Consider the following 57671-nt stretch of genomic DNA (forward strand, 5'->3'; position numbering starts at 1 on the left):
TTGTGTCTTTCAGGAATTTGCGACCTTGCTGTAAAAATTCCATACCCGACAGCACCGGCATACGAATATCACAAAGGGCAAAGTCAAAATGCTCCTGCTGAACTTTTTCCAGTGCTTCTCGTCCATCCTGAGCCTGAAAGATCTGGTAGCCACTTCTCGAGAGCAGGGACTGCAGCATATGCCGCATGTTCTCTTCATCATCAATTATCAAAAGTTTATATCCCATGCCGCTCCCGTTCGTATTAGACATCCCGTGTTACCATTGTAATATCATCTTCAGGAACATATGCCGGCTCATATGCAGGAAAGGTTATCACAAATTCTGCACCAGCTCCTTTTTGACTGGCAACCCTTATAGTTCCGCCAAATGAACGGATTATTCTGTTTGCAACCGCCATCCCCAGTCCGGTTCCCTGGCCAGGCTCTTTCGTGGTAAAGAACGGTTCGAATATTAGTTCAAGGTTTTCTTCATCGATACCGATGCCACTATCCCTGATGGTAAGAAGTATATCTTTCCGGGTATCTTTCTCCCTAAAAACCGGGTGAATTGTCACTTCAATTATTCTATGCTCTTCATTTTTCTCCGCAATCGCATCAATACTGTTGAGGAGAAAGTTCAACAACAGCTGCTGGATTTTATCCCTGTCTGCCCATATGGTGCATTTTTCTCCTGGAAATTCTGTTTTTACTGAAATGCAGTTCCTGGTGATAGGAAGTTGGAGCAGATCTAGAGATTTCTTTATGGACTCAGCTAAATCGACAGGCTCCTGATTACTGGCACTACTACGTGCCATCTCCAGTAACTGCTTTAAAAGAGTATCAATGCGGAGCAGCTCATCAAGCCCTCTCTTTATGAATTGCCTTCTTTCACCATCGCTCACATCATCTCTTTCAATCAGTTCAAGATACCCCTGAACAATTGCCACGGGGTTGCCAATCTCGTGGGCGAGACCGGCAGACAGTCGCCCCAGTGAAGCAAGTTTTTCAGCATGAACAATTTCGTCCCGGGCGTCCCTGAGCCTGGCATTTGCTTCTTTGAGAGACCCAACTGACTCACGCAACTGATCACGGTCTTTTTCGATTTTCCTCACCATATTCTGCATTGCTCTGGACAACTGACCAAACTCATTCGGAGAGTACTCCGAAAATAAACCAATCCCCTCCGACAGGTGATAGTTGTCTGCCTGCAGCATGAGCTTATCCACGGGGTCGAGAAGTACCTTTCTCATGCGGAAAAACACCAAAGTCGCTAGAATTATCGCATTGAGCAATATGTAGACACAGATCATCGCCTGCTTTGATATCATGGCGTCTACTATCGACCTAGTACTGAGTAATATGCCGATACCCCCTTGTACTCTATCCTGGCTCTGAAATGGCACCGCTACAGCGATAAACATCGGCTGAATCACAAATACCGAACTCGTTTTCTCAATTCTTTCTACTACTGTTTTTTCATTCTTCACAGCCAACTGAACTGCTGACTGCAACGACTCATCGTACATAGTAGACTGTAAATTGCCCGTTTGTGACATTTCCTCCCTAAGCACCTCAACGACAATCTGCTTTACCGATACATCCAAAAAATTCCTAACTACTCTACTCAGCTTAATATCGTAATCGTTCGGCAGAACATTCCCGGCATGTACTTCGAGCCTAGATGCCTGTTCTAGAATTTTGACGGTTGTCTCTATTTTCTGCTGAACCTGACTTTTATACCACAATGCTGAGACAACGATATTTGTCAGGAGCATGGCAATCAGAAGCGCAGTGAAGACTGATACCGCAATATGGCTTTTAAGATTTCTGGGATACATGGTTGTATTTTACACTTTTAAAGGCTTATGAAGTCTTGTCCTGCAAATTCGAAAAGAATCACTTTTTTATTATTCATTTCGGCCTACCATACCCTGACCGTACCATAAAGCAACATACAGGCCGATAACCTCACCAAAGTTTTACCTGAGCTCTCTAAAATTTTCTCTCTCAACAGCCCTCAATATGAAGCTGGACAGAGTAGTGCCTGTAATATGTGGGAGCCGGATCATTTTGGCAATATACACCACGCCCCCCTTGATCACCTTCATCATTCTCCCGTTATTCCCCCCGCCATTTTTAGACATTAAATTTCTTATTCCCCCTAATCTCCGGCTTGAAAAGGTGAGGCGACAGGCGTGAAGTGTTAGACGTGAACGATTGACACGTGACCAATCCCCGCATTAATTCCGCGATCAGCTTTTAGAGAAGTGCTTTTTTAGCTTTGAGTTCTTACCCCTTATCACCTTTCTCCTTACGCCTCTCTCCTTGAAGCTGAGCTTTAGTGATAGCCAGTCTAAATAAAAAATGTCATTACCATGCACGGCCCTCTTCCTCCTTAAATAATAGCCCAGAGGCTATTTAAGAATAAACAGTACACCAGGACATACCCTATCATTTCAGCACCCTCACGCCAGCACTGCTGACAACGTCACAGCCCATTGATATTATGTTGTTTTTTCTTTACCATCACACACAATTGGAGTACATTCCTTGTGTATTCAACATGTTCTGTAATATTGTAAGATTATCATATTATATTTTCAGACATGTAGAATCACGCGAGGCAGCAGTTATATTATTAACGAAGACCAAAGTGCGATATGATCACTATTATCTCTACCCTGACAATCACCAAAAAACTGCATAAATTCGTCCTGCTAACCCTGCTTCTCCCTGTCAATGTTTACGCTGCCCAATGCAGTGATTACTTCGCAATTCCTCCTTTTCTTATCTCTTCAGTCAAGCCCAATGTCGTATTCATGTTGGATAGTTCTGGCAGCATGAAAGAACCCCAATATCCTGGTGGCTATAGCAAAGACTGCACAGGCAATTGCATTGGCGACGACTTTGACCCTGCTAAAGAATACTTCGGCCTTTTCAGAAATGACCAAACTTACAGCTACGATTCAACAATACCCGTAGACACGACTGAACTTACCGGGGCTACAGCCAACTACGATGTCATTGTCGATACCTCGAGCACAGGTGCCTTTTATCAAGAAAACTGCGCCATCACACAGGGTGTTGAATGCTGGTCCGGCAACTTCCTAAACTGGTTGACCACAAGAAAAATTGACGTCGCACGTAAAGTCCTGACTGGTGGCAAAGTTGAAAACAGGGCAGGTTTTGATTATATGGGAACCATTCCCTCCTCGTTCGACAGTACCACCTTCAAAATCGTCGGACACAATGAACCGTCCGACCATAGTATTTTCAAATATTCAGCCAGCTCTGAGAATTACTCCCCTTACCCGAACTCCACCATTTTTCAAACCATGAGTCCGGCACATGCCGGTGAGCTGAAAGCAAGCTACGACCCCTATGCCAAACTCGTTGCTGGCAGCAGGCTGATCCTCAACTCCGCCGGGGAGGTAATCGGTGAATATGGGCTCATCGAGGATCTCCATGACGTGCCTGTCACCGTCAATTTCCAGACCAATTACCCAAGCCCGCCAGTCATTATAGCCAAAACCCCAAGCGACAACGGCAGCGATCCATCAATCGTGCAAGTTATCCTTAACAATCCCGCCCAGCCTGATTCCAGCGAGAACACCTCATCCTTTAAGATACGTATCCAGGAATGGGGGCAAGGGCAACATATCATCGGGGAGAAAGTAGCCTACCTTGCAATACGTAAGGGAACACATCTTCTGTTAGGAGACAATGGCCCCCTCCGACTCGTAGCCGGTTCTCAACAGATCAACCACATTGACAGCTGGCAGAAGATCGAGACAAGCGGCTTCACCAACCAACCTGTTGTGTTCACCTCCATAGTCACGGCAGAAACAAGCAATCCTGTTACCACACGGGTACAGAACGTTTTGCCCGAAGGATTCGAAACGCTCCTTCAAACCAATGCACTCAACCAGAAGCACAACCAGGCTGAGATTGTTCATTTTCTTGCTATTGAGGATGGCACCTTCCACGCAGGTGATTCCACATTCATGATCAGCTCTATTGGCAATATAAGTGGAACAAATCAAAATCTCTGGCTCGGCAGCCAGAGCCCGGAGCTGTTTATCGCGGATATGCAGACGTCCAACGACAACACCACCGCAAGCCTGCGCTATCAGCTAAATCCTGACGATTCAATCGATCTACACGTCGAGAATGCAGACGGCTCAATCACTCATAGTTCTGAAACTTCAGGATTTATCGCAATCGATCAAGCACATCAGGAGTATAATATTGCAGTCATCGTTGACGAAGAGCCTCAGGGGGTAATCCAGAAACTCGCCGACAACAGTAGTGATGAAGCTAAAATCAGGGCAGGATTGAGCTTCTTTCGCTACCACAAAGACGAAAACATTTATGAAGGGGAATGGGCACACGGCGGCACACTGAATCTGGCAATCCCTAAAAATCCTTTTGTTAAACACACCAATGACACGGGCGGTTTCAGATACATCAACACCCCTGTAACTGCACCGGCTGAGGATCTTGTCGATGCCATCGAGCATTATCCGCTGGTATGGGGCACAACTCCTCTTGCAGAAAACCTCTTTTCCTTGGGGCAGTACTTTGCGCAAGAGCAGAGTCCCTACTACATTGATAAACCCGCCATTGCCAATGACATCATCTACGAGGCAATTGATAGTTGGGACCCATACGCCTATGAACAGGGTGACGGTAGCTACAATATAGTCCGATGCGCAAAATCCTACGTAATAATACTCACCGACGGCCATCCCTCAAAAGATGACTATATCCCACCAATGTTCCTAGACTCTTTCGGCAATACTCAGCCCATAATAGACAGCGACGGGGACAATAACATTGGAGACGGCAGCGATGCAGCTGATGAATCCAACATTTACCAGGATAACCTTGACGATATCGCCTATTTTCTGCGCTGGGACGATTCCTCAGGCCAGAAGGAAAACCGCGACCTACGGTTTGATGCCGACCTTGATGGAGATCAGTATATCACCACGTATTCTGTAACTTTCGGCAGCAACACGCCTCCCCAGATTCTGCAGGACGCTGCCGCTAACGGCGGCGGCCAGTCATACTCCGCAAGTAGCGGCGATGAGCTCGCCAATGTTCTGACCAAAGCCGTCAGCGATATCCTGGCACGCACTTCAGCCGGTACCGCAGTCTCGGTGCTGAGCGAGCGTGCCGCATCCGGGGCTTTGATATCACAGGCGCTATTCTTTCCGGAAAAACAGTTTGCAGACAACTCCAGTCTGCACAATGTCCAATGGCTCAGTAATCTTAGCGGCTACTGGCATTACCGTTCTGATAGTGTTTCCAGCATACGTGAAAATACAACTGATACTATTCATCTCGACCCCATAACCAATGACACGTATTTCGCGCTGGATATCATCGATGACATGGCAATCGAGTTCGTTCTTTCTAATGACGGAACACTTGTAATAGAGCGTTACAACCCAATTTCCACCATGGGCAACGACTATGGAGACAAAGACCCGAACTCAGCTCCCGGCAACACCCCGGGTCCATACGATGTGCTTACTGCGGTAGATCAGGTTCAACGCATTTTCGACACCGGTGAAATCCTCAGCCTTGAAACCATCGAACCTGACTTGAGCGATATTCTGGGTGGAGGACGACTGATATTCGGTGTTGACCGAAATGGTACACAGACCGAATTTCTTCAGAGCAACAGAGCTGACTTTGCGGAAATGTTCAAACTCGGTACTGAAAGCACCCCGTCATGCCTTGGCGATCCGTTAGCACCTGAGACAGTTGACAACCTTATATCATACATACGAGGTGCCAGTGACAATTTCACCGTAAATGGTGCTGCCACGCAATGCCGTTCCAGACGTTTTCGAGGTGACTCATCACTTACGGCAACCAGTGACGAAATATGGAAGCTCGGGGACATCATTAATTCCACTCCGAGAATCGTCGATTACCCGGATTACTCGGTGCTCTACACAGGTGCCAATGATGGCATGCTCCATGCCTTTAAAATTGGAAAACTGCGTAAAGATATGGTCCAGGCTAATCAGGCCATTGCCCTCTGTAATAACAACGATGATGGCTTCGGATGTCTGAATGACGAAATTGGTGAAGAATTATGGAGCTTCATTCCCCAGAATGTCATGCCCTATCTTCAGTTTCTTGCAGATCCTGATTACGAACATATTTATACCGTTGATCAATCTCCATATGTGATCACCACTGCCGATAAGAAAATACTCATCGGCGGGATGCGATTCGGCGGTGCTGTCGGCTGCACTGATGGCACAGGCTGGTGCGGAGACACCACCGGTACCATAGGTAACGACAACGATAGTAATCCGTATCAGGCTATTCCGCCCGAAGCTACCATAATTGAAATGCAGGATCCTAATGGTCAGTTCATCACAGTTCCAGCTGGCGGGACAAATATCTATTCTCCTGCTTTACCTGGCAATCTTGGCCTTTCTTCATATTTCGCCATCGATATCACGGATGCCAATGATCCGAAGTTCCTCTGGGAGTTCACAGACCCGAAACTTGGATACAGCTACTCAGGCCCAGCGTATATAAAAAGAGGTTCCAAACACTACGTACTTTTTCTCTCCGGTCCCCTCAATTCCAATGGCCGCGCCACTGACGGTCAGGAACTTTCTGTTTTTATTCTTCAATTAAAAGATGACTTCAGCTTTGATCAACTCCATACCATAACCGCTACGGATAACCCAAACTTTCAACACCTGAACAAAGCTTTCGGCGGACGCCTGTTCACTAACGGAGTGGATTATAACGGTGACGACAATACCGACGCGGTCTTTTTCGGTGTAAACTGGATCACGTCCGGAGATTGGAAAGGAAACGTCTTCCTGGTCGCACCTGATGATGGCGACCCCTCCCAGTGGGATATCCAGCAGGTACTCAACCAGGCAATCGCCCCCATTACCGCCGCCATCGGCTACGGCTACTGTAACAAGAAAAACTATATATACTTCGGAACCGGCCGCTGGTTCTACAGGGACGACATGGCTGGTGGTCAAAACGATACCAACAGCCTTCTGGGTGTACAGATCGACAACTGCCTGCAGGATTATATAGACGGTGTCAATAATCCCAACTGCTCATTCAACAATTCACATAGCACCCAAAGCGGCTCAGATGTCTGCGGTGATAGACTCTCCGGTGCGCTGACCTGGAATTACAATGAACTTGATACTGCAGATGGCATCTACAACAGGGAGCGTACCATTACCGACCCTACTATTATTGATGATTTCGTCATATTCACCACAATGAAACCCTACGCCAACTCCTGCTATTTCGGCGGTGTCACACGCCTTTATGGCTTCAACTGTGAAACGGGGCACGACATGTGGCACGATTGCACCTCCACACCAGTGAGCCCGCCAGCTGCATCAGCCCTGCTGCAGCCAAGTGGCGGCAACATTATAAATATTGAACTCACTGAAGAAAATTTCATCGATGGTGACGATGACCCGGATACCCTCAAGGTTAGAACAGACACCCACGAAGGAACACCTCCGGAAGATGCTACCGAAACAAACAAGGATTCCGGGTATAAAGGAGAACTATTGCTATGGATAGAACGTTAAAAAAAAAGGTAGCGATACGTGGCAATAAGGGTTTCACCCTGATCGAATTACTGACCGTCATTGCTATGATCGGCATAATTGCCGCCATCGCCATACACAAGTTCAACCGTATATCCGAAGCCGCCTCAATCTCTGAGGATATGCATAAAATCTCAGTCTATTTCAAGGAAAAACGGTTAAAAGCTTTTACCGAAAAGACTGAACTACAGATCAGTATCAACAGCGCCGGTGATGAACTGAAATCAGAGCTCATTGACTCAGCCGGAAATGTCACAGCCCTGGATGGAAAACTATTCCTCGGCAACCCGATCCGACCAGCCAACGAAGTGTACAAAATAAATACCAGAGGGCTGGTTTACGATGCCGAAAATATTTATCTCGCCACCAGCACCACAATCACTCTTGAAACATGTCTGGCCATAAACGATACCCGCATAGTTATCGGCAAGGCCGGAAAAGATGGAGGTGGAAATGATATCTGCAACCCGCTCTGAAAACGGCTTCACCTTACTTGAATCCGTAATAGCCTTATTTTTACTTACCATAATGATGCTCTGGACCATGCAATGCATGATCACCGCATATTCCGTTTCGAGCAGAAACCAACTGCGGGACGAAGCGGTTCGGATCGTCAACGAGCGATTGGCCGATGCCCGTAACATCCCATTCAGCAATACTGCGCTGCAGGAAACAGAAGTAACCGTCAACAGGCAAATACGTAACTACAGCCACGCCTACGCTGTGAAGGAAGTATACCAGACCATTGTCAATGGTACCGCAAGCTCCTTGACAGTAAAAGCCACCTGGACCCATAAAGGCACACAGTACAGTCATAGCGCAACTACCATTATAGGCGATATATGAAAATCAACCACAGGGCTTTCACCATTGTCGAGCTGCTCATTTCCATGCTGGTTATGAGCTTAGTGATGGCAATCACCTATCCACCCTTTATCAAACTGCTTACGTCAACGAAAGTCGAAGCTTCCACGGCCGAAAGCCATATGGACAAAATTACCTCGCTGGAGTTGATGCGACTCGACCTTGAACACGCCTTTTTCGGGATAGGCACAAATGAAACCAATACTCCCCTTATCTGGGACAATACCAATAAAGTACTCACCATTCATTCAACCCTGAACAATTCAAACTCCGAGACTCTAGGCTGGCTTATTTTCGATTGCGATGCAAACACGACTCAACTGAGCAGTGTGGTTGTCGAAGATCAGCGCTCAAGTTCCAACACCTGCATGATGATTCTTGACGATGAGAGAAAATATGAAAAACTGACCCGGCTGTCAGCATCCTGTTCCGGAGCAGGTGATCCCGGATGTTGCCCGGGGAAGGGGATATACATGGGAATGCAGGTCAAAAACAGTACCGATTTAACATGCAGTTCTCTCAGGTCTACTGCTATCAGTTATAAAATGAGTACTTCTTCAACACCAGACTATTGCGCAAATCACACCAGCAGCATGCTTCGTGCAGTCAACAGCGGCAGCGGCGACCCGCTCTTAAACTGTGTGGCCGATTTCACTGTACGATTCGATCTGGATACTAACGGTAATGGCCAGATTGATCAGGCTTTCACGGATACTGCTCCGACCAGCACATCGGATATTCTCGATCGTGTGAAAAATATCCATGTATACATGCTGGCCCAGATCGGTAAAAAAGATAAAAACCTCCATTCCCAAAATGATTATTCCGACGGGCTGGTAACCCTTTCGGCCGGAAGCATTACAGATTACGAGCAGTATAGATGGAAGCTTATCCGTATCAGCGGCAAACCAATGAACTGGTAGGAGACACTATGCATTGTATAAAAGATGATCGCGGATTTGCGCTGATCTCAATATTACTGATCGGATTTATCTCCATGGTGCTTATTTCAACACTGTTCTACACTTTAGTTGGTCATACTAAAATGTCCGGCAAAGACAAACGTTACCTGGCAGAGCTGGAGGTCGCAAAAGGCGCCAGTCATTATATCATGGCCGAAATGAGAAACGATAACCTCACCTGCAACAACTCCGATTGCAGCTCTGGTAATAATCAAATCGATATCGATAATAACGTCTGTACTGCCTTGGCAAAGCAAAATTGTGACGGCATAACCGCTACCCTTCTCTCCCGCACTGAGTTCCGTGAAGACCCAAACGCGGATCTGGAATTTGTATATTCTGCAAGGGTTACCTCGACCTCAGCCCCCAACCCGGAAAAGGCGGAAGTGGAATTTATCTATCGTGTCTGGTAGGCGGTTTGGATTACCAATCGTAGCGCGCTTTCGTCCCACCCAAGCCATTCCACTGTTCTTCTCTAGTTAACGAACGTATTAGATCGTAAATGACCTCGTCTATGATATATTTTGTCACAGCACTTTTTATACCCACCAGCTCAATCCCAAGACATCTGCCCTTACACTTCTACGCATCCTTTCGAAACCTTTAAGCTTATAGCATATATCTCTTTTCCGACATGGCAAATGCTGTAACAGCTGTAACCGGGAATTCTCATCAACACAGACTACGCCTTCCCTACAACGATTCTATGGTTACAAATGACGCAACCCGTGAGAAGAAAAAGTTCCCCTCTCTCCTAATCCGAAACATATGGGGAGTACTATTGTGCTGAGAATATTAAACGCTGGTATTGGATTCATTGCATTTATAATGACCAGACCACAGTTTTTATACCAGCTTGAAAGTTAGTGAATTGCTCAATTCTATGCGGCCATTCTCTCTTTTTCTCTGCATTGCTCTATATGTAAGCGGTAATTAAACCCCACTCACATTTCCAGCTATTCATAGATCGTCAGCTTTTAAATTCATCGGCAAAAGTTTCAACAGCTCTGAACGAGATTCTGCAAACGGTAATTTTTCAAATAGATATCGAAGGTAGTTATACGGTTCCAAATTATTGGCCTTGGCTGTTTCAACCAGGCTATAGATCACGGCGCTCGCCTTAGCACCTTCCTGTGTTCCTGCAAACAGCCAGTTTTTTCTGCCAACGACAAATGGGCGTATTGCGTTCTCAGCGGCATTATTGTCCGGCGTCATTTCAGGAATATCGAGGTAGACCAATAAGCGTTTCCACTGGTTGAGGGTATAATTCACCGCAGATCCAAGCAAACTCTTCGGTGTCACTTGGCTAGACTTTTTGCTCAGCCAAAGGAAGAAATCTTCCAGAATCGGCCGAGCCTTTTTTCGACGCAAGGCAAGCAGGTCTTCATCTGCAAGACCTTGTTTAGCTGCCTCTTTTTCAATTGCATAAATTTGTCGAATATAGTTCAGCGCTACATCGGTGCTGCCCGCCTTTTTGGTTTTGCCACGACCTTTTTGTGCATCAACAAATTTACGGCGAACATGAGCCCAACAGCCAGCGTGGGCAATATTCGGTTGCGTATCAAGAAAGTCGTACCCAGCGTAACCATCTGATTGCACGGCTCCACGATATCCCGCAAGCAGCTCCCTTGCAATTTTGGCTGAACGACTTGGAGCATAATGATAGATCAGGCCGGGATGATGTGGATCACCACCGCGACATATCCACATATACGATTTAGTTGTTGGTGACCGCCCCGGTTCAGCCAGAACCTGAACCGAGGTTTCATCGATATTGATTAACGGACCGGAATGAATCTCTCGCCACAGCAGTTCAAGAAGTGGTGTGCAGGCACCGGCAGCTTTCATTGCCCAATTAGCCATGGTTGCCCTGGGTATTTCAGCTCCCAGCCGGGAAAATTGTCTTTCCTGCCGGTAAAATGGCAGTGCATCACAGAATTTTGCAGTAAGTATATGGGCGAGTAAGCCCGCGGTAGCAATTCCCTTGCTGATAATCTGCTTTGGCGGTGGTGCAATTTTCACCACTGGCCCTTCAGACTCCAATCCTTCACAGGCTTTACAAGCATATTTAGGGCGAATATGACGCACAACCCGTATAATAGCTGGGACGATATCCAACTTTTCGGAAATATCCTCACCTATACGATCCAGCTCCGCCCCACAATTGCAGACTTTATCATCTTCGGGAATGTCATGTACGATTTCGACCCTGGGCAGGTTAGCCGGTAACGGCTTGCGGCCTCGTTTCGCTCGAGTATGTTCAGGGACTTCAACAACCTCGGCAACTGGCTCAACCTCAGGTTCAGGCATGTCAAAGAGAGGCAGTTGCATCACGCCTGCTTCGGCTCCTCCTTTTTCACTTTTTTTGCCAAACAGTTTGGCATAGAGTAGACGAACCTGCTCTCGTAAAAGCTCGGTTTCCCGCTCGTAACGACGTTGGGTTTCAACGAGAAGTCGTTTGAGTTCTGCCGGGTCATCAGGAAGGTTTGCTGTATCGAAATTCATGTGTGCAATATACCACATAAACATTGCCATAACAGCTAGTTCAAGCAATATTTCCATAAATATTATGATACTGAATTGTAGCTAAGTTGCATGTGAGCCTGTTGCACATCAAGCCCATGTAAAAGCCACTGCAAAGCAGTTTCATGGACTTCAATTACCTCTTCTTCTGATTCCGGCCAACGAAAGACATCTGCCTCAAGTCGTTTTTGCCAGATGCAAAAACCATTTTGATACCAGTAAAGGATCTTGACCATATCCCTTTTCCTATTACAGAAAGCGAACAGACTGCCCGAGAAAAGATCGAGGTCAAACTGATCTTCAACAAGAAGAGACAAACCGTTTATTGACTTGCGCATATCGGTAACCCCGAGAGCAATGTAGACTCGGACATTTGCTGGAGTGGGAATCATGTTAGCTGCTCCAGGGTCTTCACAGCTTTTTTCAATTGTTCGGCGCAGAAGTCACTCTGAATTTCGAGCTTAAATCGATTGACATGTACTGCGATGCTAGCAGGAGAAGCCGTAACAGGATTATCTGGAAGTGTTGCTGGTACAGTAAGTGGGTAAAACGCAACCTGCCTATCATTCAGGTTTTTTAGTTTGCGCTTCCAGTAGCCAAATGTCGCCAGAGCAATGCCGTGCGATTGACAATAGGTTTTCTGACTCAGATTACTTGATTGCCAAGCAGTGATATGTTTTTGCCAGTATTCCTGCTTCTGCTGTAGTTTCGAGATTGTGCCGTTCACGATGTATACCTCCTTGGTTATGGTGAGGCATACTGGAACATGAATTTATAGGACTGAAAAGATGGGGTTTATTGGTCGCTTACCTCTATATATCTCGCTGGTGGCACACCAGCGAGGGCCCCATGGGGCCGTTCTGTATTGTACTCGTTAAACCAGGCTTTAATAACGCGTGTAGCCTCCTGCACTGAATAAAAATACCATCTGTCCAGACAACCATCTCGAAAGACACCATTAAAGCTTTCATTGTGTCTATTTTGCCAAGGACATCCTGGGTCGATGTACTTAGTCCTGACTCCTGTCTCTTTCAGCCATTGCTGGATTTCTTTAGCGATGAATTCTGGACCATTGTCGCTTTTCACACAGGTCGGGATACCCCACTGCGCAAAGAGCGCTTGCAACACCCTTTTCACTTGCCTGGATGTGATTGATCGGCCTACATGAAATGCCAGGCCATACCTTGTGTATTCATCTATTACAGTGAGGCATTTGAAATGCCTTCCACAGGCCGTCTGATCAGACACCAGGTCATAACTCCAAACATGATTTGGATATTCTGCCTTGCTCAGCTGAGTCGTGCTTTTACCAAGTAAACGCTTTTTCTTCTTCTTTATGATTACCTGTAGGCCTTCCTGTTTGCGAATCAAACGAACTTTCTCTCGGCCCACCTGCCAGCCGTTGTCCTTGAGAATGTCGTATATTTTGCGATAACCGAAACGAGGGTATTTAGTGGAGAGCTTGTGGATCTCTGCTCTCAGGTCCCGCTCACGATTCTTATTTGGCGTAAATCTTTTGCTGCTTCTATTCAAGCCAAGAACTCGGCATGCCCTTCTTTCGCTGATTCTATGTGTTTCTTGAAGGTAATCTGATACATTCCGTTTACTGGCAAGGCTTACCACTTTTTTGATACGACATCCTTCAGCATTCGATTGTCGAGCGTTAGTTCAGCCACCAGCTTTTTAGCTCTGAGTTCTCTTTTTCAAGGCCTTTGAGTCTTTTGGCATCGGACACCTCCATTCCGCCAAATTTCTTGCGCGAGCGGTAATATGTCTGCTCGGTGATATTGTGCAGTCTGCATACCTCCCGAATATTTCCAACTGCGTCTCCCTCTTTGAGTATCCGAATAATCTGTTCTTCGGAAAATCTTTTTCTCTTCATCTGCTTCCTCCAGTTGATTTGATCGAAAGTCTAACATATCAACTGGTACAAAAGCTAAGGGGCTGGCCAATAACAATACCGCACCAACAGCATACACCTTCTTTGCGTCAGGCGCCAGCATGACTCTCTTAATGGAACTTTCATAAAATGCACCTTCAATGCAAGTTTTATTGATGTTCAGCAAACTGAATATTTTAATAGCCTCCCGTCTATTTATAATAAATGCTAAGCTAAATTACTTATAACTTCTGCATAGGAAGGCAGTCTAAAATAAGCGATTTTTTCACTACGTATACTAACAAATAAACCTAACACACTAACAACCCCCTCCTTGACAATTTAAGGTATTTGGGCAAAATTTATGACATTTTTTGTCACTCCAATCCATTATTCTCACTTGAAATGCTTTTATTTATGAGGTAGATACACGATAAACAGGGTATTTATAGACATATTAAATATTTCTTACTTCACAGGCATACAACCTGCATTCATGTGAGAGTTAATTGAAGCGCGTTATATACGCAAACCCCAATCACATAACAACCCCAAAACAAGGAGAGAGGTAAACGTTATGATGAGACTTATCGGAAAACAGCTCAAGAGAGCAAAAGGCGAGAAAGGTTTTACCCTTATCGAGCTCATGATCGTTGTTGCTATTATTGGTATCCTTGCAGCAATTGCTATTCCTCAGTTCACCAAATATCGCGTTAGAGCAATGAATAAAGCCGCACTCGCTGATACTCGTAACCTCGCTACCGAGTTACATGCTTATGCAGCCGATACTCAGCAATTTCCAAACTAATTAATTTTCTACCAACTTTTAAACATTATTTAGGACTATATCATGAAAAGACAATTAGTAGCTTTAGCTGGTGCAATATTACTGGTTTCGGTTCCTGTTCTCGCTTCCGCCGGTGTATATGATAATGGTACAGCAGGTACAGCTATTTCTTTTACACCTACAACACTCACCACTAATCCTTTTACTTTCCAGCCATCACCTAACGTCCTTACTTTAGGAGATTCTGATGCAGCAAACTTTGTTATCGCCGCTTACAATGCCAGTACACTCAAGGCTGATGGTGGTGAAGCATACGGGATGGCTTCTGACGTGTCTGGGACTTATACCCAGGACATCTCCGCTTCTACCGCAACTGCGCCAAGCTTAGGTACTGGAACAGATTCCGCAGCTTTTGGAACAGGTTGGGTTACACCTACCGGCAGCGATGTAGCGGGTGATACTTCCACCCCCAGTGCCACAAACTGATCATTAAGCCACATCACGCCAATTGCATTTAAGCAGTTTTTCCATTTGACGTTATCAAAACCCCTCTATATTTTCTGGAGGGGTTTTGAATATTTATTTATATGAAAATACTTACCTGCTCATCGCTATACAAAACGTATCGGAAAAAACTGTTTTCTAAAGCATCTCCTCCAGCTCTTCATGGGCTTGACCTTTCTATAGATTCTGGCGAGACAGTCGGTATCATAGGTCCTAATGGTGCTGGAAAATCGACACTCATTAAATCGATAATGGGTTTTGTCTCTGTTGATTCAGGTAGCATCAAAATCAATGATCGTACCCCGGCAGACCCGTCCAGTAGAATTAATATTGGTTATCTTCCGGAGATTTGCTGCTTGTATGAAAATTTATCAATCACGGAACATTTCAAATTTGCATCCCAGGTTTCCGGCATACCAACTACGACAACCCATTTGAAAACCCAAGAGGTTCTCCATCTCGTCAAACTCGAGCACGTAGCCAGCCAGCCGATTAGAAAATTCTCTAAAGGGATGAAGCAACGAGCTGCTTTAGCGCTCGCACTCCTTACAGATCCCAAAATCCTCATACTCGATGAACCAATGTCTGGCCTTGACCCTCTAGGAAGACAAATTGTCATAGACATCGTCCGAAAATTTAAAGACATGGGAACTACCATCCTCTTTTGTTCACATGTTCTCAATGACGTGGAACGAATTTGTGACCGGATAGGCATTATGGACCAAGGACGGATTGTTCACCAAACTTCACCAATAGAACTTGAGACTCAACATTGCGACAGGCCTCCTCATTTAACGCCACTAGAGGCGTGCTTCCTGACTGCTGTAAGCCCCAATTAACCGGATATTCGAGGATATATGCCAAGAGCGATTGACCCATACATAAAAAAATTTAATTGCTGAACATTTTATTCAATGACACACAACATTTTTCCCATTGCTGTCCTTACCTTTAAAGAGGGCATTCGCCAGCGCATACTCTACGGAATATTTCTTTTCTCGCTCGTGTCTATGATTTTCACACTTCTTGTCAGTGGATTTTTCATGCGAGACATCCAAAAAATACTGCTAGATCTGAGTCTTTCGACTATTTCCCTCACAGCACTGGTAGTTCCTTTTTTTATTACAATTACTATTTTTTCCAAAGATATTGAGAACAAAACCATATCAATTTTTCTGTCACGCTCAATATCTCGTTCGCAATATATCATAGGGAAATTCAGTGGCATCTTAATGATAACAGCCTGTATTTACTTAATATTAACGATATTTTCTTTCACCACAATTGGGATTGCCCAACTCATTTATCCTCTATCATTCTTTGAAAATCTGAATATACCTTCCATAGCAGTTGCATGCGGTCTATCATTTCTTTCCACTATGACTTTAATAAGCTGTACAATTCTCTGGTGTTGCCTAACGACAAGTTCTTTTCTTGCGACACTTCTATCAATTGCTACATATATTATCGGTCAATCAACCGAAGATCTCGTACGTTTCATCTCACTTGAACTTGCAGATGGAGTTATCTCCCCAGCCACCGAAGTCACAGTAAAAGCCGCCCTGTATCTTTTCCCTAACCTTTCATCCCTTGACTATAAATATTACGCAGCATACGGAATGAGCATCCCTCCCACCCAGGCAACCTTTTCAATTATGTACGCAGTCTCCTATACCTTTGTGATACTGCTTTTCTCCGTTGCAATTTTCTCAAAAAAGGAACTTGCATGAAAGGCCCATTATTCATACTCGTTCTGTTTATTTCATGCTTCATCAGCTTCTTTTCCACTAGTAAGCTATACACATTACGACAAACAGGGTCGACTCAGATCATCAGCCCCCTTATTTTTCTCCCTGAAGCATTTATAAAAACTTCTGTGCTGGAATTCTCAGGTATTGTCGCTGACTACCTTATGCTCAAAACAATGGTATTTCATGGCGAGCGACTGTCTAAAAAGCAAGCTTTATCCCCAGATGAATGGCAAACCACCTACATTGCCATCAATCAAGTTACCAACCTTGATCCAAAGTTTTTAGATCCATATGTATTCGCTGCCACATCGTTCCCGTGGGATGCCGGAATGATATCCGAAACCAATGAGTTACTGCTAAAGGCAGCACAACACAGGCAAGAAGACTACAGGCCTTATTTTTTCGTATGGTTCAACTATTTTTATTTTTTAAATGATATCGGTAATGCGGCAAAATATCTTGAGATGGCGTCCTTGAAACCCAATGCGCCCCCCTACCTCACTACCCTTGCTGCCCGTAACAATATGGAAGCGGGTAAGATTGAACAGGGAATTCTATTTTTATCACAAGTCCTCAAAGAAACATCAGATCCAGCACGCCAATACTCGATCAAAACCCGACTTAAGGCTCTGATGACTATCCAATTTTTAGAAAAAACACTTCACGAATATGTTTCTACCTACGGTCAATCGCCTAATCACTTAAATGATTTGATCTCACAGGGATTTCTTAAATCCATTCCGCCCGACCCTTACGGTGGTGTTTTTTACATAACTCCGCAGGGGACTATTTATACAACTTCCAAGCTGGTGCCTATCGCCTCTAACAACAATTAGCTTCTCCCTTTCTTTTATCTGTAATTTTTTTCTTGTTACGCTGAAGGACGAACATTCACTCAACAAACTGCTAACACAGGGTAAAATTGACGTTTTACTTACGCCCATACAAGATAAATTGGCACAAGCCGAAAAGACACCTTAACAAATTGTTTTCATTATGTTTTCATATGTTTTTTGAATATACCTTGGCGTGTATACAACGCTGACTGACAACATGGATCCAACTTTTTTATTGCTACAAGCCATATAAATTCACGGTTACTCGGGAGTAATATTGCAAATGTATTGGTCGCTGGACTTCAAAATTCGTGCCTTACTCATCGCCACTGTTACAATTACTCCTTTGCTAATTTGGCCAAATGCAATCGGTAGAGTTTACACGAGCCTGCCAAAAGTTTACGCAATGGTAGTTTTCGTTATATGCTTTTTACTCATCATTCTAGCTCATCGTAAAGAAGTAACCAGCATTCTGGCAACCGATCGCGTTAACTTCCTGTTACTTTTCTATTTCATCCTACTACTAATATCAGTCCAATTTGCAGGCCATATTGGGCATGCCATGTACGGCCGGCCAGGAAGGGAGGAAGGATTAACAACCATAATGCTCTATATGCTGCTTTTTCTTGCTGGTCGATCATGTACGATCAAAGCTGATGTCATTTTTCGACTTATGCTTATCAGTGCGCTTATAATTTCTATACATGCCATTTTACAATTTTTCGGACTAGACCAGTGTCTCTACTTTCTTAATAGCAGGAATTGGCAGAAAGCTTATTCGACTATGGGGAATCCTAATTTCCTTAGCAGTTACCTGGTCTTACTGCTGCCGTTGTGTATTCACCTTTTTGTCACTGAAAAGAGAGGGCTTACAAAACACTTTTTCCCTGCTATCTGCTATTCCATTCTTTTCTACTGTCTGTTGTGCACAAGAACCAGAGGTGCATGGCTAGGGGCTATTGCCGCCATCATTTCATACCCTTTCCTTTTACATAAATACCTTGAATATAGTTCTAAGCATAGAAACAGAGGAATCTTTCTTGCTGTGCTTACTTTTCTCTTAGCTACCAGCTTCAATATTCAAACTGATGGTCTACTAACAAAAGAGTTTTTATCTTTATTCACTGATGCCGTGGCAACAGCCGCTCACGGATTTGATGCGGAAAGCGCAGGATCATCTCGAATTTTTATATGGAAACGTGTTATCGCTCTCATCTCCATGAAACCTTGGTTTGGACATGGTATTGAAAACCTACATCTAATCTTTGCCCACCATTATGATCAAGATATAATAGCTAAATTTGGCAGAAAAATTTGGTTTGACAAAGCCCACAACGAATATCTGCATATTGCTGTTTGCTCTGGTATTCCTTCTTTGATTGTATATATTTTGTTTATTTATAGTGTAATACGCACAGGGTTCAAACGCCTCAACACCGGGCCCAATAAAGTTATTCTGGTGCCGATAATGGCCTCCATCATAGGATATCTCATCCAGGCTTTCTTCAATATCAGTGTTGTTATGGTTGCCTACATTTTCTGGATTTTTCTTGGTATACTCGCTGGAACTAAAAATGAATCTTTACTTTTGAAATAAAAGATAAACAGTTGATAGTAGTATATTGCTTCTCTTTGAATTGGAGAAATCCGTCAGCTGAGTAAGTGGATCGAGTTTCTCCTTTCAACGATCTTTAACTACCCTTTATCGTTAACGTCAGCCCCGTCAATGCCCGATTCTTACAAAGGGCCCCAACTGAATGCCCGGCGGAGGAAATTGGGCTTGGACGGCGACTATATCATTGTCGAGCATAATGAAGGTAAGTCGTCGAGCACCTTCATTGGGGTACTGGTGATGATAATTTATGATTGCCTGCTTTTCCCAAGATTCAAGCCAGAAATCACGTGGGACAAGACCGTTGTGTTCATTGGCTTTACCGTAACGTTTCTTCCAGTTGTAATACTTGCTCGATTGGATGTGCAACCAACCGATTATTTTTTCGGCGGGGAGATTTGCGGTATCAGACCAATAACTCACGAAATCCACTATTTTGTCCCGAGTATCGTGTGGAACCCAAACTCCAGTCAAATCTCCCCAAGATCTTTTTTTGTAAGCGGTAATTAAACCCTACTCATAGTATCGTCTATTCTCAGATCATCAGCCGCAGGTTCATCGGCAACAGCTTCAATAGCTCTGAACGAGATTCTGCAAACGGCAATTTCTCAAACAGGTATCTCAGATAATTATACGGTTCCAGATTATTGGCTTTTGCAGTTTCAACCAGGCTATAGAGTGCGGCACTGGCTTTCGCACCTTCCTGTGTGCCGGCAAACAGCCAGTTTTTTCTGCCGACAACAAATGGACGTATTGCGTTTTCAGCCGCGTTATTGTCTAGCGTCATATCTGGAAAATAGAGATAGACCAGTAGATGCGCCCATTGATTAAGGGTGTAATTTATCGCAGTTCCAAGCAGACTTTTGGGTGTCACCTGGCCCGTTTTTTTGTTTAGCCAAAGAAAGAAATCGTCCAGAACAACTTTGGCCTTTTTCCGACGAAAGGCCAACAACTCTTCACCAGCTAGCTTATTCCTTGCCCCTTCTTTTTCCACGGCATAAAGCTTACGAATATAGTTCAACGCCACATCCGTGTTGCCGGTCTTTTTAGTTTTGCCACGACCTTTTTGCGCATCGACAAATTTGCGGCGAACATGTGCCCAGCAACCGGCATGGGCAATGCCAGGCTGTGCATTGAGAAAATCATATGCAGCGTAACCATCTGATTGCACAGCTCCCTGATAGCCGTCCAGCAACTCTTTAGCGGTCCTGGCCGAGCGACTTGGGGCATAATGATAGAACAATCCGGGATGGTGTGGATCACCACCGCGACATATCCACATATATGACTTACTTGTTGGCGACCGCCCAGGTTCAGCCAGAACCTGGACCGAAGTTTCGTCGATATTGATCAACGAACCCGAATGAATCTTCTGTCACAGCAGTTCAAGAAGCGGTATGCAGGCATTTGCTGCTTTCATAGCCCAGTTGGCCATGGTAGCCCTGGGTAGTTCTGCCCCTAATCGGGCAAATTGTCGCTCCTGCCGGTAGAAAGGCAGCGCATCGCAGAATTTCGCAGTAACTATATGGGCGAGTAAGCCTGCAGTGGCGATTCCCTTGTTGATAATCCGCTTTGGTGGTGAGGCGATTTTCACTACCGCCCCTTCAGTCTCCAGCCCTTCACAGGATTTGCAGGCATATTTGGGACGAATGTGACGTACAACCTGGATAACTGCCGGAATAATATCTAGCTTTTCTGAAACCTCTTCTCCAATGCGATCCAGTTCCACTCCGCAGCCACAGACTTTTTCATTTTCGGGAATATCATGTACGATTTCGACTCGTGGCAGGTAGGCAGATAATGGCTTGCGACCGCGTTTTGATCGAGTATGCTCAGGAACTGCTACAACCTCTTCGACAGACTCTACCTCAAGTTCGGGCATGTCGAACAGTGGCAATTGCATTACGCCTGATTCGGCCGCACCTTTTTCACTTTTTATGCCAAACAGTTTGGCATAAAGTAGGCGAACCTGTTCTCGTAACAGCGCAGTTTCCCGCTCATAACGACGTTGGGTTGCTACGAGCAATCGTTTAAGTTTTACAGGATCATTCGGAAGGCTTGCGGTTTCGAATTTCATGCTCGCAACATACCATAGAACCGTTGCTATAACAGCTACTTCAATCAAATACTCATAAAATCATGATACTGAATTATAGCTAAGTTGCCTGTGTGCCTGTTGCAGATCAAGCCCATGTAAAAGCCACTGCAAGGCTGTCTCATGAACCTCGATCACCTCTTCTTCAGATTCAGGCCAGCGAAAGGTCTCTGCCTCCAACCTTTTCTGCCAGATGCAAAAACCGCTTTGATACCAGTACAGAATCTTGACCATATCCCGTTTCCTATTACAGAAAGCGAAAAATCTCCCTGAAAAAAGTCCAGGTCGAACTGATCTTCCACCAGAAGAGACAGACCGGAATGGCGCTAGTTTAAGCGTGTTTTATAGGTGAAAAGCAACTGAATATATTGGCAAAAATTGGTATAATTTGCTATGCGAAACCAACACCAAATCATGCCAATGTTGCCCGGTTTTCACCTTCCCAAACGAGGTAGAAAACCTCATAGCCAACAACAAAAATTTGCTCGAAAAATCACTTCCCTCAGACAGAACTCTTTTAAACAGATAGGAGCGATTTTTGGGCAATTCATTCCCACGAAATTGCTCAAACAGGATCCTTCGGGAAAGATGAGCAGACGACGTTTGTTTACCAAGGAAAACACTTTTTGGTCCTTCTTAGGCCAAGTCCTTGATGCAGACGGTGGATGTAGAGAAGCTGTAAAAAAGTTGCAATCATATGCATCTAACCACGGCCTTCGGCTTCCATCATCATCTACCGCTTCATATTGCTGTGCACGTAAGAAATTAGATGAAAATCTGCTTGTTGAGGTGTTTCAACATACTGCTAAATGGTCCGGAGCACGACGTGCATCTCATTCATTAAATGATCGCCAGGTAATTGTTGTTGATGGGACAGGTGTTACAATGGCGGATACAGCAGAAAATCAAGAGCTTTGGCCACAGTCATCGAACCAGAAACCAGGATGCGGCTTCCCCTCAGCACGAATATGCGCATACTTTTCATTGCAAACCGGAACAATGCTCAGCTATGCCATCGGTAATAAAAAGAGTAACGAACTTCCATTGTTCCGTAAGCAGTGGTCCACCTTTGAGGCTGGTGATATCTTTCTTGGTGATAAAGGTTTTTGTAGTTACTTCGATTTAGCCGAGCTGAAAAAACGCTGTGTTGATAGTGTGATAACACTTGCTCGTAGAAAACCAGTCGGTAGGAAAAACTGCATTAAAGAATTCGCTCCTGATGATCTACTGATTGAATGGAAAAAACCAGTATACAGGGAAATGGTGTCGTATTCGCGGAAAACCTGGGAGGACCTTCCCGACAAACTCGTTATGAGACAAATCAAAGTAAAGGTGACTCAATCAGGGTTTAGAACAAAAGAATTTCATATTGTTACCACGCTAATCGATCAAGATCAGTACCTGAAAGACGAAATTGCAGCGTTATACCTTAAGCGTTGGGATGTCGAACTTTTCTTTCGTGATATCAAGACAACGATGGGATTTGATATCCTCCGGTGCCAATCGCCTGAAATGATAAAGAAAGAAATTTTAATGTACTTCATAGCGTACAACTGCATCCGGCGCATAATGTTACAAGCGACACAGCTGGTAGACATTGATATCCGGTCTATCAGTTTCAAAGGAAGTCTACAGGCTATTAGAAGTTGGGAACCACGGTTGGGGTCCTCTAGGTTGAGCACAAATGAAAGACAAAACATGCTCTCAGATTTATCCTTTGTCGTGGCTCGTTGCAAAGTTTTCGACAGGCCTGGACGAAGCGATCCGCGGTGTCTTAAGCGAAGACCAAAACCTTATCAGTTACTCAACAAACCTAGGAGTGAAATGGTCGAAATACAGCATCGGAGCAGATATGAAAAAAAGGCTTAAACTAGCGCCATTCGAGACAGACCGTTAATCGACTTTCGCATATCTGTGGCGCCAAGAGCGATGTATACTCGGACTTTTTCCGGAGTGGGAATCATGTAAGTTGCTCCAGAGTTGTCACAACTTTTTTAAACTGCTCAGAACAAAAGTCGCCCTGGATCTCAAGATTGAAGCGATCAATATGCACAGCCAGGGAAGCTTTAACATTTGTATCAGGGATTGATGCTGGGACTGCAAGAGGATAAAACGCTGCCTCGTTCTCGTTCCTTCTATTCAGTTTACGTTTCCAGTAGCCGAAAGTTGCCAGAGCAATTCCGTTCGACTGATAATAGGCTTTCTGGCTTTGGCTACCTGCTTCCCAGGCACCGATATGTTTTTGCCAGTAGTCTTGCTTCTGTTGAAGTTTCGAGATGTTTCTGCCCACGATGCATACCTCCTTGGTTATGGTGAGGCATACTGGAACATGAATTTCTTGGCTTGAAAAGATGGGTTTAATTAGGCGCTTACCTAAAAACAAGCCCAGGAAGGAATAGTCGACTCATTCTCACGTAAGAGAAAGGAGAAGCAGTTTGACCATGATTCAGAAATAAGAGATCTTCATGCCAAGATCGGCCAACTCGCGGTTGAAAATGTTTTTTTACAACGAGCCTTCGCTCGTCGCTGCGACGCAAGGTGAAGCGGCCTATGCGCCAAAAATTGGCTTTGTTACTCTATGTCAAAAACCACGAACCAGCGCGGCTCACCCAGCTCACAAGAAATATCCATACCTGCTGCGAGGTATGGATATTGATAGTCCGAACCAAGAGTGATGTGCTTACATTACGTATATTCCAGTGGCCCTAGGTCATCTGTATCTTGTGGCTATTATGGATTGGCATAGTCGGGCCGTCCTAGCCTAGCGGCTTTCAAACACCATGGATTGTGACTTTTGAGTTCCTGCCCTTGAGGATGCCATCAACCTTTATGGAGTGCCCGAAATCTTCAACACTGACTAGGGCATTCAATTTACCTGTTTTGATTTTACCAATGCTCTCAAAACAGGTGGCATCAGAAGCCTATGGACCAAAGGGCGTTGGAGGGATAACGTTTGCATAGAACGACTCTGGCGCTCTATGAAGTGGGAGTTCGTGTATTTGCAAGGATTTGAAACTGGATCAGAATTGACAAAGGGGCTAAAAGATTATTTTCGCTTCTATAACTACTAGAGACCACATTCGCTTTTTGATAGGAAACGTCTAATGGAAGTGTATTATGATGGTTGCAGTATAACAACTCATCTACCAATGGCAGCATGACCTACAACAGGGGTTCCAGGTTAATCATGTCCCGATCCTGTCCAACGAACCGGGACCACTTCTTAACCCCGATCAGCCCGACGAATCACCTCACAGAGTTCATCTGCAATGGTGTCGATCTCAGTTTCATCCTGGCCTTCAACCATGACCCGGATAAGCGGTTCTGTCCCTGAGGGACGAACCAGAATGCGACCGCTTTTTCCCAGTTTTTGCTCAAGCTTTTTCAAAGTTTGGGGGAAATCCGGAATGGTATCAACCGGAATCTTTGAAGACATCCGGACATTTTTCAGGGTTTGCGGAAAGCACTCCATGACGTTGGCCAGCTCAGAGAGCGTCTTTTTGCGCTTTTTCATGATGGCCAGCAGCTGCAGACCAGCCAGGATGCCATCACCAGTGGTGATATGGTCGAGGAACACCAGATGGCCAGATTGCTCACCACCGAAAGAGTATCCCTTCTTCCTCATACACTCGACCACATATCTGTCACCCACGTCTGTACGCACCAGATTGCCGCCCATACGCTCCATGGCGACTTCAAGGCCCATATTCGACATGCTGGTAGCAACCAGGGTCTTCTTCTTCAGCTTACGCTGCTTCATCAGCTCCTGGGCGCATATAGCCATGATGTGATCGCCGTCCACGATTTCGCCATGCTCGTCGCAGACTATCAACCTGTCACCGTCGCCGTCAAAGGCCAGGCCGATATCGGCACCGAGATCCTTCACCTTCCTGGCCATCAACTGCGGATGAAGCGCACCACAGTCCTTGTTGATGTTGGTGCCGTCCGGGTCTACACCCAGCTTGGTCACCTTGGCCCCGAGTTCACTGAAGACGTACGGCGCCACACCATAGGTCGCCCCGTTGGCGCAATCGATAACTATATGAAAACCATCAAGAGTATATTTTTTAGGAAAGGCGTTCTTTAAAAAGACAATATATCTGCCCTTGGCATCATCGATCCGGCTGGCCTTGCCAACCTCGTCTGCCACCGGCCGCAGCGCTGCCATTTTCTGTGAGAAGATCAAATCCTCGATATCGAGCTCAACCTCATCGGGCAGTTTGAAACCGTCACTGGAGAAGATCTTGATGCCGTTATCCTGAAACGGGTTGTGGGATGCGGAAATGACCACACCTGCATTGGCACGCATGGAGGTGGTGATAAACGAGATACCCGGGGTTGGCAGTGGGCCCACCAATAAGGCATCCACTCCCATGGAGCAAATACCTGCAGTAAGGGCATTCTCCAGCATATAACAGGAGAGTCTGGTGTCTTTACCAATGATAATCCGGTTACCTTTGGCTTTATCTTTTACTATGAACGCAATCGCCCGTCCAACCTGCATGGCGATTTCAATGGTCATAGGATAAATATTGGCAACTCCGCGTATACCGTCAGTTCCGAATAGTTTTCTCATTACTCTTTTACCAGGATTTTCTTTCTATCTGCGGTAATATGTAAAACGCCATCTATTTTTTTATAATAGCTACCGCTTTCTTCACCCTCAATAATCTCTTCTTCAAGCATTTCCGCGGCGTCACTGTCATCTGAGGCACTACCTTTTTCTGCTTCTATTACCTCTTCAGCCTCTTCTTCGCCTTCTATAGAACCCTCAGGGTCTGTAATCTCTTCTTCCTTTTTAATCAAAGTAACTGATTCGGGCCTAACTGAAAGGACCTGAATTGGCAGTTGAACATCCTGTCTTGGCACAGCTATCACAGGTAACTCACCGTCATCAGCAGAATCCCCTACAGCCGTTACCGAAAAGAGCTGTTGCAAATCGGCATTTTTCCTCATCAACAATACCGGAACATTAGCCAGTATTTCCACCTGCTTTGGTTCAACTTCCCGTAGTTCCCCCCCAACATAGCCTATTACAGCAACTTTGCTGATTCGTTTCTGGACCATTCGGGGTTTAATAGTGATATCAGCCGTGACCGACGTCTCACCAATAAGATCAACTATCGCAGGATCGAGATCGAGAGGGACCTGCACTTGCCTTGATGCAGACATACCACTTACATCAATTATATCTGTGAGCAAGGCATCTGCATGGGAAAGAACAGTTTCAGGCCCGGTAATGGTAATATTATCGGGATTCATCTGCATTTGTACCAGGTCATAGCCTGCCGCCACATCCCCGGTGGTTACCGGCATGATCTTAAAGGACTTCTGAATAAGTTTATCGAGTGAGAGAATAACAGTAGAAGGCTGAATCCTTAAAACCGTCACCCCCCTGGGAACCCGGATGGCTTTATTATCATTTTCGATGACATTGGTTCCGGGAGTCGCATTAGAGAGGTTTATCTGCCTGGTAACAGACTGATTTTCCATATCTTTCAAAACAGATCTCGGGCCACTTACGGTTACTTCTATCTCCTTTTTAAACTGATTGGAGATAACCAGGTCCCGTGGCATATTGATTATTTCAATGGGAACCTGGATATTTTTATCTACGATATCCTCTCCCCCGACGAAATACCACAACACAGTCGCCAGCATCAATGACGCGAACTTCAGCACCCAGTCCCTGGTACCGATCCGCTGCAGGCGTCGCAGTGAAAAAAGATCTCTTATGAATTGGATAAAACTTTTCAAAACCACGTTTTCCATGAATTAATATTCCCTTCCTTGGGAATAAAGATCGCTCTCAAGCTATTGCTCAGACTGATTTCATCGCTAACCGTCGTCAATGCTCCGTGACGGACCACTGAGATTTCCTGAGTCTCCTCGGAAACAACCAGCACCACAGCATCAGTCTCCTCCGATATGCCTATGGCAGCCCTGTGCCGTGTACCATATTTCTTATTGATGTAAGGATTTTGGGTAAGTGGCAGGATGCAGCCCGCTGATTGCACTTTACCTTTATGAATAATCACGCCACCATCATGCAAAGGTGAGACAGGCATAAAAATCGATATCAGCAACTCCTTGCTCAGCTTTGCATTCAGATCAAAGCCTGATTCGACATAATCCTGAAGCCCTGTCTCTCTTTCAATGACGATCAGTGCACCTATCCGTCGTTTTGAAAGGTAAAATACAGAGCGGATAATTTCATCCAGATCCTTATCGGCCACATCCATTGTCTTTTGAAACGGGGACTTGCCCACCTGGGTGAGAGCTCGACGGATATCTTGTTGAAACACGATGATAACGATTAACAGGATGGAACTGAGAAAGGTCTGCATCAGCCACATCAACGCGGAAAGATCGAAGATCTTTGCCAGAAAATAGACGATGGTGAGAATGCCAAGCCCGAGCACCATCTGCACCGAACGGGTGCCGCGTATGATTGAAATGAGCTGGTGAATAATAAAGGCAACGACTAGAATATCGAGAAGATCTTGCCAGCGGAAATAACTAGGAACTTCAATCATTGAACGTTAGTCTTCGTATTATCGTGAAATTATCGGTTTGAGAGTGCCCAACATCAGTGATGCAATGGAAATCACACACTAAAGATTTACTTATACCATATTGTTAATCTACAGGGTAACAACTTATTTTGCCAAACATATTGCAGCCGTCTCGAAACTTTTCGACAATTCTTCTCACAATTCTCAATTATACAAATCCAAGCACTCTCCACTGCATCTTTTATACAGGATTGCCTGTCAGATTAAATACATTATTTCTCCTGCCTTCCCCTCCTGTGTCTGGCAACAAATTATTTACAATTATTTTGATTTTGATGTATTTTCATACTTGAAAAATGCCTAAACTCCAGGCATATCTTGTCACCTGCAACGAATGGTGATACTCTCTTCTGACCTTGCAGCAACTTCGGTTATCTTGAGCAGGTCGGAAAGGTAACCTCACAGTATTATTAATTTAAAACAACGCAAACATCATCTATGTCTGATCGTTTTGGCAGTATTCCTATAGAACCGGCACCAACTGGGCTCACTCCCTCGTCACGAGCGTCGAAAAAGCCGCGTCAGCGAAAAAAACTTTCGGCCCCGGCTGAAAAACTCAAAAAGCCAGGTGCGCAAAAAGAGGAGCCCAAACGTAAGCTGCCAAAATTGTTGGTAACCACTATCGTGGCTATCTGCATTTTCTGCAGCTACCTTGCTGCTGGCTTCTGGGGTGTTCCTAAATATATTCGCGGCTCTGCAGCAGTTAAATTCCACCAAAAAACCGGAATGCTCATAGACTTTGAGCAGGTTGCATTCAATCCACTTTCATTTGTCCTCGACCTTTCAGGAATAGATGTGATTGATGGGGGTATACACACTGCAGGCGATGACAACAACCCTCTCTTGACCGTATCTTCCTTTTCTGCAACTCTTGTCCCTCTGCAATTACTTCGAGGAGAACTTGTTACTACCAGTCTTGCCATAGATAATCTGGATTTACATCTTGTTCGCCACGACGATGGAAATTATAATATTTCTCCACCGAAAGCCAATGATGAATTAGAAACTACTGAGGAAATTTTAGATTTCTCTGATCTGCCTTTTCGCTTTTCTCTAAATAATATATCCGTACAACATTCTCGTATTTTATTTGAAGATAAGCCGAAAAAAGGTTCCCATGTAATTGAAAATATCGACCTCACTCTTCCGAATCTTTCTAATTTTTCTTTTGCTGCCAAAGAATATATCCGGCCGAGTTTTCACGCAGTTGTTAACGGTAGCCCGATAGAGATGACCGGACAGGCAATTATCAGTGGTGATGACACCTCTGAAATGCATACCAATCTCGAATGTAATTTCGCAGATATCGACTTGCCGCTTTATCTCGGCTATTTACCGATAGAGCTACCTTTCGACATCGCCCAAGGCAGAGCCGACGCATCACTCAACCTCACATTTTCCCCAACAGCAAAAGATAACAAGTTGCTGGTCAACTTCTCAATTCAGGCAGAAGACACCTCTATAATCAGCAAAGATCAGAGCTATAGCCTTGTCATTCCATCCAGTAAGCTTGAAGGTGGTATTCAACCAATTACAGGGGACACCCACCTGAAAAACGTTGTTTTGCGCCAACCTGAGCTTCGTTTGAAGAGTTCTGTTACCATTGAGGACGCGGTTGCAGCTATCAGCGCAGTAAGTAATGTGAAACAAGACGACCCTGCCAGCTACCCCGCTACACAAAGCAAACTCGATATAGACCTGTTGCTCGCCGACAGTGGCAGCCTGTTATTTTTAGATAATAACAATGAGCCGCTGGCAAAATCCTGGACGGGCGTTCAAGTCAGCCTGAAAGATTATTCCAACACCGCCCCAATCACAGAAACAAATACAGCTTCTTCTTTTCGTTTAATGGCCGAAGGAAGTGATAAGAAAAGCTCTTTCAAATGGCAGGGCAAACTTAATCATGCCAATTTCCCTGATGGTCAGCTCCACCTCACCGGTGTTCATGCTCCCTGGATCTTGAATATGCTCGGCCTGAACACAATTGGCGCACATAAAGGCACCGCTGACACCCAGGCTCATATCAGTTTTAGCAAGGGACTGGAAGAAAAGGACAAACCTCGCCTGCAAATAGCGGACGCCTCTCTTACCCTGCGCGATTTTAGCGCAAAACAAGGTAAGACTGTCTGGTACTCAAGCCCTGACACCCAAATTACCGGCTTTAGTAAAGAGGGTAACCGTATTTCCCTTGGCTCCATAGTCACTCAAGACGGCTCCGTGCATATCAATACCAGGAAGCTGCCGGCTATTATTTCATCTCTCGACAAGAAAGAAACTGCAACATCGCTGGATGCGCTTGACTTCACCGGCTCCATAGTTGTCGAAAACGGCAGCTCCAGCCAACCACAGCTCCAATTCAGCGACGCCAAGCTGCAGACCATACGACTCTCTCAAGACGCTGGTGGCGAAACCCGGGATAACAGCAATTTTACCGCCAAACTGAAAGGCGGCGGTCATATCCAGGCTAAAGGTCACGTTCAACTACAACCATTTTCAGCCAGGTACACTACTCAATTCGGCGATCTGCCCAGCACCAATATTCTACCCTGGTTTGGCAATGGCAGCTTTGTAAACAATATTAATGCGATGGTGAGTGGCGCAGGCGAATTGCAGTTGCCCAAAACTCATTTCAATGGCCAGCTCAGCCTTGACCGGGGTTCACTCGGAACCAAAGACTCCAGGAAATTCAGCTGGGATAAAGCGCAATTTGAAAAGTTCCAATACCATGGTTCACCTCTTAGGATCTCTGCGGCAGAGCTTTTTGTCGACGGTCCCGAATTTTCTCTTACCCAGAGTTATGGTGATAAGCAATCTCTGGCACGACTTCATTCCTATATACAGTCAGATATAGCCAAACCACTCTACAAAGCTGCCGGCAAACAAAAGGACGCTCTCCAGATAGGAAAAATCAGGGTGGCAGATGCCAAAGTCAGCTACGCCGACACCAGACTCTCTCCAGTCTGGAAGGGCGAGTTTTCTGCCGTCAACGGTACAATTCAGGCCATCAACAGTGGTCGCAATGGCAAACCTTCCCTTTTCAGCTTTTCTGGCAAGCTCGATTCTGTCCCATTTAAGCATGAAGGGGCACTTGCACTCTTCGCTTCTGCTATGAACGGTGACAGCACCTTCTCTATCGCTGATTTACCACTTCCATCGTTTCATGAGCAAATTTCCAACCAGATCGACATTGATACCAGCAGCGGCCTGGTCAATGTAACTGAGACAACAACATGGAAAAACGGTACCATGGAGCAGAAAAGCGAGATGATCTTCCGTGATGTTGAACCTCTTTCGGAGATTGCCGATTCCGCCCTTACCCTGGCTTTGATTTCCAACGATGAAAACCAGTTCACCCTTACTGCGGAAAACTCACAGCCAGACAGCTCCAAACCACTCAACCTGTATTCAGATGCTGTATTCTCGTTAAAGAGGATGATGGTGAAGGCGTCTGTCTCGCCTCTGCTTCTTGCTTCAGGTAACTTCTCGGACCTTGTCGGCAACGAACATGCCGATTTTCTACCAGGGGAAATTATTCTCTCCGGGCAGGGGCGCGAATCCCTTACACGCTTCAGTAACCTTCTTGCCTCTCACCCCTACATTGGTATCACTGTGACCGGAGTTGCAGACCCGAATGTTGACGGCAAAGAACTCAAAGAAGCCCTGGAAAAATTAGAAAGTCAGAGGGTAGCCGAAGAAAATCGCAAACGCAGTGAACAGCTCGACAGGGAAACGGAAGAATACCTGAGAAAAGCAGCCGAAGCCCGAATTGCTGCAGGGAACACTGGTCAGGTGATTGAAGAGGACCTGCCTGTGCATCTGTTTTCCAAATACGCGCCTATTGAGCCTGAGCCAATAGTCATTGACGAGTCAATGTTGAGACAACTCGCAGACCAGAGAGCCAAGGTCATAGCAACCTTTTTCGTGGAAAACCTTGCCCTTGATGAAAGCAGAATAAAGATAAACAATCAGTCTCAGATATCGCAGAACGAGATTTTACCTGGTAATAGAGTACAATTCTCCATTGAACCGTATACCCAACAAAAAAGCAGGCAATAACGCTACATTAAAAAAACCACTCACTACAAAGACAATGCCGAAAGAGAACTTCGAATTACTGGTAAAGCAAACGAGAACGCACAGAAGGTTTAAGCAAGACCAGGCAATTACAACAGACCAGTTGCAATCGCTCATCGAGTTAGCCCGACTTTCGGGGTCTGCCAGAAATTGCCAGCCATGGCAATACGCTCTGGTAAACGACCCCGCACTGTGTGACAAGATATTCCCTCACCTCGGCTGGGCTGGGTACTTAAGCGAGTGGAAAGGACCGGCATCAGGAGAACGGCCTGCGGCATATATCCTGTGCCTGCTCAACCAGAACTGGCTGAAAGGCACAGACAAGGAAGCCCACTTCGACCTTGGCATAGCGTCTCAGAACATGCTGCTCGGCGCAACAAGCCAACAACTTTCCGGCTGCAGAATCGGCGCATTTTCACCAAAACTTGCTGACCTTTTCACCCTGCCCGATCATCTCAAGCTGGAGTTGGTTATCGCCCTCGGTGCCCCTGCCGAAAATGTTGTTCTCGAAGAGATGGCTTCACCTGATCAGGTGAAGTATTGGCGCGATGAAAATCAGGTACACCATGTTCCCAAGCGTCCAATTTCTGAAATTATCATTAATGTAGACCTGAGATAACTCCTACAGGAGTGAGTACGCAGTCACGACAGGGTGTGCCATGAATTTCCTTGATTCTCATTTTGAAAAAGTTCTGGAACTTTTGGCCGCCCTGTCCATATGCACTTTCCTGGTCAGCATAATTCTTATCCCGATTCTCGTCGCCCGCCTGCCCAGAAAGTATTTTCATCGGGATTACTCCCATAAACACACCCTCGCCCAACGTTTCACACTATGGCAGGCGCTTAGGCGACTGCTGCGTAATTTCATCGGATTACTGCTACTGTTGGCCGGTATCGTAATGCTTTTCCTGCCAGGACAGGGGCTCATTACCATTATCATTGGCATTGCGCTAATGGACTTTCCTTATAAAAAACAGCTTATCTATACGTTAACCCGCGCAAAAGCGGTGCAAAAAAGCTTGAACTGGCTGCGGAAAAAGACCAGGAAAGAACCATTTATCTGGTAACGTCTATCTCTAGTCAGTAACCGGGACGTTGCTGACAAGGGGCGTTCCGTCTTGCTTTGACAGAGGCTTAAATGGTTTGTACAAGGGATCTCCCACCAGCACCATCTGCCACGAGATAAAAGGGAGGGAGACAAGGTAGGTCTCTCCGAGATTCATGTAGCCCTCTGTAAGTATTTTAAAAAACAGTTCAGGGAGTGGAAAGGCCTGTATATACGGCTCTGCCACCGGTCCTAAAGTCGCGGCCACACCACGCGTCAACATCTGCAAACACCACACATTGCGCTCTGTTCTCCTCAGCGTTGTGCACTCGCCTGAAGCCATATGGTAGCCGACCGCACCGCGAGACCAGGTAAAACTATCTACATAGTTACTTAAAGAGTACCAACCACAATATAATGCTGCGTCAGGGGCAGTCCCTGGAGCAAACAACTCTTCATTAGTATCCAGAGTAACCGGCATCCGCTTTTCGACTATCTTTGCTGCTTCGTGGAGAGAATTGTCCCACCTGCCATAGGCTTTTCGATTTTTCTGTTTTGGCAGACTTGCCCACCTTGCATCAAAATATGCACGTCCCTCCAACCCGGTCTGCTCGACTGCGAGTACATCATCGATGATACGCAGTACAGTCCTCTTATCAGGCCCGTCCAACCTGGCGACCAACAGTACATCATCTGTGGTGTATTGCAGTTCCTTGCTGTTGAATCCTATATAATATGGATTCTTGATCCAGCTGGAAAGCTTATAACTTTCAACTTTGGCAAGCATGAGTTCTGAATCGACTGACGCTCTTTTATCTGCACCCGTCAGGCGCTTGACTCTTTCCCTGAGCTGCTTTTTGTGCTCCTTTGATGCGGTTTTCTGCAGCTCTCTCAGTTCCTTGACAAGTGCCTTGCTCTGTTCATCAATAGCAGGTTGTTGAACCTTAAGGGGAACTCCGTAAATAAGGACTATGCCATATATGTCCGAACGACCTTTGAGGCTGGCTATTTTTTCAATTACAGGTTTTCGCAGTTTCTGTTCATACTCCCCCCTTTTCATCGACTCGCCAACACCAAGCGATACGGCAAGCAGGTTATGCCGGGGAATATTGCGCATTTTTATATAGTATTCAGCTAATTCCTCTGAACCGGCCATCCTTTCATTGAATACCACCAGCAGCTCCCCGGCCGAAACTGCATGGCCTGCACCGGGAGACGCCAGCAAGAATATATGGATTAGAATTCCATAAAATATTTTCTTTTCGAAAAACATTGCCCCTACTCGCCGAAAGTGTAATTGATCTTCGAACCAGGTACCACAGCCAACAAAATAATAGCTCCTATTCAATGTTATCTGAGCTATACTATCAAATATCCATCCACCGAGCAGTAAACATTTGTCGTCCTGTTTATTATCTAAGTAATTACATGTGGTTGTTACATCGTGAATTACTCATTCCAACCAGAAGACATGCTCCTGAATAGACTCAAAGATTTGCTTCACCAGGCCTCGGAAATGGTGCTGCTCATAGAAGGGTTACAAGCTGTCAGATATATGAACGAGAGTGCGCGAGTATATTTTGGTGGGATGGAAGCCTTCAGCCAGGCCCGGCCTGTCTCAGCATCGGAGCCAGCCTCCGGCAATCAACCAGGCCCTTTACCAATACAGGAAAAGCAGGTACCAGCAATGTCAGATTCGGGTTGAACACAACGAAAGTTTTCTGGAATTCCATTTCGCTCCAATTTGTTATCCTGTAATTCTTCGTAGCAGCAGTGCAATCATGAGCACTGCAGGCGTACAGAAAAACTCTTTCCACTGGCTCATTGTCAAGGATGTCAACCAGCCTGGCTCTGACATCCTCCGAAGGGCCCTAAGTCTTCCAAATCTCCACTGCCAACATGACGACGCGCACAAACCGTGTGCACCAATCTCTGGCATTGGTAATCACACACATAAAATGGTTGGTTCAACTCCTCAAATGATTGAACTCCACGACCTCATCCTGCAGGTTGCACCCACCGATACAACAGTTCTCATCACTGGCGAATCCGGCACTGGTAAAGAGATTGTTGCCGACCTGCTTCAGGAGCTCAGCAGCAGAGAGAAGAAACCCTACCTGAAAATTAATTGTAACGCCTTCAACGATTCTATTCTTGAAAGTGAATTATTCGGTCACGAGAAAGGTGCTTTCACAGGCGCTGAAAGCCGAAAAAAAGGAAAATTTGAAATTGTTGACGGTGGCACAATCTTTCTTGATGAGATAGGTGACATCAGCCCAAGAATGCAATCTTCACTGCTGCGCGTTCTCCAGGATGGCGAAATTATCAGGGTAGGAGGCAACCACCCGATCAAGATAAATATCCGTATTATCGCTGCCACCAACACCGACCTGGCTACTGCGATTCAGCGTGAAAAGTTTCGGCTTGATCTCTTCTACCGCTTGAATATCATTCATATCCCGGTCCCGCCTCTGCGGGAAAGAAAAGATGACATCAGGGAACTGACTTTTCACTTTATCAGAAAATTTGAAACAGTTTTCAATAAACAGCTGGACTCCATTTCGGAATCGGCGCTGAGCTCGCTCATGAACCACGATTGGCCAGGAAATGTGCGAGAGCTGGAAAATCTTATTCAACGCGCAGTACTCATCGCCAAGACGAATGAAATCGTTGAAAAGGAACTCGTTTTTACACCCTACCCGCGCGCTCCGGCCAGGAGCCCCTCTCGCCCATTGCCACGCCTCTCAAACAAGTCCCTGAAATCGATGCTGTCTGAGTTCGAGCGAGATATCATTTTACAGGCGCTCAGGGAAAGCAGAGGCAACGTAGCCGCAGCAGCAGAATCTTTACAACTTGGCAAAACCTCTCTTTATGAGAAGATGAAACGTTTTGGCATTTCTTCAAAAGATATCTTCTGCCCTGTCAACTCTTCGCTTCCCTCGCAAACTTCCGGCAAAACCGGTTAGCCATTATCATCTTACGGCTTTTTATCAGCGTACCCTCTCGCGAGCCAGACCAGAAACAATACCGGGATCCCCATACAGGCAGTAATCAGAAAGAATGTCTCATAACCAAAAGCTTCGGCAATTGTTCCGGAATAACCACCGATAGCCTTTGGGAACAGCAACATTACTGATGAAAATATCGCATATTGCATGGCAGTGAAGGAGACACTGGTCAGCGATGACAGAAATGCCACAAAGGCGGTGGTAGCGATACCACCACTCAGATTATCGGCCATAATCACCACCGTGAGCAGCGTAAGATCTGCACCGGCCTTGGCAAGAGTCATAAACAACAGATTGGTTGCGGCTGACAGTAAGGCACCAAGAAAGAGGATCTTTATGACTCCGTACCTGACTGTGAGTACCCCACCCAGAATACCGCCCGCAATGGTCATAAACAACCCGAAAGTCTTAGAAATATTGGCTATGTCGATGGTAGAAAAGCCGAGTTCGAGGTAAAAGACATTGGCAACGACCCCCATCACGACATCTGAAATCCGGTAACAGCCAATAAGCATGAGTAGCAACACTGCTGCCTTCACTTCATAACGGTTAAAGAAGTCAAGCACCGGTCGCACATAGACATTGCGTACTATTCCCCACTCAACCAGCTTAAACGATACCATCACCCTGCAGATCAGGCCGGCAACTGTCACTGAAGAAAGAAATCGCAGTACCTCGACGACAAAACCAATCATCAGGCCGGTAACGGGAAAGTAGTCGAGTACGATATCCTTGAGAGCAGCACTTAATGAACCACTGTAAAAAAAAGACAGGGCAAAAGTGGCCGTCGCGACTCCAAAAAGAAGCACTATCCGCAAATATTGTCCGGTTGAATACTCACTGTATTTTCTGCTCTTACTTTGGCTGGGTTCTGAGATACAAAGAGTCGTGATAACCCCCGTCAACATTATCAGCCCCATAATCAGATAGGTGTTTTTCCAGGCCGAATAGAGGTAGATCCCTTTGCTGCTGCCAAGCCATCCGGCAAGATAGAGAGAACCGGCCCCGGATACCAGCATGCCTATCCGGTATCCGGCAATATAGGTTGATGCCAGCAACGCCTGCATGGATTCGACGCTACTCTCAATCCTGTACGCATCTATCACGATGTCCTGGGTTGCTGCTGAGAACCCCAGCATCACCGCTGCCAATGCCATAACGGTCAAACCTGAAGAATGTGCCACGGGGTTGGTCAGTCCCATCCACATGATGGCCGCCGCGACCAACACCTGGGAAAAAAGCAACCATCCTCGTCTACGCCCCAGCAAGCGTGTAAGAACCGGTAGCGGCAGCAGATCGACAAGCGGTGCCCAGATAAATTTAAAGGAATAACCAAGAGCCGCCCAACTGAAAAACGTAACACTGGCCTTACTTACGCCCGCCTGGGTGAGCCAGGCAGAAAGTGACGAAAAAATAAGGTACAAAGGTAATCCGGAAGAAAAACCTAGAAACAGCATAGTAACTACTTTAGGGTGGGTACACGCTGCAAAGGTTTCGCGCCAGCTTAGATTTTCACCATTTCCCAGGCTCATTCTTGTCTTTTCCTTGTATTACGATTATGGTGACAATTTTCTCTGCAAGGACAATTAAGTAGCAAGCCCAAAGTGGTAAATCGGGAACTGAATCATCAGCTGTAAGCTATCATGATTTCACGAAATCGACACTGCTGTTCTTGCATCTGAATATCGGTGCAATATAATAATTGATGCGGGTTAATCCGGATTACTTAATAAACGATTTCAGAACTGTCCAGAGGCAGTTCCACTTAATATGACTATTCGAATCTACAATACACTCACCGGCAAGAAAGAGCCCCTTGAAACAATTGAACCAAATCACGTAAAGCTCTACGTTTGCGGCATCACGTCCTATGACTACTGCCATATAGGTCATGCTCGCTCTTCACTTGCCTTTGACATGATTGTCAAATATCTGCGGTCACGTGACTACAAAGTTACCTACATTCGTAACTTTACAGATATTGATGACAAGATTATCAAAAGAGCAAACGAGCAGAATACTACCTCCGAAGAGTTGGCGAACCGTTTTATCGACGAGTTCTATGTTGATATGGATCAACTCGGCATCGACAGGCCCACCATGGAGCCCAAGGCAACCGAGCATATCCAGGAGATGGTTGAACTGATATCTGAGTTGATAGACAAGGGCATCGCCTACCAGGCTGGCAACGACGTTTATTTCGCCGTTGAAAAATTTGCGGAATATGGAAAGCTCTCCCACCGCAACCTCGAAGATATGCAGGCCGGCGCGCGTATTTCTATCAATGAGCTCAAACACAACCCCATGGACTTCGTGCTCTGGAAAGGTTCTAAGCCGGGTGAGCCAAAATGGAAAAGCCCCTGGGGGGATGGACGACCGGGTTGGCACATCGAATGCTCTGCCATGAGCAGAAAGTATCTCGGCGAGACGTTCGACATCCATGGTGGTGGTAAAGACCTTATCTTTCCACATCATGAAAATGAACTCGCCCAGAGTGAAGCTGCAAACTGCTGTGCTTTTGTCAAAACCTGGATTCACCATGGGTTTGTAACTATTCGTGATGAAAAGATGTCAAAGTCGCTGAATAACTTTTTGACAATTCGCGACCTGCTGGCCCATTATCATCCGGAAATACTCCGTTTCTTTGTCTTCTCTACCCATTATCGCAACCCTCTGGATTTTTCAGAGACAGCGATGCAGGATGCAACCGCAGGGCTTGAGCGTCTTTATACCTGTGTCCGCATGATTGACGAGCTTGAAGGAGAAGGCAGCACAGAGACAGAGCCGATTGCCAGTGATAAAGATATCAATAAGCTGCAATCCATGGAAAAACGTTTCCAGCAGGCCATGGACAACGACTTCAATACTGCACAGGGACAATCTATCCTGTTTGACTCGGTTAAAATCCTGAACCGCATTGCGGCAGCCCTTCCTGACACTCCAGCAGCCTCTGATCTCACGCTACTGAGGGAGAGCCGCGAAGTAATGAAAAAGCTTGCCGGAATTATGGGTCTTCTCACAGAAGACGCTGCGAGCTTTATCAACAACCAGAAACAAAAAATGCTCGCTGGTATCGATATCGACGAAGCAACTATTCTCCAGCTCATCAAAGAGCGTTATACTGCTAGGAAAGAGAAAAACTGGAGCCGCAGTGACGAAATACGAGATGAGTTGCTGGCACACAATATTGAACTTAAAGACGGACCTGAAGGTACCACTTGGACCGTTCGCCGTAACTAATCTCTCAGTTCACCCTTCTCCCTGCAAATTACGGGGAGGAGGGGCTGCCACTACCCGTACCTCCCCACTTTTGCCCATTGCGCCTCCATAACCTTTTCCCTCAGGGGGGATAATATGATCAGACAACCCATTGTCGCAGGTCGTTTTTACCCTGGAAGTCGCTCTCAGCTCTCCGGAATGGTTGATGATCTTCTTCTTTCGGCCCCGGACCGGGAAAAATATACTGCCATAGCTGCAGTGTCTCCCCATGCAGGCTATATTTATTCCGGTTCTGTTGCCGCCGAGACTCTTAAGGCTATCGAAATACCAAAGACCGTTATCATACTGGGCCTGAACCACCATGGTACCGGAGATCGTGCAGCACTCTCCAGATCGGTCTGGGACATGCCCATGGGACGCGTCCCTGTAGATGATCAACTCGCCGATCTACTGGTCGGGCCAGGCAGTCCGATAACAAACGATGAAGCAGCGCATGGTCCTGAGCATTCTGTTGAAGTGCAGATTCCCTTTCTGCAGGCATTGCAACCCAATCTTAAAATAGTCCCGATAGTGCTCTCCTACTTTTCATACGAACTCTGTACCCGTGTGGCAGAAACTCTGGTAGAGGCCATTCAGGCAGTAGATAAAAAAGTGCTCATTGTAGCCTCCAGCGATATGAGCCACTACGAATCAAGACAACAGGCAAGTGCCAAGGATAAACTCGCCTTACAGCAGATTGAGGATTTGAACCCTCTGGGGTTATATAATACTGTTCATAGCAACAATATTACAATGTGCGGCATTATCCCTGTGACAGTTGCCCTCATTGCTTCGAAAAAGCTTGGAGCTACAGGAGCAAAGGTGCTCCGCTATACCGACTCAGGTGCGGTATCAGGCGATACGGAAAGTGTGGTCGGTTACGCCGGGATTGTAATTTCTTAAGAGAAAGTGAAGTTTTTATCAGCTTTTTCCTTGACACCAAAACCGTTTTTTTCTATAAATCACCGGACCTGAGCACGGCACTACTCACTACTGGGGGATGGTCTAATGGCAAGACAGCGGACTCTGACTCCGCTTATCAAGGTTCGAATCCTTGTCCCCCAGCCAGCTTGATGTAAATGATCAGCTTGTTGAGTTAATAAATGTGAGTGTGATACCATTTCTGTAAAGGAAAGGATCAGGTGCAAAAACGAAATCCCTTGGGGGATGGTCTAATGGCAAGACAGCGGACTCTGACTCCGCTTATCGGGGTTCGACTCCCTGTCCCCCAGCCAGAATATAAAAGCACCTACCGAGAAATCGGTAGGTGCTTTTTTTGTTTGCACCTCTGACGCAGTGACTGTAGAGATGTCGAAATCAATATTTCCGTGCTTCTTCAAACAACTATGAAGAACATGAAATATACAAAAAATGCCTTAAAGTAATGACCAGGTACCACATCGTATGGTAAAAGATCGGCAGTACGTAATTCGAAGCTCCCACCACCAATGCTTCACTTCTGCGACGTTTCCCAAGACTACATAGAGTCACTTCTGTTTGGTCATGACTTGAATAGTCTGTCAATTTTTCTATTATTTAAACAAATACGAAGTTATGCGACCCAAAGATCATGATGTATTAATCCTCGATGGTGCCTGCGGGACCAATTTACAGGAGATGGATATTCCTGATTCCGCATGGGATGGCCGGGAAGGATGCAATGAAATCCTCAACCTCACTTCACCTGAGACAATAACCTCCCTGCATCGCGGTTTTGTTGATGCCGGTGCCATGGTGCTGGAAACCAACACTTTTGGCGCCAATCGGATTGTTCTTGAAGAATATGGACTGGAAGACCAGGTAGAGGCGATCAATATAGCCGGAATTGAAAATGCCCGAAAAGCAATTAACGGCAAACCCAATACCTACATTGGCGGCTCGGTGGGACCGGGTACCAAACTCCCTTCTCTCGGCCATATCAGTGTAGATGTTATGGCTGCGGCTTACAGGGAGCAGTTTCAGGCACTGGTGCGGGCAGGCGTGGACCTGTTGATTATAGAGACATGCCAGGATCTGCTACAGATTAAAACTGCAATGACCACCTGTTTTGAAGTTCTGGAAGAGGCCGGCAAAGATTTGCCGGTTATGGCCTCAGTGACCATCGAACGATCCGGCACCATGCTGGTCGGCTCCGATATTGCCACCGCGGCGGTAACCTTCGAGCCTTTTCCAATCTTCTCTTTCGGCTTGAACTGTGCCACCGGTCCAACAGATATGGAGTCTCATATCCGCTACCTCTCCCAGAACTGGCCTAAACGAATTTCCTGTGTTCCCAATCAGGGCATGCCCGAAGTAGTCAATGGCAAAACATGTTACCCCATGTCACCTGAAGAGTACGGAAGAGAAATGAAACGATTTATCAACGAATATGGCGTAAGCGTGGTCGGCGGCTGCTGCGGGACAACACCAGACCATACCAGACAGCTGGTGCAATCACTTTCCGGAGTTACACCTGCAACCAGGGAGGTGATATCATGAAGCCATCCGTTTCAAGCCTTTACCAGGCTGTAGAGCTGCAACAGGAAATACCGCCGCTGCTCATCGGGGAGCGAGCCAACTCCAATGGCTCAAAAAAGTTCCGCGAATTGTTGCTCGAAGACGATTATCAGGCTTGCCTGAAAATTGCCCTGGACCAGGAACCCAAAGGCGCCCACATCATTGATCTCTGTACCGCCTATGCAGGTCGTGATGAACTCAAGGATCTGACCACACTGGTGCAAATGTGCGCCAAATCCCTGAAAGCGCCTCTGATGATCGACTCAACAACACCGGAATGCATTGAGGCATGCCTGAAGCTCTATCCGGGACGCGCCATAATCAACTCAATCAATCTCGAAGATGGCGGAATTAATATTCGCAGGGTGTGTAAGGCTGCAAAGAAATACGGCGCTGCTGTTGTTGCGCTGACGATCGATGAAAACGGTATGGCCATGACCGCCGATGAAAAAGTTGCAATCGCCAAAGCCATACATGATATCGCTGTGGATGAGTGCGGACTGCGCCCATCGGACATTCTCTTTGACTGTCTTACCTTTACGGTCGGCTCCGGTGATGAAAAGCTCCGTGATGCTGCCATTCAGACCATAGACGGTATTCGCAGAATCAAAGAAGAGCTACCCGGTTGCCTGACAGTGCTTGGGCTCAGCAATATCTCATTCGGTCTCCCGCCGAAAGCCCGGCGGGTCTTGAACAGCGTTTTTCTCCATGAAGCAGTCAATGGAGGCCTGGATGCGGCAATCGTCGATGCGGCCAAGATCATACCGCTGGCCCGAATTTCTGAAGAAGATAAGCTGGTCTGCCTTGATCTTTTATACGACAGAAACAGGGACGAGGAAAAAAATCCACTAATGCGGCTCATCGATTATTTCAGCGACAAAGCCGATAGTGATGATGACGACTCCACGACCGAGACCCTTTTTCCAGAAGAACAATTATTTAAACAACTTGTCAATGGCGACAAGGATGGACTTGAAGATCTTCTTTCCATTCTGAGGGAGCGGCACGCGCCTCTCGAGATTATCAATCAGATACTCGTTCCTGCCATGCGCCATGTCGGTGAACTGTTCGGTAAAGGAGAAATCCTGCTGCCTTTTGTCCTGCAATCCGCAGAGGTAATGAAAGCGTCTGTCACCAGACTTGAGCCCTTTATGGAGAAAAACGATGTCAGCAACGCCACCAGAGTTCTCCTGGCTACAGTCCAGGGAGATGTGCACGATATCGGCAAGAACCTGGTCGACATCATCCTCTCCAATAACGGTTATAAAGTCTATAATATCGGTATCAAAGTACCGGTTGAGACGATAATCCAAAAAGCCATAGAGTACGACGTAGACGTTATCGGGCTGAGTGGTCTACTGGTTAAATCCGCCATCGCCATGCAGGAATCGATGTCACAATACCGTGATGCCGGTCTCGATATCCCAATCCTTTTAGGCGGAGCCGCCCTGACGCCGAAGTTTGTCGCAGAGTCCTGCGCACCGAACTACCCGGGACCCGTGGTCTACTGTGCCGATGCATTTGCCGGCTTGAAAGCGGTCAGAGAACATGAGGAAGGCTCGCTTGTCTCCACAGTATACAATGATGTCACAGCAATACAGGCTCTGAAACCTGGCATAAAAGATTCAAGCATCGACAAAACCCACCCGGTTCCCACCGCTCCTTTTACCGGCCAGAAATATGTGGTGGATGTGGACCCCGAAAAACTCTTCCCTTACATCAATAAACAGGCACTTTTTCGTGGTCGCTGGGGATATAGACGTGGAAAAATGTCTGCCGAAGAGTATCAGCAACTCATTGAAACCAAAGCTCAACCGATTTATGAAGAATTACAACATCGGACACTGGCAGAAAAGCTGATCAGCCCCAAGGTAACGTATGGCTATTTCCCCTGTTACTCTGAAGGGAATTCCCTCTTTGTCGAAGCCGACAACACCTTGCACCACTTTAGCTTTCCCCGTCAGGCAGAAGCGCCACATCTCTGCATTGCAGATTATTTTAAGACCAGGGAAGAAGGTGGTGATATAGCCGGGTTCTTTTTGGTCACCATCGGCGACAGAATGGGACTTGAAACCGCAAAACTGTATCAGGACAATGCCTATCATGATTACCTGATGCTCCATGGTTTCAGCGTCGAAATAACTGATGCCCTGGCAGAATACTGGCACGCCATTATGCGAAAGGACCTTGGAATCGGTCAAGGTGAAATACCGTCCCGCGGATTAACCTGCCAGGATTATCAGGGTTCACGCTATGCATTCGGCTACCCATCCTGCCCGGATCTGGATGTCCATAAGCCGCTTTTCGACTTTTTAAAGCCTGAGGCAATCGGAGTATCTTTGACTGAAAATATGCAGATGGTGCCGGAGCAGACAACCTCTGCCATCGTTGTGCATCATCCCCAGGCCAAATACTTCGCCGTATAATCTGATTAAATTTTGTGAAAGTCCGATCTTCTTCCTGGTGGATCGGACTTTTTCAAACCTGCTATCGGGATAATTGATACTCTGAATTAAACGTATAGAATATCGGAATAATCGAAAATCCTGCTCGATACATCTGCGTAGAATGGGGGTATATTTATGGTCCCGTCTGTGGTGATCATATGAACGCCATTCCCCGAGGGAAAAGTTTGACCCTCTTGATTGAACAATGATTACTCATTACTTGATATTGCAGGCCTAATGCTATTCTTCCAGGCTGTGCCTGGAAATATCTCCTCCATTCCTAATGCAGTTGTAGCTCTCTTACCCCAATCTCCCTATCAATTTTTCTTTATAGTCCCCTGGGGAACCTGTTGGACTATTGCGAGCATTATCCTTCCTCGGAAAACGATGAGTTGGCTGGAAAAGGTTTAGCCCGACAAGACTGCTGGATCTTCAACATGACGAGTGGAGGCAAGAGCTGTGGCTGATTGGCAGGTATATATCTATAGCCAGGAGGATCTGCCAATAATATCAGTCTGTAATTGGCGGCGGACATCAAAGACTTTTCAGGGATTATCGCTGAAACTACATATTCGCGTTGTAAAACCAGCAAGTACTTTAGATACTAAACAACAACCTATTGGCTAAAATTCATTTCTGCAACAGTTGAAAACTGTCCTTTCATAAGACGCGAACATGAATAAACCCATCCCTAAAAACGCTGCGATCAAAATTCAACAACTTAAGAAGAGAATAGAAATTCTTGATCGAAAATACCGGGGCAATGCCAGAAAAAATCTGGAAAAATATCGTCGTGTAATAGAGGCCACCTCCGAGGGATTTGTTGAACTAGACCTGAAATTCAGGATTATCGATCATAATGCTAAGATGATCGAATTATCAGGACTACGTCGCGAAGACCTGCTGCTAAGCCCTTTTGAAAAGCTCTATGACAAAAAGACGGTTCATGTCCATTTTGCCAGTAATGACCACTTAAATTTCGAGGCGCACCTTCAAAGCAGATCAGGCAGGAATTTTCCCGTTTTATTCAAGAGAAGCTGTCTTCGTGATAAACACGGCCGCCCAGACGGCTACCTTGTCTTACTTACCGAGCTCACAGAACTCAAAAATGCCCAGGAAGATCTGAAACTTGCTGAAACACGATACAGGGATATCTACCAAAATGCGGTGCAGGGGATGTATCAATGCACATTGGGAGGGACAATCTATAGCATTAATCCTTCATTCTCCAAAATTTTCGGTTATGAGCATCCGGCCCATCTGTTGCGTGAGGTTGTCAATATTTCATCTCTTTACAAGAATCAGAATGATCGACAGGATTATTTAACCACTTTAGAAAGAGATCGGACGATCACCAACTATGAAATTGAGATGGTTGGCAAGGACGGTCAATCGATCTGGGTATTGGCGAGCGCAAGATTGACCAAAGAAGCAGATGGAACGTCCCTGATAGAAGGCATACTCATAGATAACACCCAGAAACGAATGGCCGAAGATAAACTACGGCGGAGCAGAGAGCGATTTCGATACCTGGCCGACCACGATAACCTTACAGGTCTTTTCAACACCCGCTATCTCTACAGGTCACTTGAAAAACTGATCATCGATAGCAACGAGAGAAGGGAGCCTTTCTCGCTTGTGTTCCTTGATATGGACAACTTCAAGCACGTGGTTGATACATATGGCCACCTGAATGGCAGCCAGGCACTGAAGGAGGTCGCGGAAACCCTGCGTGAGGGTCTGGCGGAACACTTTTTTGGCGTTGCCTATGGTGGAGACGAGTTTGTGTTGGTACTCCCCCAGTCAAACAAAGAGCAAGCCCTTGAACATGTTCGGAAAATCAGGAAAATGATGAAAGACAGCATCTACCTGAGCAGTAAACAGCTACAGCTGCGGATGTCCGCCAGTTTCGGTGTGGCAACCTACCCCGATGACGCGGCTGATGTCCAGGAGCTGCTGGCACTTGCCGACAAAGCGATGTTCCATGTAAAGTCGAGCGGTAAAGACGCAGTGGGAACTTCTGACGCAGTTGAGTAATCTGAACTCCTGCAATTCAATAGCTCTACTGATTAAACGGCCCTCTCCCAGGCAAATGGCATTGAAAGTACATAGCCTGGACCTGTCAAAACGACAGTCCACACGAATCTGTATTTAAACAAATCCTGGCAAAATTAGGCTGATTGCCGTAAAACTTACCGGGACACAAGGGATGGCCTGGCCGGTTATTCCTTAGATGATCGCGCCTCTGCCGCTCTCACATGACGAATTGGCCTTCTTCATCCGGCAGAGGCGCCACTTTTCAATACTACAGATCGAGGGATGGAGAACATGTCTTCACAGCGACCAGCAGGGAAGAGTAATGAAAATCAGACGGTATCAGACGAGACAATTCTGAAAATAGCCAAGGAAATCTCAATCAAGTTCATCGAAGTCGGTCGCGTCGTTCCTTCGACATTCGACGAAAGCTTTCGCAATATCTACAACTCCATAGAATCTACAGTCAGGAAGAAGTAAGCATGGCAGATCTTGATCCACAACTCAATTACGCACCGGAGGACATCCGGCATATACATATAATGGGCGTTTGCGGCACTGGCATGGCCGCCCTTGCCGGAATGTTGCAACAAAGCGGATATACAGTTACCGGCAGTGACAGCTATGTCTATCCTCCCATGTCGGATTTTCTCAAAAAATTGCAGATCCCAGTCTGTGACGGGTATTCAGCTCAAAATCTCGACTCCGACCCCGACCTGGTAATCGTTGGCAATGTTATTACCCGGGTAAACGAGGAAGCACAAAGACTTGGTGAATTGCCAATCCCTTATCTTTCTTTTCCGCAGGCACTATCCCATTTTTACATTAATAACCGCACCTCGCTGGTTATATCCGGTACACATGGCAAAACCACCACCTGCTCGCTACTTGCCACAGCACTGCACCGCGCTGAACTTGATCCAACATTTATGATCGGTGGGATAATTCGTGAATTTGGTGGCAACTTCAGGATTGGCGAGGGCGACTATTTTGTTGCTGAAGGAGACGAGTATGACACCGCCTTCTTCAACAAGGTATCTAAATTTCTTCATTATCAGCCTAAAATAGCTGTCATTACCTCCATCGAATTTGATCATGCAGATATCTTCAACGATCTTGACGCCATCAAGGATTCCTTCCGGCAATTTGTCAGCCTGCTACCCGAAGACGGTCTGCTGATTGCCAACTGGGATGATGAAAATGTTCGGGATGTTGTGGCTGGAGCGAAATGCCAGGTGCAGAAATATGGCCTTGATGAAAGCTATCACTGGTCATTGGCAGATGTAACTGTAAAAGGCGGTCTGACCCATTTTGCCGCCTTGCACCAGGGCAAACCGTATGGAGAGCTTGCAGTTAAATTGCCCGGTCGCCATAATGCGCTCAACAGCCTGGCGGTAACTGCCATTCTCCATCATCTCGGGGTTGATGCCAAAACGATTTGTGCAGGGCTCAGTTCATTCGGAGGTGTCAAACGACGTCAGGAAGTTCGCGGGATCGAGGCCGGCGTGACAGTGATTGACGATTTTGCCCACCACCCCACTGCTGTAAAGGAAACTCTTGCAGCTCTTCGGCTCGCCTATCCCGAGCAACGACTTGTCGTGGTTTTCGAGCCCCGGACAAACACTTCAAGAAGATCCATTTTTCAGACAGATTATGTGCAGGCGTTTGATGCAGCCGATGCGATCTGTATCAGAGAGCCAGTGCCGCTGACCAATATCAACGAGGGCGAACATTTCTCCTCCGCACAGCTGGCAGATGATCTCTGCAAGCAACGAGGCCTGGTAGCCACCTCCTTTACCGATACCGAGGCGATACTTGAATATCTCGATAATCAGGTGGAGCCCGGAGATGTTGTAGCGATACTGTCAAATGGTGGCTTTGACAACATCCACATAAGATTGCTGGATCTTTTGAAAAACAAAAACCTGTAATTCAGCCTGAAAATAATAAAGGGGAGTGCGTACCACTGTACACCTCCCCTTTATTCACTTTTGACGGATCAAGCAATTTATTCGCTCAGTCGATCAACTCCCCCAACCTGTCACGCAGCTCTTCCACCAGTTGTGCATAGTCCGTATCTTCATTCAGGGCTTTACCCTGAACTTCAACTTCCTTTGCCAACTCTACACAATCGTCCAACCCAAGGTTTAAAAATGCACCTTTAATGGTATGGGCTGAGCTGCCTAACAGTGCAAGATCGCCTGCGGCAAGAGCCTGCTGCAATTTTTCCATGTGCGACCCCAGAGTTTTTACGAACTCAGGAAGCATCTGATCAATCTGCTCCCTGGGAAGCTGAAACTTACCTGAGAGGTGATTGCGAATCTGATCTAATCGCTGCTGTCTGGAAATTGAAATAGGTCCCATATGACTATCGGCTCAATCTGACTGGTTGATGGACATTTGCTAATGAGGGAGTAAAAACTCATGCAGATGCTCAACCAGCCTCTCTCGTAAAATGGGTTTCATCAAATAGGCCTGACACCGTCCAAGCGTAAAAGCATTCATGATGCTCTGCGGATCATCCAGAGCGGTGGTCATGAAAACCTTGGCAGACTCTTCTTCGACAATGTTCTGTTCATGCTCAATACGCCTCAGCCAATTAAGCACTTCATGTCCGTCCATGCCCGGCATCATGATATCCAGGCAAACAAGATCATATCTCTCGTTTTTCTTATACTTCTCGGTAAGCATATGCAACGCTGCATGCCCATCCGCCACTGCATCACACACTGCATACGGTGCTAAGTATTCAGACAACAAGGTACGACTTATGTAATCGTCTTCTACAATTAACGCTTTCATTTTTGTTGACACCACAATCGACCCCTTCTACGACATCACTATTGCATTTACGCGTCGCACTGCGTATAAGATATACCAATGATTTACACATATTCAAACAAAAAGCTCACTCAGATTAGCGATTCCCTATCCGAGGTATGCCGCCTTTACTAATCCAACAAGTCGAAGAGTTTTGCAGGGAAAATTTCAATTTTCAACCTGACGACAAGATTATTGTCGCTATTTCGGGCGGTATTGATTCCACCGCTCTACTTCACCTGCTTCATGAATCACGTTTTCAGCTTCGCCTCATGGCTGTCTATGTCGACCATGGTCTTCGCCCGCATGAAACAGATGCTGAAATAGAGTTCGTACAGCAATGTGCCGAGCACCTTGCCATCCCCTTCATCGCCAGGCGGGTAAATGTCGCAGCTCTCCAGAAAGAGCGTAAATGCTCACCGGAAGAAGCCGCCAGAATCGCCCGTTACAACGAACTTGAATTATTGCGACAGCAATACACTGCCGACTATATAGCCGTAGCCCACACTGCCGACGACCAGGCTGAGGAAATACTCATTCGTCTTATCCGCGGTACAGGCCTCAAGGGACTATCCGGCATGACTCCTGTAAACGGACATATTATTCGACCTCTGCTTGCCCGGACCAAGGGTTCACTGGCTGCCTATCTCAAAGAAACAAACTTTGGCTTTTGCCATGACTCATCCAATGATGAGCGAACCTTTCTACGTAACAAGGTCCGACTGGATCTGCTGCCACTTCTTGAAAAAGATTTCAACCCCTCCATCCGCAATACCCTGTTACAGACTGCAGAGATCCTCCAACAGGATGAAGCCCTGTTGGCACAAATCAGTGATGCGCATTTTCAACAACTCGCTGTCTTGAATCGGGACGGGGCTGACAATCTGCAACATCTTGATCTGAGCCTGTCACGGTCGAGAGCAGAGCACCCGGCTATCCTCAGGAGAATACTCGAATTAAGTTGCTGGAAGATCGGCAACAGGCCTACTTTTCGTACCATTGCCCAACTTCAGGCCCTTATCGATAAAGGGGTTAACGGCTCACAGCTTCACCTGTCGCATGGACTTCGGGTACATCTTGTCGATGATGCCATCCGTTTTTTCTACCCTTCAGGAAAAAAGAGTTACAGGGGGAATGGCATGTCGACACCGGCAACCTTTGAGCATACGTTTGACGGCCCCTCTTGTCTGCATCTGCCCGAACTGGGCCTGGAAATATCGCTTGAGATACTCGACAGACAAAACTGCAATCTCAACCAACCCGCTACCCTGTTTGCCAATGCGGATGAGCTGACCTTTCCGCTAACTCTACGCTCAGCGCATCCCGGCGAAAGATTCCGCCCTCTCGGCAGTCCCGGTAAGAAAAAAGTTACCCGGATTCTCAGCGATATGAAAATCCGGGCAGAAAAACGTGCTAACTATCCTGTGCTGACCTGCGGTGATCACCTGATTGCCATTGTCGGAGCGAAACTCTCAGATGAATATAAGCTTACTCCCGCAACTCAGAAGGTTTTGGCAATCAGCTACCACACAAAACCATGATTACGCTTTTTTACGCAGAATACGCTTGTCGCCAACTCTGATGGTGAGCTTGATACGATCAAGATATTCAAGAATCGGGATGGAGAACTTACGGGTCAAGCCGGTAAGATTTTTAAAGCCAGGGGCATCAATCTCGCCTTCTTTTTTCATAACTTCGGTGACTTGTGCCACCAACTTGTCAATCAACCCTTTATCATAATAGAGGGTCTCACTGATTTTAACCAGCTTCCCTTCCCGCAGCAGTACATCGAGTACCTGCTTGACCATCTTTTCTGAATACTCAGAGAATTTCTCCATGGTGTCGCGCACCGTGGGAGTTGAAAGACCACTGGTCACATACCAGGCGAGCAACTCTTGCTGAAGCTCTTCCTCATCCGCCTTCAGTGCTACTTCGTGCCCGGCCAGATGCAGCATAGACTCTTCCTGTACCACTTCGTTTTTACGAAGCAGTTCATTCAAACAGTACGTAAACACCTTCTGGTCAATTGATTTACCTAGTGACAGACGCAACTCTTCCCGCACCAAGCCGACCTGCAAGGGGTGGGAAGCGTGATATTTTTTGAGTGACTCCAGGATTTCGAGTTTGGTTTTCTCCGCAATCTCCACATCCACATATCTCTGACTGGCCGAGTCGACCACCACCATTTTTTTAGTGGAGATCGGATCATTCAGGGCTTTTTTCAAGTGCTTGCCAAAAAGCCCCAAACGGATTGCCAGATCATCAAAAGTAAGTCCGTGCGCGCCACTCTCTTTCAAAAACATCAGGGTACGATCTTCAAGGCTCCCTTCCATCAGGATCTGAAACACTTCCTGATTGTAGGTTCGATCCGACTCTGTGAGACGTTTTCTTTTCCGCGGCGAGACATTACCGATTATCTCACCACCACCAATTGTTGCCACAGGTGAGTAGCTTCTCACTACGAAGTGATCACCACTCCACACAGCAATAGGTTTTTCCAGCAGAATCTGCACCCCAACCTCCTGGCCCGGCTCTAACTCATCACGATCAAGCAACGAAATACGACCTAAAATCTCGGCAGTCCCAAGGTGTATGCGAACCCTGCTACGATGCTTCAACGCTTTTTCATTAGATCCAAGATACAGAAATCTGCAATCGAGCATGTAGTTTTCCTGCAAGGAGCCTGGCGTGGCGATCACCATACCGCGCTCCACCGTGGCCGTATCGACACCCTGCAGATTAATGGCGGTCCGGTGACCGGCCTCGACGGTTTCCACCGCCGCTGAATGCACCTGGATACCACGCACCTTCGCGACCTGATCTGTCGGATAAATGCGCAGATCTTCACCTACACTCACCCGGCCGGAGATGGATGTACCGGTGACTACGGCACCAAACCCTTTCATGGCAAAAATTCTATCCACCGGCAAACGAAACGGACCGAAGACTTCTTTGAACTGGTGCTGACGAACAAACTCATCCAGGGTGTTCAGTACAATGTCTATGCCTTCCCCGGTTATAGAGGAAACGGGTATAATTGGGGCTTCCTCTAAAAAGGAGTCCTCGCAGAACTCCCTGATCTCCTCTTCAACCATTTCCAGCCAGTCTTCATCCACCATATCCTTCTTGGTGAGGATGATCATGCCCTGCTTTACACCGAGAAGACGGCAAATTTCGAAATGCTCAACGGTTTGCGGCATGATGCCTTCATCCGCAGCAATAATGAATGCTACAAGGTCCATACCGGTCGCCCCGGCGACCATATTTTTCACAAATTTCTCATGCCCCGGAACGTCAACAATACCAAGCCTGTGACCGCATGGCAGATCGAGGTGAGCAAAACCAAGCTCAATTGTGATTCCTCTTTTCTTCTCCTCTTTAAGACGATCTGTCTCAATTCCAGTCAGGGCACGAATAAGGCTGGTTTTGCCATGATCGACATGGCCGGCTGTTCCAAGTACAATTTCACGCATGGGGCAGTATCAGGGGCTTTTATTGTTATTTTACGGGTTAAAGAAATGGGTTTCCGTTTTTTTCCTGGCCAATAGTGGATTGACTGCCACCATAGCCATGTCCCGGCCACACAACAGTGTCTTCAGGCAGTACCAGTAACCGCTTGCGAATGGATTCGATAAGTTCCTTATGAGAACCGCCAGGGAAGTCTGTTCTGCCAAGTCCCCCGACAAACAAGGTGTCACCAGTAATAAGATTATCACCGTTCAGTAAACACATTCCACCTGGTGTATGCCCGGGCGTGTGAATGACCTGCATCTCCTCATCACCGATGGTAATCATATCTCCGTCTTCAACTTCAACATCAGCAGGAGGCGAGGCTTCGAGCCCTAACATAGAGAAATAACCTGCCACTTCGGCTTTACCGAAAAACTCCGAATCCGCTTTGTGCATCACAATTTCAGCACCTGTTGCTTCTTTCAGGGCTCTGTTGCCACAAACATGATCGGGGTGGCCATGGGTAGCAATAATATATTGCAGAGACAACCCAGTCGCTTTGAGCTCGGCAAGAATCTGATCAACATCACCACCCGGGTCTATGACTGCAGCTTTTTTCGTTGCCGGGCAAGCAGCGATATAACAGCATACCCCCATCGAACCAACAATAATTTGCTGTATTTGAAGCACGCTCACTAACCTCTTAATAGTAATTTATAGCTTCGGGGGTATTATGACCACACTGCTCATAACAACCCCGTTTCAATACTGACCTCAGGAACCGCAGTCGCAACCGCAACCAGCCATAGGTAAAATGACAGGTGCTGCCACCGGTGGTAAACGTAGCTCAACGGCATCAACAACCTTGCCGAATGCGACAATCGCAGGGCTATCACCTTCAGAAGAGAGGTATGGTGTACCATCATCACCTGCCATAACCACTTTGGGATCCATTGGGACCCTGCCAAGAAATGGCAGCTCAAATTCGCGGGCAATTTCCTCGCCACCACCTGATTTGAAAATATCCACGGTCTCATTACAGTGCGGACAGACAAAACCGGACATATTTTCCACCACACCGGCAACATCAAGATTTACCACTTTACAGAAATTAATAGATTTACGAACATCTGCAAGAGCTACTTTCTGAGGGGTGGTTACAACCACAGCTTTCAGATTTGGAATAGTCTGGGCAACTGAAAGTGGCTCATCGCCGGTTCCTGGAGGTGCATCAATAACAAGATAGTCCAGCTCACCCCAATCCATATCAGAGATAAATTGTCTGATCGCCTGGATTTTGATGGGACCCCGCCAGATGATTGCCTCATCTCTGTCCTTCATCATGTACTCTAATGAAACCACCTTGAGGTTGTCGTTATAATTGAGCGGTGGCACCAGATCGTTCTTTGATTTCGGAGGTTGAAGGTTTCCTTTGAGATCGAGCATCCGCACCACATCCGGACCGTGCAGATCCACATCCATCAAGCCAACCTTGTGACCTCGGTTCGCTAAAGCCAGGGCAAGGTTGACCGAAACGGTGGATTTACCCACCCCGCCCTTACCACTCATAACCAGTATCTTATTCTTGATCTTACCAAGTGATGTGGTGATGGCATTCTCCTGCTGGGCCATTGCCGCCTGCTGTGATTCTTTACTACTGCCACAACCTGCGGTGCTGCTGGAACAGGAACTACTTCCACATGAATCTGACATTATACGACCTCCAGGTATTCCAGGCCAACGTGAACATGCTTAAAAATACTCTATGCTGTTCTGGTGGGTTCTACATGGAAATCACGTTGTAGCCCCTCTTGCAAAACAACCGGAATAGCTCAATGTTCAAACAGGTCTGGAGAAATAAATGATATGTGTTTCAGGGCCATAGCCCATGTTCTACAGGGCCGGTTTGCACGGCCCACTCTACAGTAATGCTGTTGTCCGGAAATGCAAATGAAATCCTCCTGATCCGGGATCTATTTTTCGACACTCCTAACATTTCTCAATCAAGCCCGGGACCTTTTCTGCGCTTTTTGTTGCGCAATTCTGGCTGAGTCCGTATTATGAGAGATTGACTTTAACCTAAATAACCTTGAAATTTTTCCTTTATTTCAAAAATCTGGCAGGAATAGCTATGCTAAGCTGGTTTAAAAAGAAATTCACTAAACAAGAAGCTAAAAAACCAAGTGAGGATCAGAAAATCCCGGTCGCGCCACGCGAAATGGGAGAAACTACTCCTCAATTGGACGAAGATACCATAACCCAGGTTGAAGAATCAGTCTCTACTGCCGAACACGTAGAGGTAGAGGAACCTATCGATAGTTCTGCTGATTCCGATACAGATCTCGTTGAACGCAAAATCACATCGCAAGATGAGCTGGAGACATCAGACAACCAGACTATTGAACTTAAAGATTCTATTGAACAGCCTACAGAGCCTGAAAGCAGCGAAATCGCAGCTTCAGAAACTCCTGCAGAAGCTGAGATTGTGGACCAACCTGATGAGCTCCCAGTTAGCACAGAACAGGCTCAGGAAATTGAGCGTGATCTGCCAGAGCCCGAGACTGAGGTCAAATCACCGCTTGAAGTACTCGGAGAACCTGCAACCAAGCCAAAAGAGAAAGGCTTCTTCTCAAAACTTTCTGATCGTCTCACCAGGACCCGCGAGAACTTCACCTATCAACTTGATTCCCTCTTTCTTGGCAAGAAGCTGATCGATGCTGATCTTCTCGATGACCTCGAGGAACTACTCATCACCGCAGACCTTGGTGTTTCAACTACCCAGGAGATTCTTGATTATGCCAGAAAAAAGGTAAAAAGAGACGCTCTCTCGGACCCTGCAGCCCTTAAAGATATCATCAAAGAGAAATTAAAGTCATTTATCGTCGATTATCAATCTGATGCCGCACTGGTTATGCCGGACAAGGGGCCTTTTGTCATTATGGTAGTTGGGGTCAACGGTGTAGGCAAAACCACCACCATTGGTAAAATCGCTCACAAATTCAAGCAATCCAAGCAGTCAGTACTGCTCGTCGCAGCCGATACCTTCCGTGCTGCAGCCAGCTCTCAGTTAAAAATATGGGGAGAGCGGAACAACGTACCTGTTATCGCCCAGCACGAAGGTGCGGATCCTTCATCTGTAGTATATGACGGTATCGCTCACGCAACAGCCAAGGGATATGACGTTGTTCTGGTTGATACCGCCGGCAGATTGCATACCCAGACTAACCTGATGGAAGAGCTTAAGAAAATCAAAAGGGTCATGGCTAAGCAGCTCAAAGGTGCGCCACACGAAGTTATGCTGGTAGTTGATGCCACCACCGGCCAGAACGGTATCTCCCAGGCAAAGCTTTTCGACGCCGCAGTAGATCTGACAGGGATAACACTGACTAAACTGGACGGTACCGCTAAAGGCGGTATTGTGGCTAATATCTGTAAAGAACTAAAAACTCCTATCCGTTTTATCGGTGTTGGCGAACAACTTGAGGATCTCAGGGATTTTGATCCTGATGAATTCATCGAGGCCCTCTTCGCCGGCAAGGAAGTTTCATAAAGCTAAGGAAAACCAACAATGCAATATCAACGTCGGCAGCAACCTGGATGCGGTGGCTGCCTGCTCATTATACTGCTCATAGTCTTCGTCACAGGGGGGGCTCCTGCACTCATCAACTTTATGGGCGCCCTGTTTTTCTCAGGCATAGCTGGTGTCTTAATTTTTCTCGCTCTTTTCTGGGGCTTTTCATTCTGGGTAAAAAGAAAGGTTGCCACCTACGAGCAATCCCAGACCGAGAGCCATAACCGCTTCGTCTGGCTGCTTGTTCACATTCTGGTACACATCGCCCGCATAGACGGCCAGATTACTCGCGATGAAGTTCAGACCATTCAAAGATTCTTCCAGCATAATCTGCGCTATAACCAGACGAAGATGCTCTGGCTGAAAGAGCTAATTAAACAGGCGACAGCCTCTGAAGTCTCTCTGCAGACACTGTTGCAGGAATTTAAGAGCAACTTCGCCTATGAGCCCCGGCTTATACTGCTGGAGCTTGTCTATCAAGTGCTCTACACCAAATCCACTGTACCTGAGAGTGAACTCAAAATCGCCCGGGACATTGCAGCATTTCTTGATATTTCAGTATATGACCAGCGTACCATAGAGGCTAAATATAAGTATCGAAGCCACCAGCAAACTGCCAGAACCATAGACAGAGCTGCCCAATACTATGCCGTTCTGGGTCTTGAACCTGAGGCATCTGAGGATGAAATCAAAAAAGCCTACAGAAAACTCAGTATGAAATATCACCCTGATAAGGTTCGCCACCTTGGTGATGAATTCAGAAATGTTGCGGAAGAGAAAATGAAAGAGATCAATGCCGCCTATGATTTCTTTAAAAAGCAGTAAAGTAGTCACAGGCAAACGTAGCACCCCGAGATAAAACGATTTGAAAATCCCGGTACTTCCCTTACAGGTGCTACCGGTTTTTTTAGAATTTCACTGTAAGGAGAATACGAAATGTCCATTTCTTTGAAAATGAAGGGATTTGCCGAAAAATCCTCGTGGATCAGAAAGATGTTTGAAGAAGGCGCACGACTCAAAGCTGAATTCGGTGCTGAAAACGTTTTCGATTTCAGTTTGGGAAATCCTGATGCTCCACCACCCGCAGAGTTTTACGACGTTATTCAGCGAAGAGCAGCGGACACCAGCCCCGGCGTTCACTCTTATATGCCCAACAACGGCTATCCCTTTGTACGGGAAGCTATCGCTGCCAAGATGAGTAAAGAGCAGCAGGTCACCATTGACCCTGCCGATATGCTTATGACCTGTGGTGCCGCTGGTGGCTTGAACGTGGTTATAAAGGCTCTGCTGAACCCCGGCGAAGAGGTGATCATCCTGGCACCATTTTTTGTCGAATACCATTTCTATGTCGACAACCATGGTGGGGTTACCAAAATCGTAGAAACCGATGAGGAATTCAACCTCGACCTGAAGGCGATCGAAGAAGCTATTACCGAAAAGACCAAAGCGATTATCATCAACTCGCCAAATAATCCCACCGGC

The 57671-nt window shown here is 46.3% G+C and carries 46 protein-coding genes, 2 tRNA genes and 3 pseudogenes (2 of these 51 running past the window's edge); 30 read left to right on the forward strand and 21 right to left on the reverse strand.

Going from position 1 to position 57671, the window contains the following annotated elements; translation table 11 throughout:
• Window positions 1–250, reverse strand: the beginning of a protein-coding gene (locus FCL45_RS15620; RefSeq protein ID WP_217907585.1) for a sigma-54-dependent transcriptional regulator. 1145 nt of this gene lie to the left of the window's left edge; the window shows 250 of its 1395 coding nt (coding positions 1–250); it begins with the start codon at window positions 248–250; the stop codon falls past the left edge of the window.
• Window positions 243–1817 carry a sensor histidine kinase gene (locus tag FCL45_RS15625; RefSeq protein WP_136796604.1) on the reverse strand — a complete coding sequence of 525 codons (1575 nt, stop codon included), beginning with the start codon at window positions 1815–1817 and terminating at the stop codon, window positions 243–245. Before FCL45_RS15625 ends, FCL45_RS15620 begins: the two co-directional genes overlap by 8 nt.
• A gap of 822 nt (window positions 1818–2639) precedes the next feature.
• On the opposite strand from FCL45_RS15625, the gene FCL45_RS15630 reads away from it, so the two are divergent.
• Genes FCL45_RS15630 through FCL45_RS15650 form a run of 5 tightly spaced genes read left to right on the forward strand, consistent with a single transcriptional unit; the run spans window position 2640 to window position 9837 of the window.
• On the forward strand, window positions 2640–7580 hold the full coding sequence (locus tag FCL45_RS15630) for a pilus assembly protein (protein ID WP_136796603.1): 4941 nt from the start codon (window positions 2640–2642) through the stop codon (window positions 7578–7580).
• Window positions 7565–8074, forward strand: coding sequence for a prepilin-type N-terminal cleavage/methylation domain-containing protein (locus FCL45_RS15635; RefSeq protein ID WP_136796602.1), 510 nt, complete (start codon window positions 7565–7567; stop codon window positions 8072–8074). Before FCL45_RS15630 ends, FCL45_RS15635 begins: the two co-directional genes overlap by 16 nt.
• Window positions 8052–8444 carry a type IV pilus modification PilV family protein gene (locus FCL45_RS15640; RefSeq protein WP_167495716.1) on the forward strand — a complete coding sequence of 131 codons (393 nt, stop codon included), beginning with the start codon at window positions 8052–8054 and terminating at the stop codon, window positions 8442–8444. The genes FCL45_RS15635 and FCL45_RS15640 overlap by 23 nt, the downstream gene beginning before the upstream one ends.
• Window positions 8441–9385, forward strand: a complete 945-nt coding sequence (locus FCL45_RS15645) for a prepilin-type N-terminal cleavage/methylation domain-containing protein (RefSeq protein WP_136796600.1) — start codon at window positions 8441–8443, stop codon at window positions 9383–9385. The genes FCL45_RS15640 and FCL45_RS15645 overlap by 4 nt, the downstream gene beginning before the upstream one ends.
• Window positions 9386–9393: 8 nt before the next feature.
• The gene (locus FCL45_RS15650; RefSeq protein WP_136796599.1) at window positions 9394–9837 is read left to right on the forward strand and encodes a hypothetical protein; all 444 of its coding nucleotides are present in this window, start codon (window positions 9394–9396) and stop codon (window positions 9835–9837) included.
• A 547-nt stretch (window positions 9838–10384) separates the two neighbouring features.
• Here FCL45_RS15650 and tnpC (FCL45_RS15655) read toward each other — a convergent pair.
• From tnpC (FCL45_RS15655) to FCL45_RS15675, 5 genes are all read right to left on the reverse strand, one after another.
• Complete coding sequence (gene tnpC / locus FCL45_RS15655; protein WP_420811237.1) at window positions 10385–11929, reverse strand: IS66 family transposase; 1545 nt, start codon at window positions 11927–11929, stop codon at window positions 10385–10387.
• 62 nt (window positions 11930–11991) lie between these two features.
• Window positions 11992–12339, reverse strand: a complete 348-nt coding sequence (gene tnpB, locus FCL45_RS15660) for an IS66 family insertion sequence element accessory protein TnpB (RefSeq protein ID WP_136800062.1) — start codon at window positions 12337–12339, stop codon at window positions 11992–11994.
• Window positions 12336–12674, reverse strand: coding sequence for an IS66 family insertion sequence element accessory protein TnpA (gene tnpA, locus FCL45_RS15665; RefSeq protein WP_136800063.1), 339 nt, complete (start codon window positions 12672–12674; stop codon window positions 12336–12338). Before tnpA (FCL45_RS15665) ends, tnpB (FCL45_RS15660) begins: the two co-directional genes overlap by 4 nt.
• 68 nt (window positions 12675–12742) lie before the next feature.
• A complete protein-coding gene (locus FCL45_RS15670; protein ID WP_167495936.1) occupies window positions 12743–13570 on the reverse strand; it encodes an IS3 family transposase in 828 nt (275 codons plus the stop codon).
• A 40-nt stretch (window positions 13571–13610) separates the two neighbouring features.
• The gene (locus FCL45_RS15675; protein WP_136799959.1) at window positions 13611–13829 is read right to left on the reverse strand and encodes a transposase; all 219 of its coding nucleotides are present in this window, start codon (window positions 13827–13829) and stop codon (window positions 13611–13613) included.
• Between the two features lie 574 nt (window positions 13830–14403).
• Between FCL45_RS15675 and FCL45_RS25010 the strand changes: the two genes are divergently transcribed.
• The 6 genes from FCL45_RS25010 to FCL45_RS15705 all read left to right on the forward strand — a co-directional run bounded on the left by FCL45_RS25010 (window position 14404) and on the right by FCL45_RS15705 (window position 19301).
• A complete protein-coding gene (locus FCL45_RS25010; RefSeq protein ID WP_275942934.1) occupies window positions 14404–14634 on the forward strand; it encodes a type IV pilin protein in 231 nt (76 codons plus the stop codon).
• A gap of 42 nt (window positions 14635–14676) precedes the next feature.
• A complete protein-coding gene (locus FCL45_RS15685) occupies window positions 14677–15099 on the forward strand; it encodes a hypothetical protein (protein ID WP_136799958.1) in 423 nt (140 codons plus the stop codon).
• A 101-nt stretch (window positions 15100–15200) separates the two neighbouring features.
• Window positions 15201–15956: an ABC transporter ATP-binding protein gene (locus FCL45_RS15690; protein WP_136799957.1), complete on the forward strand. Its 756-nt coding sequence runs from the start codon at window positions 15201–15203 to the stop codon at window positions 15954–15956.
• Window positions 15957–16031: 75 nt separating this feature from the next.
• Window positions 16032–16847: an ABC transporter permease subunit gene (locus FCL45_RS15695; RefSeq protein WP_136799956.1), complete on the forward strand. Its 816-nt coding sequence runs from the start codon at window positions 16032–16034 to the stop codon at window positions 16845–16847.
• The gene (locus tag FCL45_RS15700; RefSeq protein ID WP_136799955.1) at window positions 16844–17704 is read left to right on the forward strand and encodes a hypothetical protein; all 861 of its coding nucleotides are present in this window, start codon (window positions 16844–16846) and stop codon (window positions 17702–17704) included. Before FCL45_RS15695 ends, FCL45_RS15700 begins: the two co-directional genes overlap by 4 nt.
• A gap of 283 nt (window positions 17705–17987) precedes the next feature.
• Complete coding sequence (locus FCL45_RS15705) at window positions 17988–19301, forward strand: O-antigen ligase family protein (RefSeq protein WP_136799954.1); 1314 nt, start codon at window positions 17988–17990, stop codon at window positions 19299–19301.
• Window positions 19302–19427: 126 nt separating this feature from the next.
• On the opposite strand, the gene FCL45_RS15710 is transcribed toward FCL45_RS15705, so the two are convergent.
• The 3 genes and pseudogenes from FCL45_RS15710 to tnpB (FCL45_RS15720) form a co-directional block, all read right to left on the reverse strand.
• Window positions 19428–19748, reverse strand: coding sequence for a hypothetical protein (locus FCL45_RS15710; protein WP_136799953.1), 321 nt, complete (start codon window positions 19746–19748; stop codon window positions 19428–19430).
• Window positions 19749–19851: 103 nt separating this feature from the next.
• Window positions 19852–21393, reverse strand: a pseudogene (tnpC, locus tag FCL45_RS24665) (IS66 family transposase).
• Window positions 21394–21453: 60 nt separating this feature from the next.
• Window positions 21454–21678, reverse strand: a pseudogene (tnpB, locus tag FCL45_RS15720) (IS66 family insertion sequence element accessory protein TnpB); the annotation flags it as partial.
• A 147-nt stretch (window positions 21679–21825) separates the two neighbouring features.
• On the opposite strand from tnpB (FCL45_RS15720), the gene FCL45_RS15725 reads away from it, so the two are divergent.
• Complete coding sequence (locus tag FCL45_RS15725; RefSeq protein WP_217907588.1) at window positions 21826–23280, forward strand: IS4 family transposase; 1455 nt, start codon at window positions 21826–21828, stop codon at window positions 23278–23280.
• Between the two features lie 91 nt (window positions 23281–23371).
• Here FCL45_RS15725 and tnpA (FCL45_RS15730) read toward each other — a convergent pair whose 3' ends face one another.
• Window positions 23372–23701, reverse strand: a complete 330-nt coding sequence (tnpA, locus tag FCL45_RS15730) for an IS66 family insertion sequence element accessory protein TnpA (RefSeq protein ID WP_136798246.1) — start codon at window positions 23699–23701, stop codon at window positions 23372–23374.
• A 271-nt stretch (window positions 23702–23972) separates the two neighbouring features.
• Here tnpA (FCL45_RS15730) and FCL45_RS24670 point away from each other — a divergent pair.
• Window positions 23973–24476: pseudogene (locus tag FCL45_RS24670) on the forward strand (transposase); the annotation flags it as partial.
• Window positions 24477–24634: 158 nt separating this feature from the next.
• On the opposite strand, the gene glmM reads toward FCL45_RS24670, so the two are convergent.
• From glmM to cdaA, 3 genes are read right to left on the reverse strand one after another with little or no spacing between them, the layout of a single operon-like run.
• Window positions 24635–25987, reverse strand: coding sequence for a phosphoglucosamine mutase (gene glmM / locus FCL45_RS15740; protein WP_136798248.1), 1353 nt, complete (start codon window positions 25985–25987; stop codon window positions 24635–24637).
• Complete coding sequence (locus tag FCL45_RS15745) at window positions 25987–27183, reverse strand: CdaR family protein (protein WP_136798249.1); 1197 nt, start codon at window positions 27181–27183, stop codon at window positions 25987–25989. The genes glmM and FCL45_RS15745 overlap by 1 nt, the downstream gene beginning before the upstream one ends.
• Window positions 27165–27947: a diadenylate cyclase CdaA gene (cdaA, locus tag FCL45_RS15750; RefSeq protein ID WP_136798250.1), complete on the reverse strand. Its 783-nt coding sequence runs from the start codon at window positions 27945–27947 to the stop codon at window positions 27165–27167. Before cdaA ends, FCL45_RS15745 begins: the two co-directional genes overlap by 19 nt.
• Window positions 27948–28424: 477 nt before the next feature.
• Between cdaA and FCL45_RS15755 the strand changes: the two genes are divergently transcribed.
• The 3 genes from FCL45_RS15755 to FCL45_RS15765 are packed head-to-tail and all read left to right on the forward strand — an operon-like array spanning window position 28425 to window position 33127.
• On the forward strand, window positions 28425–32042 hold the full coding sequence (locus FCL45_RS15755; RefSeq protein WP_136798251.1) for a DUF748 domain-containing protein: 3618 nt from the start codon (window positions 28425–28427) through the stop codon (window positions 32040–32042).
• Between the two features lie 34 nt (window positions 32043–32076).
• Window positions 32077–32679: a nitroreductase family protein gene (locus tag FCL45_RS15760; protein WP_136798252.1), complete on the forward strand. Its 603-nt coding sequence runs from the start codon at window positions 32077–32079 to the stop codon at window positions 32677–32679.
• A 40-nt stretch (window positions 32680–32719) separates the two neighbouring features.
• Complete coding sequence (locus FCL45_RS15765; RefSeq protein WP_136798253.1) at window positions 32720–33127, forward strand: PGPGW domain-containing protein; 408 nt, start codon at window positions 32720–32722, stop codon at window positions 33125–33127.
• A gap of 9 nt (window positions 33128–33136) precedes the next feature.
• Here the strand turns inward: FCL45_RS15765 and FCL45_RS15770 are convergent, their stop codons facing one another.
• Complete coding sequence (locus FCL45_RS15770) at window positions 33137–34378, reverse strand: TIGR03790 family protein (protein ID WP_136798254.1); 1242 nt, start codon at window positions 34376–34378, stop codon at window positions 33137–33139.
• 508 nt (window positions 34379–34886) lie between these two features.
• On the opposite strand from FCL45_RS15770, the gene FCL45_RS15775 reads away from it, so the two are divergent.
• Complete coding sequence (locus tag FCL45_RS15775) at window positions 34887–36071, forward strand: sigma-54 interaction domain-containing protein (RefSeq protein ID WP_136798255.1); 1185 nt, start codon at window positions 34887–34889, stop codon at window positions 36069–36071.
• 11 nt (window positions 36072–36082) lie between these two features.
• On the opposite strand, the gene FCL45_RS15780 is transcribed toward FCL45_RS15775, so the two are convergent.
• The gene (locus FCL45_RS15780) at window positions 36083–37645 is read right to left on the reverse strand and encodes an AmpG family muropeptide MFS transporter (protein ID WP_136798256.1); all 1563 of its coding nucleotides are present in this window, start codon (window positions 37643–37645) and stop codon (window positions 36083–36085) included.
• A 238-nt stretch (window positions 37646–37883) separates the two neighbouring features.
• On the opposite strand from FCL45_RS15780, the gene cysS reads away from it, so the two are divergent.
• The 9 genes from cysS to mpl all read left to right on the forward strand — a co-directional run bounded on the left by cysS (window position 37884) and on the right by mpl (window position 48279).
• The gene (gene cysS / locus FCL45_RS15785) at window positions 37884–39353 is read left to right on the forward strand and encodes a cysteine--tRNA ligase (protein WP_136798257.1); all 1470 of its coding nucleotides are present in this window, start codon (window positions 37884–37886) and stop codon (window positions 39351–39353) included.
• A gap of 114 nt (window positions 39354–39467) precedes the next feature.
• Window positions 39468–40274, forward strand: coding sequence for an AmmeMemoRadiSam system protein B (amrB, locus tag FCL45_RS15790; RefSeq protein ID WP_136798258.1), 807 nt, complete (start codon window positions 39468–39470; stop codon window positions 40272–40274).
• A 91-nt stretch (window positions 40275–40365) separates the two neighbouring features.
• A tRNA-Gln gene (locus FCL45_RS15795) sits at window positions 40366–40439 on the forward strand.
• Window positions 40440–40532: 93 nt separating this feature from the next.
• Window positions 40533–40606 (forward strand) — tRNA-Gln (locus FCL45_RS15800).
• A 319-nt stretch (window positions 40607–40925) separates the two neighbouring features.
• A complete protein-coding gene (locus FCL45_RS15805) occupies window positions 40926–41849 on the forward strand; it encodes a homocysteine S-methyltransferase family protein (protein ID WP_136798259.1) in 924 nt (307 codons plus the stop codon).
• Window positions 41846–44293, forward strand: a complete 2448-nt coding sequence (locus FCL45_RS15810; RefSeq protein WP_136798260.1) for a methionine synthase — start codon at window positions 41846–41848, stop codon at window positions 44291–44293. The genes FCL45_RS15805 and FCL45_RS15810 overlap by 4 nt, the downstream gene beginning before the upstream one ends.
• A 696-nt stretch (window positions 44294–44989) precedes the next feature.
• Entirely contained in the window at window positions 44990–46351 is a 1362-nt protein-coding gene (locus FCL45_RS15815; protein ID WP_136798261.1) for a sensor domain-containing diguanylate cyclase, read from the forward strand.
• A gap of 291 nt (window positions 46352–46642) precedes the next feature.
• Entirely contained in the window at window positions 46643–46828 is a 186-nt protein-coding gene (locus FCL45_RS15820) for a hypothetical protein (RefSeq protein WP_136798262.1), read from the forward strand.
• A 2-nt stretch (window positions 46829–46830) separates the two neighbouring features.
• Window positions 46831–48279 (forward strand): UDP-N-acetylmuramate:L-alanyl-gamma-D-glutamyl-meso-diaminopimelate ligase, encoded by a 1449-nt coding sequence (gene mpl / locus FCL45_RS15825; protein ID WP_136798263.1) that lies wholly within the window; start codon window positions 46831–46833, stop codon window positions 48277–48279.
• Window positions 48280–48364: 85 nt separating this feature from the next.
• On the opposite strand, the gene FCL45_RS15830 is transcribed toward mpl, so the two are convergent.
• Both FCL45_RS15830 and FCL45_RS15835 read right to left on the reverse strand, forming a co-directional pair.
• Window positions 48365–48712, reverse strand: a complete 348-nt coding sequence (locus FCL45_RS15830) for an Hpt domain-containing protein (protein ID WP_136798264.1) — start codon at window positions 48710–48712, stop codon at window positions 48365–48367.
• A 39-nt stretch (window positions 48713–48751) separates the two neighbouring features.
• Complete coding sequence (locus FCL45_RS15835; RefSeq protein WP_136798265.1) at window positions 48752–49150, reverse strand: response regulator; 399 nt, start codon at window positions 49148–49150, stop codon at window positions 48752–48754.
• Window positions 49151–49287: 137 nt separating this feature from the next.
• Between FCL45_RS15835 and tilS the strand changes: the two genes are divergently transcribed.
• Window positions 49288–50709 carry a tRNA lysidine(34) synthetase TilS gene (tilS, locus tag FCL45_RS15840; RefSeq protein WP_136798266.1) on the forward strand — a complete coding sequence of 474 codons (1422 nt, stop codon included), beginning with the start codon at window positions 49288–49290 and terminating at the stop codon, window positions 50707–50709.
• Here the strand turns inward: tilS and selB are convergent, their stop codons facing one another.
• The 3 genes from selB to FCL45_RS15855 form a co-directional block, all read right to left on the reverse strand.
• Window positions 50710–52641, reverse strand: coding sequence for a selenocysteine-specific translation elongation factor (gene selB, locus FCL45_RS15845; protein WP_136798267.1), 1932 nt, complete (start codon window positions 52639–52641; stop codon window positions 50710–50712).
• Between the two features lie 37 nt (window positions 52642–52678).
• Window positions 52679–53308: an MBL fold metallo-hydrolase gene (locus tag FCL45_RS15850; protein WP_275942935.1), complete on the reverse strand. Its 630-nt coding sequence runs from the start codon at window positions 53306–53308 to the stop codon at window positions 52679–52681.
• Window positions 53309–53392: 84 nt separating this feature from the next.
• Window positions 53393–54331, reverse strand: coding sequence for an Mrp/NBP35 family ATP-binding protein (locus FCL45_RS15855; protein ID WP_136798268.1), 939 nt, complete (start codon window positions 54329–54331; stop codon window positions 53393–53395).
• Between the two features lie 418 nt (window positions 54332–54749).
• On the opposite strand from FCL45_RS15855, the gene ftsY reads away from it, so the two are divergent.
• The 3 genes from ftsY to FCL45_RS15870 all read left to right on the forward strand — a co-directional run.
• On the forward strand, window positions 54750–56168 hold the full coding sequence (gene ftsY, locus FCL45_RS15860) for a signal recognition particle-docking protein FtsY (protein ID WP_136798269.1): 1419 nt from the start codon (window positions 54750–54752) through the stop codon (window positions 56166–56168).
• An 18-nt stretch (window positions 56169–56186) separates the two neighbouring features.
• The gene (locus tag FCL45_RS25325; protein WP_136798270.1) at window positions 56187–57014 is read left to right on the forward strand and encodes a DnaJ domain-containing protein; all 828 of its coding nucleotides are present in this window, start codon (window positions 56187–56189) and stop codon (window positions 57012–57014) included.
• 111 nt (window positions 57015–57125) lie between these two features.
• Window positions 57126–57671, forward strand: the 5' portion of a protein-coding gene (locus FCL45_RS15870) for a pyridoxal phosphate-dependent aminotransferase (protein WP_136798271.1). 642 nt of this gene lie beyond the right edge of the window; the window shows 546 of its 1188 coding nt (coding positions 1–546); it begins with the start codon at window positions 57126–57128; its stop codon lies beyond the right edge, outside the window.

Origin of the sequence: Desulfosediminicola ganghwensis (genome assembly GCF_005116675.2) — a bacterium.
Taxonomy (GTDB): domain Bacteria; phylum Desulfobacterota; class Desulfobulbia; order Desulfobulbales; family Desulfocapsaceae; genus Desulfopila; species Desulfopila ganghwensis.

Coding starts and splice junctions, on each gene's coding strand:
- mpl (WP_136798263.1), top strand. CDS start 46,831: ATGGCAGATCTTGATCCACAACTCAATTACGCACCGGAGGACATCCGG.
- FCL45_RS15705 (WP_136799954.1), top strand. CDS start 17,988: ATGTATTGGTCGCTGGACTTCAAAATTCGTGCCTTACTCATCGCCACT.
- FCL45_RS15675 (WP_136799959.1), bottom strand. CDS start 13,829: ATGAAGAGAAAAAGATTTTCCGAAGAACAGATTATTCGGATACTCAAA.
- FCL45_RS15635 (WP_136796602.1), top strand. CDS start 7,565: ATGGATAGAACGTTAAAAAAAAAGGTAGCGATACGTGGCAATAAGGGT.
- tnpC (WP_420811237.1), bottom strand. CDS start 11,929: ATGAATTTCGATACAGCAAACCTTCCTGATGACCCGGCAGAACTCAAA.
- FCL45_RS15770 (WP_136798254.1), bottom strand. CDS start 34,378: ATGTTTTTCGAAAAGAAAATATTTTATGGAATTCTAATCCATATATTC.
- FCL45_RS15745 (WP_136798249.1), bottom strand. CDS start 27,183: ATGGAAAACGTGGTTTTGAAAAGTTTTATCCAATTCATAAGAGATCTT.
- FCL45_RS15725 (WP_217907588.1), top strand. CDS start 21,826: ATGCCAATGTTGCCCGGTTTTCACCTTCCCAAACGAGGTAGAAAACCT.
- FCL45_RS25325 (WP_136798270.1), top strand. CDS start 56,187: ATGCAATATCAACGTCGGCAGCAACCTGGATGCGGTGGCTGCCTGCTC.
- FCL45_RS15820 (WP_136798262.1), top strand. CDS start 46,643: ATGTCTTCACAGCGACCAGCAGGGAAGAGTAATGAAAATCAGACGGTA.
- FCL45_RS15695 (WP_136799956.1), top strand. CDS start 16,032: ATGACACACAACATTTTTCCCATTGCTGTCCTTACCTTTAAAGAGGGC.
- FCL45_RS15815 (WP_136798261.1), top strand. CDS start 44,990: ATGAATAAACCCATCCCTAAAAACGCTGCGATCAAAATTCAACAACTT.
- FCL45_RS15760 (WP_136798252.1), top strand. CDS start 32,077: ATGCCGAAAGAGAACTTCGAATTACTGGTAAAGCAAACGAGAACGCAC.
- ftsY (WP_136798269.1), top strand. CDS start 54,750: ATGCTAAGCTGGTTTAAAAAGAAATTCACTAAACAAGAAGCTAAAAAA.
- FCL45_RS15830 (WP_136798264.1), bottom strand. CDS start 48,712: ATGGGACCTATTTCAATTTCCAGACAGCAGCGATTAGATCAGATTCGC.
- selB (WP_136798267.1), bottom strand. CDS start 52,641: ATGCGTGAAATTGTACTTGGAACAGCCGGCCATGTCGATCATGGCAAA.
- FCL45_RS15700 (WP_136799955.1), top strand. CDS start 16,844: ATGAAAGGCCCATTATTCATACTCGTTCTGTTTATTTCATGCTTCATC.
- tnpB (WP_136800062.1), bottom strand. CDS start 12,339: ATGATTCCCACTCCAGCAAATGTCCGAGTCTACATTGCTCTCGGGGTT.
- FCL45_RS15835 (WP_136798265.1), bottom strand. CDS start 49,150: ATGAAAGCGTTAATTGTAGAAGACGATTACATAAGTCGTACCTTGTTG.
- FCL45_RS15755 (WP_136798251.1), top strand. CDS start 28,425: ATGTCTGATCGTTTTGGCAGTATTCCTATAGAACCGGCACCAACTGGG.
- FCL45_RS15630 (WP_136796603.1), top strand. CDS start 2,640: ATGATCACTATTATCTCTACCCTGACAATCACCAAAAAACTGCATAAA.
- cysS (WP_136798257.1), top strand. CDS start 37,884: ATGACTATTCGAATCTACAATACACTCACCGGCAAGAAAGAGCCCCTT.
- FCL45_RS25010 (WP_275942934.1), top strand. CDS start 14,404: ATGATGAGACTTATCGGAAAACAGCTCAAGAGAGCAAAAGGCGAGAAA.
- FCL45_RS15805 (WP_136798259.1), top strand. CDS start 40,926: ATGCGACCCAAAGATCATGATGTATTAATCCTCGATGGTGCCTGCGGG.
- FCL45_RS15690 (WP_136799957.1), top strand. CDS start 15,201: ATGAAAATACTTACCTGCTCATCGCTATACAAAACGTATCGGAAAAAA.
- FCL45_RS15780 (WP_136798256.1), bottom strand. CDS start 37,645: ATGAGCCTGGGAAATGGTGAAAATCTAAGCTGGCGCGAAACCTTTGCA.
- tilS (WP_136798266.1), top strand. CDS start 49,288: ATGCCGCCTTTACTAATCCAACAAGTCGAAGAGTTTTGCAGGGAAAAT.
- FCL45_RS15855 (WP_136798268.1), bottom strand. CDS start 54,331: ATGTCAGATTCATGTGGAAGTAGTTCCTGTTCCAGCAGCACCGCAGGT.
- FCL45_RS15650 (WP_136796599.1), top strand. CDS start 9,394: ATGCATTGTATAAAAGATGATCGCGGATTTGCGCTGATCTCAATATTA.
- FCL45_RS15645 (WP_136796600.1), top strand. CDS start 8,441: ATGAAAATCAACCACAGGGCTTTCACCATTGTCGAGCTGCTCATTTCC.
- glmM (WP_136798248.1), bottom strand. CDS start 25,987: ATGAGAAAACTATTCGGAACTGACGGTATACGCGGAGTTGCCAATATT.
- FCL45_RS15625 (WP_136796604.1), bottom strand. CDS start 1,817: ATGTATCCCAGAAATCTTAAAAGCCATATTGCGGTATCAGTCTTCACT.
- FCL45_RS15640 (WP_167495716.1), top strand. CDS start 8,052: ATGATATCTGCAACCCGCTCTGAAAACGGCTTCACCTTACTTGAATCC.
- FCL45_RS15685 (WP_136799958.1), top strand. CDS start 14,677: ATGAAAAGACAATTAGTAGCTTTAGCTGGTGCAATATTACTGGTTTCG.
- amrB (WP_136798258.1), top strand. CDS start 39,468: ATGATCAGACAACCCATTGTCGCAGGTCGTTTTTACCCTGGAAGTCGC.
- FCL45_RS15765 (WP_136798253.1), top strand. CDS start 32,720: ATGAATTTCCTTGATTCTCATTTTGAAAAAGTTCTGGAACTTTTGGCC.
- FCL45_RS15810 (WP_136798260.1), top strand. CDS start 41,846: ATGAAGCCATCCGTTTCAAGCCTTTACCAGGCTGTAGAGCTGCAACAG.
- cdaA (WP_136798250.1), bottom strand. CDS start 27,947: ATGATTGAAGTTCCTAGTTATTTCCGCTGGCAAGATCTTCTCGATATT.
- FCL45_RS15775 (WP_136798255.1), top strand. CDS start 34,887: ATGAGCACTGCAGGCGTACAGAAAAACTCTTTCCACTGGCTCATTGTC.